We start from the raw sequence: 57,671 nt of genomic DNA, 5'->3' as shown, positions 1-57,671 counted from the left end.
CGTGAACCCAAACAATGGACTAGTCTAATGCGTACAGATTCTTGCCTTGTAAGAAGCTTGAGCTTGCCGAAAGACTTTTACAAGGTTAGAAGCTAGCTGTATGACCTGTCCTTTTTTAGGTGATAGGTTAAGCGCCAAGATAATTATTCAATAAGTTAATTTATCCTTTAGAAAACATGTATACAGTAGCAACTACCATATATAAGAATAAGTATTTACAGTTAATTATATTTATATGAATATAGTGATAATTACTTACATAGAAAAATAACAAAAGAACTATGTAATGACGCAAACACAAAGGAGCACTCAGTGCTCCTTAATAAATTTATTCCTTAGTTATTTATTTAATCTTTTTATATTATTTTCTTCTTATATGCTTCTTTAACAAGTTCTTTTAATTCATTATGATGCTTTTCTATACTTTTAACATTCTGTTCTACTAAATATGGGCAGTTAGTCCATAAGTTCGGATAATTTTCTTTAACATATGAATAAAGTGCATTTTTTTCGTTTTCTGTGGGTATGTTTTTAGGCGCAACTGGTATAGGTATTGTATCTCTTAAAGCTAACTCATCAGACGTTGTAAAAGCATAATTAACAAAATTAATCAAAGAATTATTAAGCTCTTCTTTGTCCTGTATATAACATCCATTTTCATCCAATCTGGCTCTATGAAATGATATAAGGTCTAATTCATGAGGTTTACGATTTACTGTTTCATAGCATAATATTACAAGTAATACTTCTTCATTTGCTAAACTAGGAACTGCTTTATAAGTTGTACTATATGTATAAGGTAAACGCTTTGGTTTAGGTATTTTATGTGCTCCATTTTTATCAGATACGTACAAATACATAATCCCGCTCACAAAATCACTCCTTTAAAATTCATTTTGTTTTTTCACCTATTTTATACCGAAGAATAAATTATTACAATACCAAAAGGTTACCTAAATTTCTATATGTAATCTTTATTATATTTTTAAATTAAAATCTTGTCTGTATAATAGTAAGTACTTTTATTTATTTCTTTAACTTTACTTTTACTTATATATCTCTGTACCCCATTCATAAATACTAAATAATACTCATTATATTCTAAATAAATATTGCACGTTATCTCTTCTGTGTCCATCAAAATTATGTAAGTGAAGTTTTCATTTAAAGTTTTTGCAATTTCCTCCATACTATTTAATATTATAAAAAATGTTAAGCTTATAAACGCTATAATTCCATATGTAGTAAAGGTAGATATTTCTTCTACGCTAAGTGTGTTTATAAATATAAAATTTCTACCTTCTTTTAATAACGACATTTGAAGCATTGGATAATATATTATTACAAACATAACAATGATGATGTTATTTTGCTCCCCCTAATCCATAATCGCATCTTATTGCTTACTCGTTTTATACATTTTCTTTCTAATTTATAAATAAAATATTTTCTTAGTATAGAAAAACTAACTACCAAACATGAAAATGAATTCAAAAATAGAATAAGTATTGTTGCAGCAATTAAATATGCTACTCTATCCTGAGTTATTATATCTGTAGATTTTATATTCATCATACTTCCTTTAGTTAATATAAATACTATAACCAAAACTATATATATAATTATGATACTATACATAATCCATATTGTAATTATTTCAAAAATTGACTGTTTACCTGGAACATTTTTATAATTTAATTTGATGGTTTCTATAAAAAAATTTCTACATACTTTTATATAAAAACTTAATACCGCTCCTACTGTTGTTAATGTTAATAATAAATTTCTTAAATAATTCATCATCATTCCCCTATCGTTGTATATTTATATATTATTACATATACGCAAGAAAAGCACCTATATTTCCATAGATGTTCCCCCTATAACTCAATATTAAATATAACATGCACAAATTCAAACAAATTAAATTTATGAAAACAAGAGTATTCTGTTCATTTATAATCCAATGTATTTTGAATATAGTTAACTTATTAGATTCAACATAAGGAGTATTTCTACCTACAACTATAACCAAATTTACTTCTGCATACTCTAGGTTATTTAAAACATTTATTTATAAATAAAAAGATAATTCTAAACAAACATCCTTTACATTATCAGGATAATTTGTCTAAAGTGTACTTTATTTTAATAACTTGCTATCTGTTTCTAAATTATCGATAATTTTACTTTTCATTTATCTAATACTCATATGAATATTAGATTGAATATATATCTGAAAATTCTATTTCTATCCGCTCAACATGTGTTTTAAAAAGAACTTTATTTACATATGCTTCCTCATCAGCCAATTCCACTGGTAATATTATTGTAAATTCGCTTCCTTTCCCTTCAATACTTTTAACGTTTATTCTACCATTATGCATTTCAATAAATGATTTTACAAGATATAAACCTATACCGCTTCCTTCACATTGCCTGGAAAGTGAATTATTTATCTGTCCGAATCGTTCAAATATAAAATCAAGCTTATTTTGAGGCATTCCTTCCCCTTCATCCTTCACCTTAATAATAATCCTTGATTTTTCATCTATTATATCAATATATATATTTCCATTAGAGTGACTATACTTAAGAGCATTTGATATTAAATTTAGCATTATACGCTCCATCATATCATGATCAAAACTCATAATTTTTTCTTCAATATCTGTATCAAATATAAGATTTATATTTTTACTTTTTACATATAGAGCCACTGATTGAACTATATCTTCAATAACACTGACAATATTATCATTTTTTCTATTCAATTTTATAAATCCAGAATCTAATTTAGTTATATCTAATAAATTATTTATAAGTCTAGTCATCCTTAAACAATTTTGCTTCATTACTTTCAAATAAGATTTACACTTAATTGTATCATCAGATTTATAGTTATTTAGATAAATACTTATAGTCTGAACAGCCGCATAAATCACATTAACAGGTGTTTTAAGTTCATGAGACATATTAGTAAAAAAAATTGTTATAAGATTATTAAATTCTCTAGTCTCATTAAGTAATTTTAAATTCTTTTCTACATCTTCTTCTAATGTTTCTAATTTTTTTTCTGAAGTTATATCAATCAAAAGTGTTAATATTGCTGATGTTTCTTTGTAAGTAAAAAAAGCTGATGTATTACGTACTGGAATAAGATTTTCCTCACAGTTTAATATATTTTCTTCGTTTACAATTTTTAAAAATTCATCTCGAATAATATTCGAGTACTTCTTTTCAATATTTTTTTTAACATCTTCTGGATAATAATCATAGAAGTTTCTACCATTTAAATCAATAGGGTTTTTATATCCTAACAGTTTAGCCGCACTTTCATTAGCATATATAATTACTCCGTTCTCATGTACGATAAGTGCACTCAGAGAATTTTCAAATATCATATCATAACAAAATTTATTTTTTAAAAGTAACCTTTCTATTTCACATCTTTCTTTAATTACCTCATCTAATTCTGTACGTAATACTTTGAGCTTTTTGTCTTTACTTTTATTACGTTCCTTCTCCATATCAACATAATACCCAATAATCCAAGCAATAAAAATAGCAATACATGAGAATATTAGCTCTCCTTGCAAATTTTCATTAATTCCATTGTTTAATGGGGTATATAATAAGCCTGATAAAGTTATAAGACTAGATGAAATTATTGACGTTATGACGCCATAACGAGAGCCATATTGAATTGTTGAAAATATTATTACTAATAAAAATAAATATTTATATTCATTTTGAGAAAATTTTAATAAATACATGGGAATTGAAATAATTGATATATAAAATGTATTTTCAAGAAACCATGAGACCCATGCTATTTTAAATATATTTAAGGATTGAACTATTCTACTGGTGATTATCAGCCACGCTATGCAACATATTCCAATAATTATAAAGAAAAATCCAGTTGTATAAACATTAAATTGCCCATTCTTTTCTATATTTATATTAATAAAATACCTAGTTATATTTATATATACTATTATGCTTATAAACATTACTATTGAAACCTTTATAATTGCAAGCATTGCTGATAGGTTATCTCTCTTTTCATTTATAAATTTACTCATAAAACCTCCTAAACACATATATAAAGTAAAGCTTGCTAATTTAGTGAAATTAGCAAGCTTTACTTTATAGTTCTAAACACTTTTTTGAGTTATTTTCTTAAGCACTTTGGTTCTTTAGGTTGAAATGTACTTACAGAACAAGCTGATGCTGATACTGATAATGCCATTTTTGTGCAAATGCTTGCTGAAAGTTTAGTCAATAACTTATTAACTTGATTTTTCATATTATTCACCTCCCATATTTATTCGATTTTTTAAAATAAAATCAAATTTATTTAATAAGCTTATACCTTTTTTAGTAAGAGTAATTGCCTGCCAGAAAAGTCCAATACTTATAGTCTCTATTAATTTTATATTGTATACTTCTAGGTCTGTCATATTAATTACAAACAAACCTATTATTACAAAAGAGCAAATAAAAATTACTATTATAGATTTTTTTCTAAATGCCTCTCTCATTTTGATATCAGTAATTGGCTTCTGTATACTATCTACAGGCGCATTCCTCAAAATTACCAACAAAGTAAAGATTACACAAGCTATACTCATTAATATAACAGTTGTAATATTAAACTTATATAATATCTTATCCACGGAAAGCCCAACGGCTAATGCTAAAAACATACCTATTATAGTGCATCTAAGAGGTGAAGAAGCATGCGCTCCACCTGAATATTTTCTTAAAATTGATACACTGATAGTAAATATTAAAGCTTCACAAAGAACCCCGAAAATTAAACCTGCAATTATAACGCATGTGAATGCAGATATAATTTGGATTAAGTTTATAGCACCATATATAATAATTTCTTCTGTATCATTGTCAATGTTTAAAACACTCTTAGCATTCTTGCCTATTTTAACCGCCATCTTTTCAGTTAGAGACATCTTCCACCCCTTCTTTCATTTTTAAAAAATATTTTATTATAAATATTGATAATAATAAGAATATTAAGGATGGAAAACAATATATAGTCTTTTTTAATGGATTTGCAAATTCAATAACTGTATCTATTTTCAAAAAATCAAGAGTCACCATATTTATAAATTCTCCTAAACAGAGAAAGAAAAACATTATTAAAGTACTAAAAATAGCCTTTATTAAAGGTATTCTTATAATAACCATAATACTTATAATTAGAATCATATTTATTATCATATGTACTCCAAAATATATTGGAAGCCATCGTACAAAAAAAGTAGCCAAAGATAACATAACGCTTGATACTATATACTTAGTAGTATTTATAGATTTACCAGATATTATATGAATTCCCCATATTAAAACAAATAATTCAGGAATAGTTCTTAGGAAAAATTCTGTATAAGTGAGCTGCAACATTATAATTCACCCCTTTCCATTTTAAGTTGACATAATACCAAAAATTATTCAATCAAACTTTCTTTATATATAATTCTATAACTTTCTTATATTTCCTTCAATTTTTAATATTTTTTACAAAAATATATCTTATTTTCCAATTAGGATCATAGAGTATTTTTATATCCCACATCATGCTCATATTCCTTGATGATAAAATCATCAGTACTATTTTCACTTTTAATAAATACTATGCAACTAGTTCACATCAAGGCAGATTCAAATTATCAAATAATAATATTCAATTACACAATGAATTTAAAAATAAGTATAAAAGCATAAATAGCGATAGCTTTATTCAAGATATAAAACAATCAATATCAAAAAAATAGATAATTTGTCCATTAACCATATAAAATAAATGTATTTATTTTATATGGTTAATGGGTAAGCGCCAAAGAATCGACGCGTAGCGATAGCGCAATTTAAGTGATAAAATATACCCAACAGAAAAGTTTAAATTCTCTGTTAGGTATATTTTTATATGTAAATAATTATTTGGTAGTCTTGACACGCAGTTGATCTGGAATGTTTTCCGACCATGGCATACATTTTTCTAGTATATCCCTTTCTTTAATTTCCGAACTTGCTAACACTTCAAATAAATATACTAAATACTTTTCAATTGCTAAGCCATTGGCTTTAGCCGTTTCAATAATACTATAAAGAAGTGCGCTTGACGATGCGTCTTTTTAAGTCTTGGAAAACATCCAATTTTTTCTGCCAATTACAAATGGCTTTATAGATCTTTCAGCTGCATTATTATCAATTTCAAGACATCAGTTCGTTAAGAAAGTTCTCATATATGGCAATAACTTTTGCGCATATGCAAGAGCTTTATCTAAAGGACTTTTAGGAAGAGCATCAACAATTTCATTATCTACATATTCTTGAAATTTTTTAAGGATAGGGGCAGATTTCTTGAGCCTTATTATATGTCTATAAGCATAATAATCATCACTACCCATGTATTGTTCCCTTAGCTCTTTTTCAATTTCATAAAGTTACTCACAATAATTAAACCCCTCTAATGCGTGTGATTGCTTTAAAGCTTCATGGTTTAATGATGATACTATCTCAAAGAATTTTCTTCGGATATGAGCCATGCAATATAATCTTTTTATATTTTTAACCTTATTATAGCCATCATATCCATCTGTTTGAAGATAGCCTGAGAATCATTCAAGAAATTCTTCTGCACAAGATCCAGATCTTGTTTTTTGATAATCATATAGAATTACTGGATTTTCAATGCCTCCGGAGCGATATAACCACATGAATCTTTTTGAGTTAAAATCTTTTCCATTTTCTTCAATAACCTTCAGGTATGTTTCATCGGCATGTATATAATTTCTTTTTAAGAGCTCCTCTTTCATATAGTTAAAAACAGGCTTAAGCTCAGTTGCACAACTTATTATCCAATTAGATAATGTCTGTCTTGAATCAACTTGCTCACTAGATTGTCCAAAAATTTTTCTATTTTTATTAAGAAGTTGTCCTTTAAGAAAAGCTAATTCCTTTTTTAAATTATCAATTTCTTTATCTTTTGATTCAATTTGTTCTTCCATTTTAGAAATCAATAATTTTGTTTTTTCATCAAGCTGATTCTCTAAATCTAAAATATCCATTTTCATACCTCACAATAAATATAGGCATATATTACCACAAAACCCTTAATTCCGAAACTTGTAAAAGTTCAAAATTAAGGGCTTATAGCAATATTTGCTTTAAAATCTGTTTCTTGCTTAAATTTAGACTTAGTTCTAACTTCATATCCCATAAGCAGCCATTTCAATTTACTATTTTCAAGTCGAAAATAATATAGCCAGAATCCTTCATCAAAGTGGAGGATTTTTATTCTATTCATTTTCCTATTACAAAAAACAAACAAGGCTTTTTCAAACGGATCCAGCTTTAGCTGCGTTTGTAAAATAACTACTAGTCCATCAATGCTTTTTCACAAATCTGTTATACCACATGCAAGATAAACTGTATTAACTTTATTAAGATTGAACATTTGTAATCATATCCTTAAGTAAATTACTCAAAACAGCTATTTCATTAGCCGGTATATGTATTTTTGCGGCTCCTATTTCTATTATTATATTAGGCCCATCAGCTGGAACTACAGTAAATTCAGTTCTTACTCTTTCTTCTCTCATGGAAATTGCATGAAACTGTAAATTATTATTTTCATTCTTAAACTTCTTTTTATAGTAATAGAATTGACTTTTAGTAATGTGATTTGCATTGCAGAAATTTCCTAACGTTCCTTCGTAAGAAGAAACGCAAGCAACTATTTCTCTCCAATTTATATTTTCATTATTATTCATATAAATAAACCTCCATTGTTAAAATCTATGCTAATTTTAACAATAGAGGTTTACATCTTCTATCCGTTAATTTTTTTACGATTACGTTTTATATTCAGTAGCTGCTACATTATCAATTAAATCAATTAAATCAGTTATACAGACATTCTCATATTCTTTGTTTTCACGTTTTAAACTTTTAGGAGAATTTAATATTATTTTTTTAGCTTTTGTTTTACATATTTTTAGTTCTTCTAACTCCATAATCTTTGAATTAAAATTTTGTTCATTAATATCATATAATAAATAATCAGTCGCTCTAAGATTATTTTCAATAATATTTTTATACATCATCTTCAATTCTAATTACTATTTATGTATTGAAAGTTATAGGCTCTTGAATAACTTGTATAATTTTCTCCTTTGTAAACGAAAAAGGTTTTTTTAAAGAAAATACTGGTATCATGTTATCATAGAGTGAAATATCTTTTAGCTTTCTAATATATTCCTCATTGTTGTTATTTAATTTATATGCTAATTCCAAACTATTTACCTCTAAATTTCTTCCATATTTTTTAACATCGAATCTAAAATAATCAATAAACACTTGTGATTTATTAACTATTCTATTTATTTCTTCTAAAGTTATAATATCATCTGGTGTCTTAGTTTTTTTAATCTTTTCCCTTTTTGTTTTTCCTGGTTTTAATTGCATTAAATATTTACCATTTTCATCAACTTCATATTTGGGTTCATACATATCATTCAAAATTTCAAAAATAGGAATAATTCCATTAGAATAACAATAATTTAATTCCTCGTTTCGAGTTTTCATAATAGGAATATACATCTTATTTCACCCCCGCTTGTTAAATAAATACATATTAAAATTTTAAGCATTAATATATCTATAACACTTATATAATCATATTACCAATTCAATAATATTCTGTAAATATTTGCTGCATTATTTGTTTTATCCTACTTTTATATAAAAACTCAAGCTATATCTTTCATATAAATCGTACCTGCTAATTTGGCTTATAACCTCAACTACTTGACTATTTTGGGGTAAAGAAAAAGACACATTGAAGATAACTTCAATGTGTTCTTTATAAACTATAACTTCTTTTCCAAAATCTCTTATAAATTTTTTACATTCTGGAATATTTCTGCTAATTACTTAACAAGCTTCTTACATCTGCTTCTGTCAATATTTGATTAATATTCTTAGGCCTAATTTCTGATAGCTTAACTTCTAATTCAATCTTTCTATTTTTAAGCTCATACATTTTAGATTTGAATTCTTCTTGAACAAATCCATTTGTTATAGCGGTTACTATATTATTAATTTAACCTGTAACTTCATCTATTTTTTTAGTAATACTGCTTTCTTTTCTACATCAACTTTGTTTTGCTTTTCAAGGTTATTCTTAATTCATTCTGTATTGTAGATTTTTAAATTTTTGTGGTTTTGATTGTGGCACTACCCGTGACAATAAAAAAACACAACCACCTGTAAGCAGCTATTTAAGCCACATACAAATGGTCGTGGATTTTATGGTGGAGGCGAAGCGTGACCTTTAAAATCCACCACCATAAAAAATTTACTCGAGAACCAATATATAAATTTACTTTTTAGAGATTACTCTAATACCATCTATGTTAGAAACTAATACTCTATTAACTACATTAACAAATAATGAGGTATCAATAACTCCACAAATATTTTTCAGACTGTTTTCAAGTTTATAAGCATCAGTAACATTTTCAAAACTTACATCTATTAACAAGTTTCCATTATCACTTATTGTAAAACCGTCTTTGGCAGAACTATTTCTAATTGTTAATTTTCCACCTAATACTTCAATTTTTCTTTCAACATAGCTTAGTGAATCTTGTAAAATTTCAAGTACAACAGGTTGCTTAAACGTTAATGTATCTGAAACTTTAGTATCGTCTACAAGAAGTATATAATCATCAGTCATGCTTGCAATTAATTTTTCCTTAGTATGGATTCCACCACCACTTTTTAATGCATTTAGATTTAGATCAACTTCATCACATCCATCAAATGCTACAAATACCTTATCAACAGAAGAAGTATGAAGAACTTCTAATCCATTTTTTATGCAGAGCATTTGTGTTTTCATTGAAGGGGTAACCACCTTAACATTAAGATATTTATCTTCTTTTATATAATCTATCAAATAGGATATTGTGCTACCTCCACCTAGACCTATTATAGTGTTATTTTTTATATATTTTAGAGCTTCTTTTGCACAAGCTTTCTTTAAATCGTCACTAGTCAATTTTATTTTCCCCCTTTATATTTTTTATAATATCTATAATCGCACTAGGATGATCAATTACATATTGGGGATTATAGCTTTCTAATTCTTCACGGCTTCGAAATCCCCAAGTAACGCCAACAGTATCCATTCCAGCTCCAATTCCTGTTTTCATATCGGTACTAGTGTCTCCTATATATAAACAATGCTCTGGTAAAACTTCAAGCTCTTTTGCCGTAATAATTGCGCCTTCTGGATCTGGCTTTCTCTTAACATCATCCTTTTCACCGGATATTTTATCAAAATATTCAGTACCAAATATACCTTCCACATTATCAATAGTTCTTTCATGAGGCTTATTAGATAAAACAGCAATTTTGATGTTATTCTTCTTCAAATAATCCAGCATGTCCTTAATTCCATCATAAGCCTTCACTTCATGCATACAATGAACCTTAAAATATTCCATATAGGTAATAAGCGCATCCTCATAGTGAATTAGGTCCTTATCACCACAATAAATTAAAGCTCTTTCAATTAGCTTCTTATATCCATCACCGATAAATATTTTATAATGCTCTTCATCTACAGGTCCTAATTCATATTTTTTTAAAGTTAGATTAGCAGTATAAGAAATAGCCTTAATCGAATTTATTAAAGTACCATCTAAATCAAAAATACAACATTGATACATTTTATACATTCTCCTATTCATTTATAATTAGACACAAAAAGATCATGCCACTATTATTGCTTATTTTGCACATTAAACAAATTATATATCTACAAAATATGTAAATACAAATGCCTATTAATGAGAAAATCTTAATACGCATTTGTAATGTTATAACTTTATTATACTTTTATTCAAAAGGATATACAAATCCCCATTGATTTCTTACCTCGCTTAATAAGTGAGTTACATCTATTGATAATTGAAGTTGATCTTGACCTGTTTTATTTGTAATATAGTTCTGCATATCCTCTACTTCATAACTAAGCGCTTTTGATGTTTCTCCTAAATGAAGTTCTTCTGTTCTTCCATCTTCTGTATAAGTAATAGTAGCTTTATCAGCTCTTGGATAATTATTTACTTCAATGTATCCAAGCTCTCCAGCAACAACTCCACGTTTTGGTTGCTTTGCCCTCATTGTTAATGCCATTACTGCCATTTGATCACAATCATTTTTCATAATTATACCTGATTGTTCATCTACTCCAGTTTCAAAATATTTTGCAGTAGTAAGTACAACATTAGGCTTACTTTCCATAAAGTATCTTGCAAATGAAGTTGCATATACACCTATATCTAATAATGCTCCTCCCGCTAGCTCTTTACTAAAGAAACGATTTTTCACATCATATTCTTTACAGCTTCCAAAATTAACTTGTACCATCTTTACCCTACCTATAGCCCCTGAATCAACTATTTCCTTTAGTCTCTTATATAGTGGCATATGGTACATTGTCATTCCTTCTGCAACAACTAAATTCTTTTCTTTAGCAATTGCTACAACTTCATCTAGCTGTTTTGCATTTACTGTAATTGCTTTTTCACAAAAAACATGTTTTCCATTCTTCACTGCCTTTAATAAATATTCATAATGTAAATTATGAGGTGTTGAAATATATACTATATCTACATTAGGATTTTTAATCATAGCATCACAGTCATTGTAAACATTTGCTACCTTAAATTCATTTGCAAATTCTTGTGCTTTAGCTAAGTTAATATCACCAACAGCGTAAACTTCACCATTTACTTCATTTAATGCAGTTGCCATCTCTCTACCTATATTACCTGTTCCTAAAATTGCCCAATTATATTTCTTCATTTTTCATTCCTTCTTTCTAATATATTAGGTGCACCAGCTTGTACACCTCTTTGCTTTACTTATTTTATTAATTTTCTTCTTCTAAAGGTTTCTTTAAGGCTGCAAGTATAATACATCCAACTACAGCTCCGCATACTAATGAAACTACATATCCAAAAGGGTTTCCTATTAAAGGAAGTACAAATATTCCACCATGAGGTGCTCTTAATGTACAATTAAAGAACATTGATAATCCTCCTGCAACTGCTGATCCTGCTATACATGACGGTATAACTCTTAAAGGATCCTGTGCTGCAAATGGTATCGCACCTTCTGATATGAATGATAATCCTAAAACATAGTTAACCAAACCTGATTGCCTTTCTTTCTTTGTAAATCTGTTTTTAAAGAAAGTAGTACATAATGCAATTGCCAATGGCGGAATCATACCACCTGCCATAACAGCAGCCATAACCTGGTAATTGCCCTCTGCCAATTGAGCGGTTCCAAATACATAAGAAGCTTTATTTATTGGGCCTCCCATGTCAGTAGACTGCATTCCTGCAACTACCATTCCCAGTAATATCTTACTTGTTCCACCCATTCCATTTAATAGATTTGTTAATCCTGTATTAATATATCCAACAAAAGGATTTATTATTGTAGTTACAATTGATACTAATAAAATACCTACTACTGGATAAATTAAAATTGGTTTAATACTATCTAAAGCTGATGGTATTATTTTATTACATGCCTTCTTTAATCCAATAACAATATATCCTCCAATAAAACCAGCTAATAAAGCACCAAGGAAACCTGAGTTAACATTTCCGCCTGCTGGATTAAGAAATGTACTTCCCATTTTCGCTATGATTCCACCAACAAAACCAACCGCTAAACCTGGACGATCTGCAATACTCATTCCTATATAACCTGCTAATACAGGTAGCATCATTCCAAAAGCTTGCTCACCAACTGTTTTTAAATAAGCTGCTACTGGTGTGTTTTTTCCAAAATTAGCTGGATTAATTTCATAATTATCAAGAAGAAATGATAATGCTATTAATATACCACCACCAATAACAAATGGAAGCATATGGGATACGCCATTCATAAGATGTTTATAAATAGAACGTCCTAAACCTTCTTTTGTTGTTGAGTCTTCTGCAACATCCTTTGTCCCATTATGGTGGTATATTGGGACATCACCACTTATGGCTTTGTTTATTAACTCTTCTCCTTTATGAATCCCATCAGCTACCTTTGTACTGATTAGTGGTTTTCCATCAAAGCGAGCCATATCAACATTTTTATCTGCAGCAATAATTATACATTCAGCTTCTGCAATTTCTTTTTTTGTAAGAACATTTTTTGCACCATCTGCACCATTGGTTTCTACTTTTATTGGTACGCCAAGTTTTTTACCTTTTTGCTCTAGGTTCTCTGCTGCCATAAAAGTGTGTGCTATTCCTGTTGGACATGCTGTAACAGCCAGTACCCTGTATGTACTTTCTTTTTGAGATTCATTGTTCTTAGCTTCTTTTGGAAATTTTTCTGTTTCCTTTTTATCAATTATACTTAGAAATTCATGTTTATTTTTAGATGAAATTAGTTTATTTCTAAAATCTTCGTCCATAAGAATAGTAGATAGTCTGGCCAAAACTTGAAGATGAACATCAGCCCCATTTTCTGGTGCTGCAATCATAAAAAATAATTTAGCCGGCTGACCATCAAGTGAATCATAATCTACTCCATCTGTTACCACCATAGCTGAAAGTCCTGCATATTTTACAGCTGCATTTTTTGCATGAGGAATTGCTATTCCATCACCAATACCCGTAGAGCTTAGTTTTTCTCTTTCCAGTACTCCTTTTTTATACTCTTTAATATCACTTATGTTTCCTGATTTCTCCATAAGATTCACTAATTTATCGACAACGTTTTCTTTCTTGCTATTGCTAGTACTAAATTTAACATTAAGTTCAATACTTTCTTCCTTTAATAAATCTTTAATTCTCATAAAAAACCCTCCTAAAATTATAATAGATTTAATAAACTTATTACTTTTTCTTTAGTTGCTAACTCTTCAGAAAATGCACTTGTACTGCCAGTTGCAATTCCCATTTTTAATGCTTTCTCATAATTATTATTTTCTAAATATCCAGCAATAAAACCTGCCACCATAGAATCTCCTGCTCCTACAGAATTTTTAACTTCTCCTTTTGGAACTTTTGATTTTAATATTTGTTTGTCCTCTGTAATTAAAATTGCTCCATCTCCAGCCATAGATATAAGTACATTTCTTGCACCTTTTTCCTGAAGTTTTTTAGCATAATATATAATATCGTCATCATCTTTAAGGAGCACATTAAACATTTCTCCAAGTTCATGATTATTAGGTTTTATTAAGAATGGTTTATATTTTAATACATTAAGTAATAAGTTCTTTGTCGCATCTACCACAATTCTTATATTTTTTTCTTGTAATGTTTCCATAATTTTTTCATATATGTCTTCATTTAAAGTATTAGGAATACTTCCAGATAAAATTAATATATCTTTCTCTGTTAATTTTTCTAGTTTTTTAAATAATTCATTAATATCTTCTTTTTCAATCTTCGGGCCTTGTCCATTAATTTCAGTTTCTTCATTAGATTTCAATTTAACATTTATTCTAGATAATCCACTTTTTACTTTAATGAAATCGCTAGAAAAACCTAATGTTTCTGCGCCTTTTTCTATAGCCTCTCCTGTAAAGCCAGCAATAAATCCTAATGCAATACTTTCATATCCCAAGTTTTTCAAAACTGTAGATACATTTAAACCTTTTCCACCATAGTAAATATCTTCTCTTTTAGTTCTATTTACTTGTCCTAATGCAAAATTATCGACTTTAATTACATAATCTAGAGCTGGATTAAATGTCACTGTGTAAATCATAATAATTTCCCCCATATTCATTAAATAATAGATTTTTTAAAATTTATCATCAGCAATAGACTGTTCATGTCTACTGATGCTTTCGTATACATCTTTTTTCCCTACCGTTAAGAATAAATATAAAATTTCAATCACCATGGAAGCAGATACCCTGGAAAAATAGTATTCATCTAGAAATAACTTTTCTCTGGTTGCTGTTGTAATATGATATTTACTAGACATTGCAAGTGGTGAATGTTCATTATTGGTGATAGAAATAGTAGTTGCCCCTTTTTCATTAGCAATGTCAATCATATTCATTAATCTTTTAGATGCTCCTGAGTTAGATATTGCAATTATCACATCTTCTTTAGTCAAATTAAAAGTATATGCAATTTGAGTTTCCCAAATAGTATTAGATACTGTAGGAATGCCAATTTGATTAAACTTATATGTTCCATCTAAAGCTACCGGAATTGTATTACCTACTGCTACTAATTGGACATTTTTTGCATTCTTAAGTAAATCCAAAATTTCTTTCAATTTTTTTTCATTTATCATAGAGACTGTCTGTTTAAGCTCCTCTATTTTATTTGCTAGGATATTTTGCAATGATTGCCCAATATTATATTCATCAATATCATTAGATACTGGTATTTCATGTTCTTTTGATTCCACAATTTCTTTTGCTAGGCTAATTTTTAGATGATGAAAACCATTCATATTGCATTTTCTACAAAATCTTGAAATTGTTGCTTCACTTGCACCACTTTCTGCTGCTAATTCTGCAATTGTCATTTCTATAACTTTTTCTTTGTTGTTTATAACATAATTTGCGATTTTTTTTTCCGCTTCAAAAAAATCATCATATCCTGCGAAAATCACATCTAGTACAGTTTTATTATTTTTCATATATTTTATCTCCTTTTCACAAAAGAATATTAATAAAAACATTCTTTATACAATAATGCATAAATATTCATTAATACATCCATGAGTAATTTTTTCTATCATTTCTACATTCACTATAGTATGACATGTTAATTTTGTCAACACTATTTATATGAAATTTTATTTCACAGAGATGTCATATATAATTTTAGGAATTGCTTTAAAGCACTAATACACTAACTATATATACATTTCCAAGCAATTTTTTTTCATATAAACATATTGCAAAAAAATATTTTTCATGATATTTTGTTTATTATAAAGATTTAACTATTATAAATAATTAATAAAATTCATATTTAGATTAAATGTAAAATTTAATCTAAATATTACATTACGTGGATAGGAGGAAAAAATGAAAGCAGATTTGCATAATCATAGTATTTTATCAGATGGAGTTTTAAGTATAAAAGAAATTATATATTGTTCAAAAAAATTGGATTTAGATTGTATTTCTATTACAGACCATGATACTTTAGCCGGAGTAATCCAAGCCTATACTTTAGGTGAGAAATTAGGTATATCTGTGATACCAGGAGTTGAAATATCAACTGTAGACCATAAAACCAATCGTTCTGTTCATATACTTTGTTATTATCCAAAGGATATATTTAAACTTCAGAAATTTTTAAATAGTACTTTACTTAATAGAGAAAAGGCTAAAAGAAAAATGGCACAAATGGTAATGGAAGAATATCCCATTACCATAGAACATATAGAACACTACAGTTCTAAAAGTCAATCTATGTATGAGACACATATAATGCAATCTTTAGCAGATTTAGGTTATACAAATGTTGTAATTGGTGATTTATATAAAGAGCTACTTTCAAAGAGAGGAAAATATTATGTGCAAATCACTTATCCAAGCGTATATAAATCCCTAGAAATAATAGCAGAAGTTGGTGGAATTGCAGTTATGGCTCACCCTGGGCAATTTGATTCTATTGAATTATTAGAGGAATTAGCAGGAAAAAAGCTTATTCAAGGTGTAGAATACAATCATCCTAAAAACTCTAAAGAAACTAAAAAGCAAATAAAAGATATTGCTAAAAAATACAATTTAATTATGACTGGTGGAACAGATTTTCATGGATATTACTCAACTACTCCTAATCCAATTGGATCTTTTACATGTCCAGAAGGTGAAGTTGAAAAACTAATTAAATTAGCAAAATAAATTTTTCTTTATTAATATTATCAATAGGTATTAAGTCTATTTCTGCGCAAAATCTTTATCCCCGGTGCAGAAAAGAAGTAAATGCATCTCTCCTAAGCTAATATTGCTTCTCTGAAATTAATTTGCTTTTAGATTTGCTAAAATAGATACTAAAACAAATAAACCGTATTGAAAAAAATTCAATACGGTACATTAATAAAAATAAGTTTTTAGCTTTTTATATGCAGCATATTTTAGACAAATTAAAAAATTATATTAAAGAAAGTAACTTATTTATCTTATATTTTTAAATAAACCTCATCTGGAGCATGGCCATTTCGTTGATTTTTACTTAGCGAATCTATAACTTTAATTTCATCAACAGCTAGATTAAAATCATAAACATTTGCATTTTCTTCAATTTGAGATGGAGTACTAGACTTTGGAATTACAATGGTTCCCTTTTGTAAATGCCAACGAATGACTATCTGTGCAATTGACTTATTATATTTATTTGCTATCTTCTTAATAATATTATCATTTAATATAGCACCTCTCCCTAATGGGCTCCATGCTTCAAATGCAATACTTTGATTTTTTTAAATAATCCTTTAAGGAATTTTGTGTTAAATATGGATGATATTCTACCTGATTAATAACCGGTTTAATAACACTCCTTGAAGCTAACTCTTCTATATAAATTTTAATTACAGGTTGCTATTTAAATTTCTCATATATGGACATACTAAAATATCAAATATTTAAACAGGAGGCCCATATGAGAAAAAGATTAACTGTTAATACAAAGCATGCATCTTATAAAACTATAAAAGCATTATATACAAGTGAGAAAAATCCAAAAATTAAAACTAGATTATTAACTATCTTGCATTTATTTGAAGGCAAATCTAGTGTTGAAATTTCTCTTCTTTTAAAACAATCTGATGCTACAATTAGAACGACTATTCATCGATATAATAAATTTGGATTAGAGGGCTTGAAAGACTTAGAACACCCCCCAAAGAAAACAATTTTAACATCAGATGAACTTGCTATTGTTGATAATATTTTAAAAGAATCACCCTATAGTTCCGGTCTCAATTATAATAATTGGACTGGTGAACTTCTTGTAAATTGGGTAAGTTTAAACTTCAATAAAAAAATTTCACTTGGTACAGCTTATAATATATTTTCTAGACTTAACTACTCAAAAACTAGAGCTAAAAGATTAAGTAATAAAATTGATAAAGAAACTTTATCTAATTTTAGAGAAGAACTATCGAATTTGATAATATCAAAAGACGAAAATACTGTGATTCTCTATGAAGATGAAGCTATTGTAACATCAGAGCCGTCTGCGACTGCCGTTTGGACTAAAGTCGGAGTTCAGCCTATAGTTAAAACTTTACCAGGTGGCACAAGAAAAAGAGCTGTTATATTTGGTGCTACTAACCCTGAGACCGGTGATCTTATCTATCAGACTTCTGATAAAGGAAACTCAGATAATTTTAAGTCTTTTTTAAAATACGGTCTCTGAAAATTATCAAGATAAAAAGGTTATATTGAGCGCGGACAATGCTAGGTATCATCATTTTAAAGGTATAGATGATTTCTTAGAAGGTATAAAAAATATTTCTTTTTTATACCTTCCACCATATTGTTCTGAGTTAAATGCAATTGAGCACCTTTGGAAAAACTTACGCCAAGCTGTAATTCATAATACTGTATTTGAAGTTTTTTCTCAGTTAATTCAACAAGTTAAGTCACATTTAGATGCATTAAATTTGGACAAGGGTAAACTAAAAAAGCTTTGTTATTTTATACAGTAGGTTTACCCCGTATGATATTAGCAGTTAGTTATTAAAATTTATATAAATGATGAATTTCATAATTACTTACACTTATAGCTCGGACAAGTTTTTCATCATATAACTTTTCCAATGCATTCCAAGTTTCGAAAAAATGTTTTTTACTGGGCCAATGAATTAATAAAAGATCTATTTCATCTAACCGTAAATCTTTTAAAGATTGTTCTACCGATCTAATAGTACTGTCATATCCTTGATTAAAATCAGCTACCTTAGTAGTAATAAATAATTCACTTCTTTTTATTCCAGATTCACTTAATATTTTTCCGATTAATTTTTCATTTTCATAGAATTGTGCTGTATCAAAAGAACGATATCCAACTTCTAATGCCTTATTAATAGAATTATATCCTTCTTTTTCTTCATTAATTAGATAAATACCAAAACCATGTTGTGGAATTTCAACACCATTATTTAAAATTATAACATCATTAATTGATTTAATAATATAAGATTCCGCCTCTATATTAATAATTTTAGCTTCCATAAGTCTCTAAAAATATCTTCAACAATATAATATCTAAAAAACACTCTTTGTAAAAAAATTTCTTATATATCTCGTTCAAAAAATTAATTTTCACAGCAGAACATATTGCAATATATTATTCTATTTTGGCCTAGATCTCTTTTATTAGTATTACATAAAATTTCTTATTCCTCCAGCCACTATAATATGTATGAATACTAAGCTAAAACCCTTCTAGAAACTTTAATTAGATAAATTTCCGCCTATAAGCTGACCTGAAGCTAGTACTGCTCCTTCTCTTCCCCATTCTCTAATTGCGTCTATTTTTTCTGAGATTGTTTTAGATAATGGAACAGCATTTTTTATATAATAATATTATATAAAACCAATATGCACTTTAAAACGCTCCATTTTTGTACCGTATTTCTAAATAAGAAATATTATTTTATACACAAAAATAAATCCACGAAAATCCAATAGCCTCCATACTCTATTTTATGATACAGACATATTAGTTTTACAGTATATATAATTGGTGCTTAACTAGTAAATCAAATTACTTCTTAATTTGCTAGTCAAATAAATAACACAACACAGTTAAATTTTTTTAAAATATTACATGATGAAATAAAATCAGCAAATCCTAAAACCGCATAAAATAAAGCCTCCGAAGAGGCTATAAAATACAGTAAAATTCAAATCCACGAACTCCTAGATCCAGAGAATTATCGACATGAGCATTCTTTAATAATTATGAATTTTCTATAGATGATATTTTAAACATTTATTATTAGAGCATTTTAATGATTATCTTAAACAAGATATACTAAATCTAAAAATCAAGCTGTTTATCTCTTTCTAAAATCAATATATCATTTTATCCATCTTCCATGTTCATCAAAAGCATAACATTTCCCATTAATACACTTCCAAAGCGGCTTTTCTTTACTGCCCATAACCATCTTGCAATTTTCATTTAAGTAATACCAGACATTATTGTTTTTATCCTGGTACCAGTAATTCTGCAAAGCATATCCCCTATCATCAAAAATATACCACTCTCCATCTATCTCCTGCCATCCATCTTTTGCTGTATAATAACATTTATTATCAACACTTGTGCAAAACCACCAACCAATATCATTATTATTCCATCCGTTCTTCCGTTCTTCCATTCTTCATTACCAGAAACCTCATCTTCAACTAAGCCACAAACAATAGCTCTTGCAATAATATCTGGATCATAGTTGTTTGCATCATCACTATCAGCAAACAAACATTCAACCAAAATTGCAGGCATAATAGTTTTATTAAGAACAATTAAGTTTCTTATTTTTACTCCTCTATTAGGTAAATTCAGAGTACTTGATAATTCATTGCATACTTTAGCAGCATATTGATTAGCTACTTCTGATTTTCCAAATACTAATACTTCAGGGCCACTACCTCCCCCTGCATTAATATGAATCTCAACATAAAGTTTTATATCTTGTGTCTTTGCTATTTCATTAGCTTGATTTGCTCTTTCATAACAATCTTCACAGTTATAACTATTACTCTTATCAATTCTAAGTAAATTAACCTCATGTCCTCTCTGCTGCAAATACTCTACAACTAAAGCCCCTATAACTCTGGTACAATTGCTCTCATCAAGCCTATCAACAACTCCACATCCAACATTCCCACTAGCAGTATGACCGACAGCTATTATAAAATCACTCATTTTTTACACCATCCTCTCCATAATTTCTAATTTCTTTTACTTTTCATATAAGTTATACACTTATGAAAAAAGCAGCTATGCTGCAACCAAGAACTTCAATATCAAAAACATAAGTAACAACATAAATCTAATTATTTTTATAATCATATATAAGTTATATGTAATCTAGCCATATATACTATATATAGAGGTAAATTTAATACAAAACACAATATATGTAAAATAATTACTTTAATTCATAACTCTTATATTGAAGATGGAGGTTTATATGGATTTTGATTATGTCGAAACTTTAGTTACCAGATGTAATAACAATGATGAAGAAGCAAAAGAAAAATTAGCTTATGAGTTTAAACCTTTTATTTATAATATTTCTAAAAGGACTTTCATTGATGGATATAATGCTAATGATATTATACAGGAATGCTACCATTCACTCTTCAAATCAGTTTCTATGTACAATTCAGAAAAACATAGATTTGTTGCCTATGCTACTAATGCTATTAAAAATAATATGAGTGATTTAATAAAAAGAACTAAAACTAGAAGATCTACTGAAGGTAGTAATGCATTAAGCCTACATGATGATGTGGAAAATAATTTTCCCGAACTTGAACTCTCAACTGAAACTTCATTATGTGAAATGTGTGATTATGAAGATTTACAATTAGCCCTTAAGAATTTAAACGAAGAGGAACTTGAACTTATAGATTTTGTATTTTACAAAAATTACACTGTAAAAGAATATGCTTATTTTAAAAATATGTGTTACTCTACTGCTATTCAAAAAAAGAAAAACATTTTAATGAAAATACTTAATAATATTTCATTCTATTATTAAGCTTAAAAGTCTAACAGCTCTAAGCTTAATCATTGGAGCTGTTATCTTTATTTATAATACAATATTTCATTTACCTACTCAAAATTAAAATTATTCACAACCTCTGTAGTTTTCTCCACATAATTATCAACAACTTGATCTATTCCATCACAAATATATTTTAGAGAACATCCTTCACATTTATTAAGTATCCCTTCCGTAATTAAAGAACATTGAAGTTCATCATTAAAAGTAGAATTTCTAATTGCTAAAGCAATCTGCTTTTTATCAAAGCACTCTACTTCTTCTGAATTAAGTTTAATTTCATTTCTAATCATTTTTACAACACACTCCAATAATTTATTTACAGCTTTAGAATTTAGCGGCTGCTATTATTGATATATGTTTTATACTGTAACATAACATTAAAATCATGATTAAATTTGTATGCCTAATCTCTTATCCCGCATTTTACAAGCAAATTCTTATATTCCTAGGTTCTAATATTCTTAAATTCTAAAAAATTGATATTATACCGCTTGATTGGACATGCTGTTTTTAATTTATCGGTTGAACCTTTAAGAATATAGCTTATATTATTTTCTTTAATCATAGGTTCCTAGTGCTAAGTGCTTGTCCTTATTATCTCTTTATATATAGGGGATTTCTCCCCTTATGTATTTAGTATGACAGCTCCTCGCATGATAAACTTTCTAATATATTTTCATGTTCTGCATTTACTTGTTTATAATATTCTTCCCTGGCTTTTTCTATATCTTCATTTCTTTCAGCTTCATAATCTACAAAACTGTTACCCTCAATTTTGCCTCTAAATGACTTCCAAAATTCATAATCATCACTTGTAACACTGAATATTCCTTTTCTTGCTATATTCTTGTTATAACTTAATTTCAATCCATAAAGACTTAATGGCTCACCATTATACTCAATAATTATTGATCCATTCTTTAGTCTATACGCTGTTTCAGAAAATCTGAATTCTTTATTTTCGCTTAAATATCTGTACTCTGCTATTAATGTTTTTGATTCATATTTTCTCTTTTCCACTTTTATGGCCACCTTTTCTTTTTAGTTCCTCTCCTACCATATTTTTATTATGCCCACTTACATAAATTTTAGACATTATTTATGTACAAAAAAAGCACCTTTTCAGGTACTTTCATTATTTATAATTTATTCTCCAATACATAGTTTCATATACCCTCTTATCGCTTTACTAACATCTTTTCCATTCCTATGACAATACGCCTCAAAGTCTTCATATAACTTGATTTCACATTCCACATGAAGTTGCTTTGTTGGTGGTTTTTCTTTTTTTATTCTATTTCTATTTTCCATTATTATTCCACTCCTTATCTGTAAAATATTCTAGCCAACAATCAAATTTCTTATACTTAAATAGTTAAAAAATATATACAAATAAGTACAAACGCATACGAATATTTGTTCGCGTAATTGGCAATAATTATAATATAAGGTTAAGAGAGGCTTTGAAAAAATATGAGAAACTTCACATTTACAAAATGGCTTACTACTAAAGAAGCTTTTAATTCCTACGGACACTATAAAGAATGGCTTTCTATTTTATCAAAAGAAGAATCTAAAAGAACTGATTTATATTATCACGAAAAATATCAATACTTTATAAATTACCTACAGACTGAATGGGATTAGAGAAATACGCATCTCTATCCCCTTCTAAAAGTTTCTATATGAAAGGATTAAATCTAATGACATTTGCAACATGGCTTATAAAAGAAAAAGGCTTTGTATCAAAAGCTCAATTTGATTCACTTGTAAATACACTACCATATGAGGGCAGAAGAAAGTTAATCATATACTATAAAATAGAATATGAACATTATCTTGATACAAGACCAATGCAGCTTGAAATTGAAATAAAATAATCCTGGAGAGGTCCTCTCCAGGATTATTTTATTTCTTTTAATATTCCACAAACTACAGAATTAACTGCTAAAATTATAGGACAAGCTTATGTTGTTTTTTTAGCAAATACTTAAGCTCCATAGAAAATAAATATTGTACAGGGGTGAGCGCAGCGAATTTCCCCTTTACAATATTTATTTTCTATTGGTATAATTGCTCTCCCAAAAAACATTATTTTAGATAAGTTCCATTACTATAATCTTAAAATCCAACTTTTCTTTATTCAACGCTATATCCATTTATTGAAATTATTTTTATTAATGGAGCTTGTTTAAAATTTCCTTTTTGGCACTTCCATATACCATAAATTATCTAGCTCTATAGAGAACAAAGTGGCTGCGCATGCTCATTCCTAATCATATTTTTATAAGCCAACAGCCTCTTAACTATTGATATAATTGGTTTTAAAGACACAAAATCCATAGATATTAAAAAAACACCCGAAGGTGCTCTTACTCATATATCTCAAAAATATTATCTACTAATTCTGTTCCTGTCCCTGTCAAATAAATAATCTCAATAATAACAAACACTAAATCTAAATAATTACCATCTGAATACCCTTCTTCGCAATGAGCAACTTTGTTCCGCATTTTCTCATAGTCATATAGCTTATTATACAAATAACCATATTTCTCAAAATCTACAACACATTCGTGTATTACATCTTTAAATTTCTCATCTATAATTCGCCTATTCATATTTTGATATCTTTCAATTTTATCACAGTATTTATCAAATACTTCAGCATTTCCTATTCTTGGCAGTAAGTTATAATACGCAGTTTCTAGATTTGCATATAGCATTTCTATATATTGGTCTAGTGCCGCAAAAGCAGAAAAAAAAGCCAATCTTTCATTTCCAATGTTGTACATAACATAACTTGTAAGCAAATATTCTACCCACATGGGATAATCATTGTCTATTGGTAATCCATATGCATTGCACTCTAATGTTCGTTCTGAAAACTCAATAATAGTCCAACCATCTATATTGGGTACATAATCAAAGTCACATTTAAAAAAGATTCCAGGTGCAAAATGATCTATTGTAATAATATCGCCTATCATATTACATTCTCTCGCAATATTTACAGGCTCATCAATAGAATCGGGTTGTATTACTATTTCAAAATCTTCAACTGAAGAAAGCAATTTCAAATTTTCAACTTCAAGATAATCACTAAAAGAAGCACTGTATGCTTCTTTAGGCAACTTTACTCCAGCAAATGAAATTTCAAGTTTTAACTTGGTTTGCTCTATTCCAAAGATTTTATACAAAAAGCAATGCTCTTCACAATCATAGATCTCTCTGATTAATGAAGATAAATTTTTTTTCCTCAAATTGTGATTCCATACATATTCTTTTACTTTTGAACCTCCTGACTTATTCTTTTCCATCCTCTTTCTTACCTTATAAACATTAGTCTTAAGAAATGGAACCTTATTTGCATTTCTGTATCCCAAATCCGCTCTAGCTTCATCTTGTAATTGTTCTAATGTACAAATACCTTTCAATCTAATCTTCCCCCAACTCTTCCAATAATAAAACATGCTATAACTGTACAATTACTCTAATTTTTTCTTCAATATTTATTTTTTTATTGTATAACTTAATATTTTCAATTGCAACTTTGTAGTTATCATATTGCTTTACTTACATATATAAAAATTATACATTGATTTAACTTTATTATAATAAAAAAAGAATGATCTATTATTGTGAATAGACCATTCTGAATACTGGTTAATATTTATTTAATAGGGGATAAATAATGTTTAACTACTTTGTGTTTATATATTGCAAGAGATTTGTGACAGCAATATGGCAAAATTGAACTTTCTTGACCTGGTGTTATACTTATAATCTTTCCAACAGATCATAACTCAATGTCCTAAACACCTGACAATATTTTTGAAATCCATCTTGTCCAATAATATAAATATTAGGCATATAATCCATTCTTACTTTTGAATACATAATACGCTCCAAACCATTATCTATAGCTGTATGATTACTTAAAGCCACATCTACTTTTTTACTAATTGCTTCACTAATAAAATAATCTAAGGACTTAAGATATTGTTGTACTTCATCTTTTGTCCATGGTGGAGTTGTAGCCCCCCATAATGCTGCCATGTGGATTTCACCATCATCTTTTACAGGGAATATATAGCTTAATCCTCCTGGAGTATGACCAGGAGTACCATAAACATATATTGTTTTATCACCCAATATTATGGTATCACCATCTTGAACATAAACATCAATTTTATAATCTTTCCACGTTTCTGGTCTATCAGGCTTAGTAGGATGTTCCTCCCAAAAAATATCATCTATTTTAGAAAGATATGTGTAAGCATGGTATTTCTCAACAAACCATTTTCCACAGCCTGTATGATCAACATGTCCATGAGTTAAAACCAGCTTTTTTATAGTATAAGGATTCCAACCTACATCTTTAATCGCAGCTACTATTGCATCAAAAGCTTCCTTTGCTGGCCAAATAGCATCTATTACTATTAGCCCATCACTTGTCTTTAATACAAAGCAATTTGTTTCTTTTTGTGCAACAATTAGTAAATCGTCAAAAATCATAGCATGGGTAAAAAATGACATGTCCTCCATTGCTTTGATTGTTTCTTTCGTAATAACTGGCTTATTTAATCTATTCATTTAATATACACTCCTCTGTACAAAATTAATTTTTTGGTTGTACAGAGGATAAACGATTCTTTGGGTGCATACGTAAAAATATTTTCATGATTCACCTTCCTTATAAATCAAAATTTATCTTTTTTAAATTATAACTATTATGTAAATATCAGACTTTCTTTAAGATAATGTACTATATTAAATATATTATTCATTATTGTTTTTATTAAACCAATAGTTTTTCATCTCTATTAGGAATTCTTTTGTTATTTGATATCCTGAACTTTCGCTAATTATAGAATCTGTACCACAATACGGACAAATACCTGTACCACCAATATCCTCAACCCAATCTACAATTTCTTTTGGACTAAAAATTTTTAAACAATAAAAGCAACCACATTTTTTATCTCTTAACAATTGATTTCTGTGATTAGATGAATATTTATGTGCTTTTATATACTCCATCATATTTCACCTCTTATTTTCACTACCAGCGACTTGAAAATTATAATATTATTACACTAGTTTCTAAAAGCTATTCCTTGAACACTTGCACGATCCTCAGTTAATAAATTTCTAATAATTCATTTTCAGTTACAAAGAAATTTAATTGTGAATAAATATTTGCATTATTGGCTGAAAATTCAAGTTCAATCATGGTTTCATCTGACCAAATTCGCTTAATATTAATACATCCCATTTAAAATACTCCCTTTATCTACTATAAACAAAAATCTGTCTTGTTTTATCAAAAACTACTATCAGAACATATTATAACACATTTTGTAAATAACATATTATTTAGTTTTCAAAGAACAATTTCTTATTTTAATTTACTCTGTCTAATCTACTCTACTCTCATTATAACTACTATTAAAAAAACTTTTATTCCACAGGGCGCCGTCAATGTGCTTGCTTTTCTGCCTGTCCTTATTAGTAATGAGTGTTATTGAAGCGCAAGAAATCGTATCACTAAAAATAATTTCTTCTTAAATATTTATTTCTATTATTTTTAGTGATTGGATTTCTTAAGCGGAAAGAACGCCTTTACTAAAAAGGACTAGCAGGTAAGCATGTACATTGTGGACCTGCCCTCACCAATCAAACCTTATCTCTATCTTGGTGAGGGCAAGTCCAAGGCGCCCTTTTCCCTATGCGTATGCATCACTTCTCCATAAATCATTTAATACACCAAACAGGTTCTCTCTATAATATTTATACTAATTCTCTATTTAGTAAACTTTCAATTGTTCATTGGATTTAAGGCGCAGCCTTTAATACAATCACTACACTTAAAACATTCTCTTAAGAAAGTGTCAATGTAATAGCAAGGGGCAGAGCTCCGTGGCTATTACGTATTGACTCTTTCTGGAGTTGGAATTTAGAAATACATTTAAAGTATCCTCTTTGAAAATAAAAACATTAACTTTCTCTCCCCATTCTCACATTTCAACAAAAACTCTTATCTGGGCATGCAGCATTATCTCCAGTATTACAATACACCAAAAACTATAATAACACCTTCTCTATAATCTGCACCAGAAAAACCCATTACCACAAAGAAGGCATGTACATTTTGCTAAATAACGTTTCCCGAAGTGTCCCAGCTGAAATTAAGGAATAAACCTTCATTTCTCAAAATCTTTATAACCACAAAAAGACCATAAAAATTCATGGCCATAAATATTTTAGCTTGGACATTCTCGGGACAACGACTTATTCTAGCGAAGTGTGCATGCCTAATATACTCACAATATTGTCAACTTATCATTTATTGATGGGAGATATTTTCTACACATAATTTATTCTTTATACTATAATAATTATGTTCGCTCCATCATCACTTAATCTATATAAAGATTTCATTGTTATTAATTAAAAGCTTGTCTATTTTATCTTTATATTTTTTGACTATAAAACTTCTATTAATATTTTCATATCAATTGTGCTGCCTTGTTGCCTGTTAATATAGTATTCATTTTTGTTGCTAAAAATATTTTTTTGTTGATATGTAATATATTTGTACTCTTTAACTGATAATTCCTCACAAATTGGATTGTTGACTCTGTAATAAAAATCTGCATCAGTTAATATATTTCTATCGATTTCTCCATCAAAAAAATTATTACATTCTTCAAATATAATTTTTTTTGAATTTTTAAATGCAGACTTTAAAGACTTTTGAATTATAGTTTTATCTCCAGGTTTTTCAAATATTATTTCACCATTGTTTATTGTCATTATTATAACTAGCAACAATTTCATGAACTCTTCATTTCTACTATTACTTGACCTATTCAAAAAAATTTTTGTTTCTGTTTCATATGCATTTGCTTGATTTGTATGATTATGAAGCATAATTCTAAACGGTATATCATCTTTTTTGATATCTAAATCTAAAATTTTACTTAAATAAAATTCCAACTTTTTATATTTATTTTCGTGAATCATTAAGCCTTCTAGTTTTTTTAAATCATTAATAATTTTTTCTATAGATTCTTCTTTACTCATTTTATTAATAATATTGTCAATTAAAATTTTAACTATTTTTTCTTGATTCATTTAAATCCCCCCTACTTTTCTCTTTTCTATTAGTCTAATCCTTGCTCTCTTTTTTAAATTCTCTACTGTTTTCATTATATTGAAAAGCTTTATAGTATTCATACTTATCCTGAACCTCTATTAATACTTTTAAATTAATTGTACTCCTATAACTTTGTATAATATATTCTACCCTCAATATCCAAGTAACAAATACATTCTCTTTCTCATATCTATTTTTTATTTTCCATCTCGTGTTAAACTGCTAATTTACTAAATTAACTGCAAATTTTATTATTTCAGTATGGTTTACTATATATTACATTTCATAAAAAATGAGCCGAATATTTTAATACTCAGCTTACTTTTTTATTGAATCCATTTACCATCAGCACCTATTTGATAGTTACCTATATAAGTGTTTGTTACCATCATAGAATCTGATCCTAGATAGTACCAATCATTTCCTGACTTAATCCAAGTGTTAACTACAGATAAACCGTCAGAACCTAAATATATCCATTTGTCATTCCCCATACTTTCCCATTTATTAGTTACACAATAAGGGGCTGTATTTTTATAATCTTCTACTGTGACAAAATACCTTCCATTGCTTATTTGGTTATCTGCTCCTAAGATATTACCATACTTACTTGTTCTGTAGATTCTTCCATCCTTTAATAAATACCCATCAACCTCTGCGAAACCATTTTCATCAAATATTTCCCAAGAAGCTCCGTTATCACATGTTATTAAACCTGTTCTAGGTTTCCCATTGTTATCAGTCAATCTTGTAGCAGCTACTGAAGTTTTTGGATTTATTTCTAAAGACCTACCAGTAGATGGGTCTCTCGATGAGATTATCTCAGTTCCTAAGTTATTAATAGCATGCCCATTCTTTATATTTCCTGCTTGTTTAATAGCTTCTTCACTTGTTTGAGTGACATGACCAGAACTATCTACTTTGTCGCCATTATTATTCCAACCCGGAGGGGCAGCTAAAGCAGTGACTGACATACTACTAACAACGACAGCACTCAAAACTAACATTTTTAAGAACTTGTTAATTTTCATATTAAATACCTCCTGTTTTAAAGTTATTTTTCCCTTTCATTAACATATGTTTTATAGTATATAAAGTTTTTTTCAATCTTAGTTACTGACTCTCATTTTTAGTAAGAATCAGTAACAAATATATTAATGAGTTCCTGAAGTTGTTAAGTCATCACGTGATGATTTCTCTATTGATTATACTCCTATAACTTCACATATTAATTAAACAATACATTATATTACTTAATATGTCAATTTAACCATTATAACTCAAAATAGCTACAATAATAAATATCTTTACAATAAAGCAGAATATAATGTGTTCATTTATATAAGCAAATCGAATTAAAATTTAATACACTCACTCTTTCTTATCCCTATTTTTTATTTTCTATTTTGTATCAAATTGCTAATTTACTAGCTTAACTACAAATTTTAATATTTCAGTATGGTTTACTATGTATTACATTTCATAAAAAAATAAGCCGAATATTTTAATATTCAGCTTACTTTTTTATTGAACCCACTTACCATTAGCATCTATTTGATAGTTGCCTACATAAGTGTTTCTTACCATTATAGAATCTGCTCCTAAATAGTACCAGTCATTTCCTGATTTAATCCAAGTATTAACTACAGATAAACCATCTGATCCTAAATAGATCCATTTGTTGTTTCCTAAACTTTGCCACTGATTAGTTGCACAGTATGGGGCTGAATTGGCTGAATCTGTTATAGCCCAAAAATACCTTCCATTACTTAATTGATTGTCACACGCTAATATATTCTGGTATTTACTTGTTCTATAAACTTTACCATCTTTCAACAAATACCCATCAGCTTCAGAGAAACCATTTTCATCATACATCATCCAAGAACCCCCATTATCTACACTCTGCATACCTGTTTTAGGTTTTCCTGAATTATCTGTCAATCTAGTTGCTTGCAAGTTAGTCTTAGGATTAATCTCTAAAGACTGACCTGTAGCTGGATTTCTAGAAGACATTATTTCTGTACCAAACTCATTAACAGCATGTCCATTCTTTGTATCATTAGACTGCTTAATAGCTTCTTCACTTGTTTGAGTTACATGGCCAGAACTGTCAACTTTATCACCATTGTTGTTCCAACCCGGAGGGGCAGCTAAAGCGGTAACTGACATACTGCTCACAACGACAGCACTCAAAACTAACATTTTTAAAAACTTGTTAATTTTCATATTAAATACCTCCTGTTTTAAAGTTATTTTTCCCTTTCATTAACATATGTTTTATAGTATATAAAGTTTTTTTCAATCTTAGTTACTGACTCTCATTTTTAGTAAGAATCAGTAACTAATATATTAATGAGTTCCTGAAGTTGTTAAGTCATCAAGTGATGATTTCTCTATTGATTATACTCCTATAACTTCACATATTAATTAAACAATACATTATATTACTTAATATATCAATTTATCCAGTATAACTTAAAAATAGCTAATTAAATAATCATTATTCTCCACAAAACAAATTATACTTTTATTCTTTTCTATAAACAAAACGAATTTAAATTAAAATAATACGCAAGATAATAAGTATATAACCTTTAATATTAGAAACTGAGGAGATCTACTTATACATTTTTTATCGAATAGGTATTCCATTGAATTCTTATATTTTTATCTAATAACAAAACATATTTATAACATATATAATTAAACTTTAAACACTAATCCAATAATTCTTCACATCACTAACCTCACTATCTTTATTTTTTTAGCCTGCTAATGCTTTTCTACTAATCTCCAAAATAATTCAGAAATATATAAAAAAATAAATGTAACAACACCTGTTATGTTGCTACATTATAAATTTCTTAAATATTTTCTTTATTAATCTTTACCTTCTCTAATTCTTCACTAAGAATCATGTGTTTTTTACAATACTTTATAACTCCTAATACATAAATGATTGTTGCTGCCAATAGACTTACACATCCAGCTAACAATCCTAGTGCTAAATTGTATAAATTATTTATTATATCAACCATAAAAATCCCCATAAATTCTTTCTATCTTAATAATTGCCTAATTTATACAAGCTTAATCAACTGAAATCATTTATTTACCTTAATTACATTCTTATAATAAAAAGCTGTTTGTTTTCCATCCCATTTCACATTCACGGTTTCTCCATTATTATATACCCTAACTACCTTCCCAACGGTCTTTATGCCTTGATATTCAATATTAACCTCATCGTCAATCTTAAATTCTATATCATTCGTTTCAACCTCTATTTCATTCTTTTTATCATCCATCTCATTAATTTCAATATTAAATTCCGTATTAATGAGTTCGTTTGAATGATAACTTGGCTTTTGATTATACTCTAATATCCATCCTTTTGGATTTATCACTATAGTTTTTTCTCCAGGTATTATTAAATTAGCATCACCTTTTCTTTTGATATATTGCTTAGGCTTAAGAGCTTCTAACTTTTGTTTTTGTGTTTCATTTATTTTCTTATCACTATTCACAATAAGTATTTCTTCTCCAGGCATTATTCCCACATCTTTAGGTAGACTAAACTCATTTATGCCACTTGCATTAAAATACAAAGTTTTATCGTCTAATTCAACTAACAATGCGCCACTCAGTGTCTTAACTATTCTGATACAACTTTGTGAATATAATCTAGTGATTGTATCAAACTTATCTATTTCTTTAATTTCTTCTTTAATAATAATTTTCTTGGGTTTTATAACTTCTATAGCAGGCAAATCAAATATACTAATTTGTCCTTCGATGAAACATTCACTTTTCATATTCATCCTTTCATATCTTTAATCTGTTTTAGTTCTTTTGTTCATAAAAAGACAAATAATTTTTATCTATTTATGTAATGTTAAGAATTTATCCATATATCATTTATGAAAACAAAATGAAGGAGGTTAAAACTATGGCTGTAACTAAAACTATCGACTCAGTTTCTCTTAGTATCGAGGTTCAAAAAGCTCTAGATAAAGCTGGCGACCCAATTTATACCAAAAAAACTTTCTCAGGTATAAAAACAGATGCTACACCTGATAATGTATATGCTGTTGCAGATGCAATTAAAGGTGTTATGGAAGCTAACACTAGAGATTACTTTATCAACGAATCTTCTAGTTTAGCAAATGCTTAGGATCTTATTCTTAAAAAAATATTGTAGGAAACTCGACTCACATTCGTTCGCTGAGTAAGTGATTCACACCGAATCATAGATTCGGGTTCTCTACTTAAGATTGGAGGTAAATTAAATGGAATATTCTTTATCTATGACTTTTTTAACTGTAGCTGGTGAAAAAAGTACTTTAAGTGTTTCTGGTGTTAAACCTACTCTTACAAAAGATGAGGTTAACGCACTTATGGATACTGTAATTGCTAAGAATGTTTTCAAAACTAATTCTGGTGATTTAGTTAAGAAATCTGGTGCTCAAGTTACTCAACGACAAGTTACTAAATTTGATGTAGCTTAGTTTTGAGTAACATTATAGAAGCTTGTCTTTATATGATAAGCTTCTATTTTTTGTACTTTCTTCATTAAGTAATTTGATTCATGGCTCATTAATTTTCTTCCTTATAAACTCTATTCCTTTTTGAAATACCATCGTTTTGATATTTATCTTTGTCTCTCTATTTGGTACTGTATATTTTTGCTCTAATACTCGAAAATACCTCATGTCTACAAACTGTTGATAAGGAATATTATTTTTATCCAAGACTTTCTTTTCTCTTAGCAATGAAAACAAACTATTTCTTCCCATTCCCTTAATTCCAAGAACCTTTGCAACATGTCCCATTTCGATACTATCCTTAGAGCCTGCAACATCATCATAAAATTCCCCTTTAGGTTCTAGTAATTTTACTTTATTTTCGGCTTCCAACCTTGCTTTTCTCTCTTCTTTTAACTTAGTAGCTGCAGCAATAAGTAAATCTGGATTATCTAATAATTCATCTGTAGCATACATTCCAGTTTTTCGTATGCTAGGCAATACCTCATCAAAAATCCACGCTTCAAACTTTTCTGCACCTGTCAACTCAGATTTTGCCACAAGCCTATATATGTCCCCTTCTGGAATAATAGTCATTTCTACATTTTGGATAGCATCCGTTCCATTTTTTCTCTTTCCAGTAACTACCCCTACTCCGTGTTTCACGGCCCCCCCTACAGTGTCTTGAAATTGCATCATTAGGCTTTTTATATCCTAAAGCTTTTGCTATATCAATTCCAACTGCATAATCCTTATTATTAAGCTTCACCCATCTTATTTCTCCAAATCTTTCGTTTTTGAAAATTAGTAAACCTCCCATTTTGCTTATCCCCTTTCCTAATAATTTTATCTTTTTAATACTTCAATAATATAAAATATTCATTCCATATTAACTTATTTTATAATCTTTAAGTTTGCCTTATTAGCTTCTTTTTTATAATCTTCACTAAACTCATTAATAAAATAATCAAAGTTACATTTAACATACAACAAACCTTTTCTTTCATTCCAGCTTAAAGCATATATCTTATTTATTCTGATTTTTGTATCTTGATTATATATTGTCCATCCATCTCTCCACATACCAACTGGTGGAATATCACTATATAGATTAAAAGGTATACTTTGATCTATATTTCTTATACATCCTTTTTCATCCATGCTAAAATAAAGACAGCCATCTTCATTTCTATTTGTGCTTTTTCCCTGACATTCTCCACCATGTTTATAATTCCTCTTGCAGTATGCGCATTCCAGGCGGTTAGGTAAATCTTTCGGCCTGTTCATTCTAATTCTGTCCTAAAATCTTTCTGCAGCCACTACAAACAAGCACATTATTAAATTCACTTATATCTTTATCACTTCCACAAAAGATGCATCCTTTACTGTATTTCCTCAAAACTATATCATTATTAACCTTAGTTATTTCGATTGAATCCCCTTCATTAATTCCTAATACCTTTCTTATTTCCTTTGGTATTACAACTCTCCCTAAATTATCAAGATTTCTTACTATCCCTGATGCTTTCATTTAAATAACTTCCTTTCATAACTTAATTTTGATTAATTCTCAAAAAAATTCATTTTAATGCGAATTTTCACTCTGTAATTGTTTATTGTGAATTGTGCTGTGTGCATTGTAAATTTACTTAAGCCTATAATTATTCCTAATATCCTTCTCAATTTCTACTACATAATCTTTTGACAATAGCAATAGGTAAGATTTTGATGTAGTCTCCATCTTTTCCCCTGCTTCACACCGTACGTGAGTCTTTCGAGCTCATACGGCGTTCCAACAATTTATTATATTTAATTAAATAACTGAATTTCCTACTAACTTTCTTAAAGAATTAACACGATTCATCCCTTGTTTATCAAGGGTCAACAAACCTAGATAATTTTTAATGGTATCTAATTTAGTACAATGTACAATCTTATGGGCTTCGCCACATATCCAAACTAAATTTTTATATTCATCAGTACCACCATCACATTTCTGTTTTTTGTGGTGACATTCCATATTGCCTATTTCTAAATCCAATCCTGTTACATAACATTTACCTTGTTGCCCAGCAATTAAAGATATTCTATTATCATTAAGTTCAGCAGTATTATCATCATTTGCTGTTCTTAGTAGGTAATCAATTAGATGTTTGTACCCCCTAAGATTTTGATGGATTTTATTTCTGCCAGGTTTTGTATAATTACATATATCTCGATGTAAATGCATTGCATTGCTTGTTTTGCAACCATAAATAGGAAACATGGTAATACCATTAATTGTTCTTATCTTACCTTTGTAATTTCCATATAAGCGTTTATATGTTTCGGTAAATTGCGGTTTATTTGATATCCATGGCTTTAAGCGTATTTCTAAGGTTTTTGTAACTAAGAAATTTATTTCTCTGAAATCATATGTTATCTTTGTTGCACACTTATAATAATTATGCATCCCTAATATCATTGAATTTAACTTTAATACTTCCTTACTATTCCCATGCTTTTGAATTTCTTTTATTTGATTTTTAAGCTTGTTTATAGTAATCTTTTTAGCTTTATTACACATTCTGCTTTGGCATACATATTTATTATGTTTGGGTTTAACCATTAATTTGAAACCTAAATATTCAGTGTAATTTTTTCTAAGATTGGTTACTTTTGATTTTTCTGTACTTATATCTAGGTCTAATCTTTCTTTTAGCCACATCTTTGTTGCTCTAAATATTTTAAATGCAGTTTTATAATCTCTACAGAATATTTTAAAATCATCCGCATATCTTACTAACCATATTTCTTTTAAATCACCTTTTTTAATTGCTCTATATTTGTGTGATTTAGCACTATATTTATAATTTGTTTTAAATGTTTCCCATTGGGAACTTATCCACCAATCCAATTCATTAAGAGCAATATTGGATAATAAAGGACTAATTATCCCTCCTTGAGGAGTTCCCTTATTAGGTATTCCAATGCCTTGTATTTCTGATTTTAATATCTTCCCAATTATACTAATCAAGTTTTTATCTTGAATGCCTAAATTCCATATTTGTTTTTTAAGTTTGCTGTGACTAACATTATCAAAGAAACCTTTGATATCTATGTCCACTACATAATGTAGATGAGCATTATTCATCAAATGCATGCTTCTCGCAATGGCATGTTCAGTTGACCTATTCGGTCTGAAACCGTAACTATGTTTATAAAATTTAGCTTCACATATTGGTTCTAAAATTTGTTTAATACATTGTTGAATTATTCTATCTTCAATACAAGGAATTCCTAGCGGTCTAGTTTTACCATTTGGCTTAGGAATTTCAACTCTTCTTACACTTTCCGGAGTATAGTTAGCTAATTTATTTTGAATACGCTTAACAAATTTCTCTGTTGTCATATCTTTGAAAAAACTTATATCAAGTTTATCAGTTCCACAAGTTGTAGAACCTTTATTATTCTTAATATTTCTGTATGCTAATAAAATGTTATTCCTTGAAGTTACATATTGCATTAGATTATTAAACTTAAATCCTTCAGTTGATTTTCCGTATAATTTATCAAATATACTTTGCATTGTGTAATATTCATTATTTCTTAGTGATTGTCTTTTCTCTAATTTAAAGCTTTCCCCCAAGTCTATTACTTCCTCCTTTGTATAAATACAAATTCAGCTTCATATCTCTTAGTCTTACTCGAACCTTGAAATCATTCAGTATTTAATTATCAAATAACAATTGTCTAGTGGCTATCGCTCCGTTTCCATTACAAAAATGTTCCTTGCTTCATGCCACCACTCTCGCTTAGATTAAGATAAGTTATACTTTACTGTTTTCCTTATCAATACTTCATTGGCAGTAAAACCTCCATATTCTAAGCTTTCCTTGTTCCGTTATTACTATCTTTACAGATATCCGTAGGTCATCAGTTTAAGCCTGTAAATTTGATAGTGCCTTTAACACTATATGGACTTTCATAACGAAAAATTTTACTAATCCACATTTACGACACATCTGTGTCATGCCCATTTCTGAACACTAATATTTTAGACCCGTACATTCCCGATTTCGCCAGTCCCTTTGGGACATCCTAACCATAGATATTTTATAGACACCCGACCTATCATACACTCGACTACCTCTAGTTCGCTATTCCTCAACATTACTTGTTAGGGTGTACTCTCAGCCGACTTCACCGAGCTTATAACCCTTAATAATTTACTTTATTAAACGCTATTCGGAGTATTAATGTAGGCGTTTCAAGGCGTTGCCCTATCATTCCACCTATCGCAATAACAGTTCTAATTCACTAAATTTTATTAGCTAAACTAGGCTATTCTTTTCAAATAGCAACAAGTCGCACTTTCATATATCCTTGAGGCAACCCCTTCATCAAATGCCAGTAGTCTATCAATAGAAAACTCACTGCTAACTATAATAGGCAGGAAATTAAGATACCTATAATTAATGATTTCAAAAACAATATTAATATCACTTTCATTGACTTTTCCCTTGAAGAGATCGTCAATAAGCAGAACCTCACATAATTGATACTTCGAAATGGTTCTGGTGTAATATTCTTCATCAATCATATTTTGCTTTATTTTTGTGATTACATCTCTATAAGGCATGTACACTACTTTAATTCTTTGCTTTAAAAAATTTAATGCAACAGCGATGCTACAATGCGTTTTACCGCTCCCAACCTGGCCACACAATAAAATACTATTGCGTCTATTATTTCTTATTTCATCAAAATCAGTGCAATAAGCTGCAGCAGTGTCCTTCATTCTTTGAGAAGCCTTATTCCAGACCTCAAAACTAGAAAACGTAAGTTTACTTTGTTCAACATTGATTCCTGAATACTTCCACTCACTTTTTAGCTTTTCTATTTTTCTGCATTCACAGGCTACAGCAAGAGGCTGCATATGCTCCTGTGGTACTAAAATCCAACCTGTATCACCACATTTACTGCACTTATATGAGGTTTGCTTCAATCCTCTTTCTTTCAGCTTCTGTAAGCTTTCGTGGTTCCTTTGGCTTAAATCCTGCAAATTCATTTTTATCTGCTGTGCTACTCTTTCCATTGCTTCTAAAGCCATCTCTCTTCACCTCCACATTATCTTCCGGATATCCATCTCTTCTCCAGTTTTTCAATACTCCAATGGCATACTTTATGTCAGGACAACTTCTTTCAAAGCCAACGTCCATGGCCATCTTGACTCGCTTTTCTCCATGAATATCAATAGCTGATCTAAGTGCAACATAGTCACATCCACCAACTTTTCCTGTTATTTTTTCATGGTAATGCATAAGCTCTAAAGCTTTAAGATTTATATCCTCCTCTTCTCCCAATTCACTTTTAGTATTATTATGTTGCTCAAAGAGACTAGACTGATTTACTTCCCCATCACATATTAAGCTTTTGCTATTTATGCCATAGCCATTATTCTTTTTAATCTCTATGTTTTTATCTTTATCTATCTCTTTTTTCTTATTCTTTTTCTTATTCTCTATCTCTTTCTTATTCTGCTGCGTTACTATAACGTTACTTTTATTTTGTGTAACGTTACTAGTATTTTTAGTAACAGTAAAGTTATTATCAGCAGTTTCTACAATGCTATTACTCGAAATTCCATTAGTATAATTATTGGTTTTATCGTCAATAACAGTATTTGTAGAAGCTTCTTCACTAGTTTCTATATTTTCTAATGGCTCTTTTTTATCTAGACCTTTATTTTCCTCTGAAACATCCTTACTTTTTGAATAGTTCTTTTGTTCTAAATCCTTAGTTTCTTCTGGTTCCTCATTTTCATCCAAAGTTATGCCTTCTTCTAAAACTTCGCTTTCATAACTTTCTTGAGCATCACTTTTGCTAACCTTCTTCTCCTGTTTTTTCTTTTCTCTATGATTCTCAGCTCTTTTTCTATTTTGTTCACGAACTCTTTCCATTCCTTCTATGTTTTGATACTTGTCCCAGTTTACAATTCTGATTACTTTATCAGGAGCTATTTCAATCATGCCAAATCTAGATAAAACTTTTAATGCAAGTTTAATGGCATCTATTGGTCTAGAAAATAATATAGCTAACATCTTTGCAGTAAGAGGCTTTCCCTCTGATAAAAAAATCTCTCCATTAGCATTTATCTTTCCACCTAGTAAGAGTATTCTTATCCATACATAATGAATTGTATCTCTCTCAGGCATTGCATCTATTAACTTCATTTTTTCATCATCAGGCATACAAGTAGCTAACTTAATCCATTTAATATCTGCCATTATTTTTCACGCTCCCATAAATAAAATTTTCTAAATCTTTCAAGTCCATCCCAGGATGGACTTATTCCAATTGAATTACAAACATAGATATAACATTTGAAGATTTTGAAATTCATTCTTCTCCCTCATTTGATAAATACTTAAATAACTATTCTTCTCTATCAAAAGTTAACTCTTTAATATCCTCTAAATTCGATAAGTCTTTTCCATTGCTCTCTTCTAAAAATTTCATTAATTCTGTTCTTGTTATTTTTAGACTTCCAAGCTTTAACCCTCTTATTACATTCTTCTTTAGTAGATCATATACAGAATTCCTATTAACCTTTAATAACTCTGCAGCTTCAGATACAGTATATAAAACTGGTTCCATATTCATCCCCTCTACTCTCATCACTGAATTTTCCCTTATAAAGTGAAACTTTTCATGTGGAGTTTAATCTCCACATGAATTTAGCTGAACTTATACCCTCAAGGGGCACCTCTCCAGGAGCGCACGTCCGACAGCTCCCATTTTAAAAAGAGAGATCATTACGGATGCTTGCTATCGAATTAATTTATTTTCACCAAGTGCTCTGTTAGTCTTACAAATTGATCTATACTACTTTATTTACATATTTTTGATTTTCCACTTATGTTAAGCATTCTTACCAGTTTTCATATTCTTAGATTCATCAATAACAAATACTTCTTCTACTGGTTTTCCAAAAAAACTTGAAACCAATTTTGCCTCTGTTACACTAAAATCAGATTTGCCGTTTATTTTATAATTTAAAGCACTTCCAGTTATCTTAAGTATTTCTGCTAATTCCTGTTGAGTAATTCTTTTTTCTGCCATAAGGCCTTTTAATTTACTATACATCTCTCATTCTCCTTTTTGATTATTCAATCTTAATTGGCTATTTATTCAGATTTTCATTATGATAATTTGTTCTTTATTTATTATCATTTAGCTAATTTAATCTTATTATAAATTAGCATTTAGATAATTTCAACATATTTTACTTAATTTAATAAAATTTATTTTTTCTTTTAGTTAATTTTATGTTTATTAATTAGCAAATAGTTTATAATGTAAATTAGTGAATTGTGTATAGGGTGGTGATAATATGAGTAAATTTCCTATTAGGCTCAAAGAGCTTCGTGAAGAAAAAGGATTATTAGGTAAAGACTTTGCTAAAATTATGAGTGTTGAACCAGCAACAGTAACCAATTGGGAAAAAGGAAATAGATTTCCTAAGGATGATGTACTGATTAAAATAGCTGATTATTTTGACTGCAGCACGGACTATCTTCTAGGCAGAACTGACGATAAACTTTCAAAGGTATACTCCGGAACATTACATAATCAAACTATAGAAATTGAAATCGACAAAGGATATCCACATGAATTAACTGCTGAAGATGTTCAAAATATCCTTAAGCAACTGGATGCCGTAGGTTTAGATGTAAACAAATTAATTGAAAACTTTAAAAATAAATAGAATTACAAAGAGAAACTGTAGAAATTTATCTATGGTTTTTTATTTGTTTTTTATGCTATTTTTGAGTTTAATGTATTAAATATTTATGCTTTCTCCTAAAAAATCAAAAATTAATTCCAAAATATTGAAATTAATTTTAAATAATGTTATAATTCCCCTTAGAACAACAGTTCGCTTTATGCTAGGGGGAGATCTTAATGCTTTGGGAATATATTTTAAAAATAAAACTTAATAATGAAATCGTTTATGTGAAGGATATAGATAAAAAAGAACTTTTTATAAAAAAAAATGATGAAGAATTATCAAGTATAAATAATGCAAATTACGAAACACTAGCTAACGTGGAGGTGTTAAAACATGGAAGGAAGCGTTAGAAAGAAAGGAAACACTTGGTACTACAGATATTATGTATTTGTAAACGGAGAGAAAAAACAAATTGAGAGGAAAGGAGGATCAACCAAACGTGAAGCTTTAGAAAAACTAAATGAAGAGATTTATAAAAAAAATAATGGCTTCGAAAGACCAAAAGAGACTTTATTTAAAGTTTATCTTAATATGTGGATAGAGGATTTTATAAAGCCAACAAAAAGTGTCAACACATATTCTAGTTATAAAAACAGTATTGATAAATATATCTCACCATTTTTAGGCAATTTAAAACTCTGTGAAATAAAACCTATTCATATTGAAAAGTTCTTAGCAAATTTACGGAAAGTAAAAAGTCCCCAAAAGCCTGGGAATAATTTAAGTCCAACTACAATCCAAAAACATTATCTTGTTTTGCAAGCTTCTTTAAATAAAGCTTTAAAGCTGCAGATGATCAATACAAATCCATGCCAATTTACTGATACGCCAAAAAGAAGTAAATACAAATCAAATATATTAACCTTAGATGAAGTATCACAAATATATTCTAAACTTGATACAAGAAAATATGATGATTATTTATTTTTTCTAGGTATGTCATTAACAATAGAAACTGGATTAAGACGTGGCGAAATGTGCGGATTACAATGGAGCGACATTGATTTCGATAATAAAACCTTAAGTTGTAACAATGCTCTTATAAGGGAAGAAAACATATATACATTATCCGATTTAAAAACTCCAACATCTTATAGAGATTTACCATTAAGTAATGAAATTATAAAGCTCTTAAAAGAACATAAAATATTGCAAATGCAAAACAAGCTTAAATATGGAGAGTTTTATATAAAAAATAAATTTAATAATATGGAGTATGATTTGGTTTTCACCAAAGAAGATGGAGAATTCTTAATTCCATCTAGATTTCTTCAAAGAATAAAAAGATTATGTAAATATTGCGGAATAGAAAAAAATATTCGCTGGCATGATCTTAGACACAGTAATGCAACTATACTTTTAAAGAATAAGGTATCAATGAAAATAATACAAGAACGTTTAGGCCATTCAATAATGCAAACAACATCTGACATTTATGCTCATGTAACAAAAGAAATGAATACTGAGGCTACAGAGATTCTATCAAATGTTTTGTATACAAAAAAAGCAAGGGAAAATTAAGGGAAAATACCTATATGGTATTCCTCAAATCCTTGCAATTACTTGTTGCGAGATAAGCCATAAGCCGAGTTCTGTATTAAGCAATCATCTATCTAGGCTTACCGTTGCCAGTAAGCTCAAGCGACGCACCCGGAGGCGGGACGGGCAGCCCCTTAATTGCCTCCCTATTCGGTCTTGCTCCAAGTGGGGTTTACATAGCCGTGAAGTCTCCATCACGCTGGTGAGCTCTTACCATCACCTTTCCACCCTTACCTAAGTAAACTTAGGCGGTATATCTCTGTTGCACTTTCCTTCAAGTCGCCTTGACTGGACGTTATCCAGCACCCTGCCCTATGGAGCTCGGACTTTCCTCTCCTAGATCTAAGTCTAGCAGCGATTGCACGTCTCACTCGCAAAATATATCTTAACATACTTCCTTTCAATATGCAAATATATTTCAAAAGGCAATTCTTGTATATTACAAAATCCCATAGTAAAACTCCCCACTTACAGTCAGCTAATTTTCTCTATAAGATCAATATTTATATTTTATATGTTGCAATTAGTTATACAATTTACATCTGGATATTTATTTAACCTATAAACTTCCCATATGTAATTTTATTATTTTAACATATATATTAATCTTATATCATAAATCACTTAAATTAAGCACATATGTTTTTTCATATTAAAATAAAAATTACTGCTAGTAAAATTATTATAATCAATCCGTATATACTTACACCGCATAGTAATAATGTTAAAAGTATTATTGCTGCCACTATTATTTTAGGATAAAATAAACACCAAAATGGATTCTTACTAAAAAAAGGTGAAAAACCTCTATTTAAACCTGCCCATGAACTTTTTCTACCTGATCCTCTAAAAATATTTCCCATTGCCAGCTTACTATGTTTAAATATGCTTTTAAAATCATCTTTTAATTGCTCTCCAAATTTGCTGGAATCATCGTTTTTACTCATAACTCACCACAAAATTATTATTACAATATAAGTATATGCATATATACTCAATTTTAGTTAATTATTTTCTAGCAATTCCTATCTATAAAAATAGATATAAAGTTATTTTTATCCTATATGTTGCAATTAAAAATTGTTAATTGTAAACTGTACATTGCAAATTGCAATATATAATTTTATTTTTAGAATTAAATAAATTCGTATGGATCGGCACTTTTCTTTGATGTTAAAAATTCAACATCTTTAAATATCTCCTTCAAAAATTCTAAGACTTTAAGAAAAACAAGATATTCTGTGAAAAAGTGCCCTGCATCTATTATACTTATGCCTAATTCCTTAAAGTCTGATGCAAAATGATAAGTTGTATCCCCTGTTATTATGCAGTCAGCTCCAAGATTTTTTGCCTTATAAAAAAGATCTTGCCCACTTCCATTTATTATTGCCAATGTTTTTACTTTATCAGAACCTCTAACAACTCTCATGTGATCTACACCCAAATTGTGTTTAACGAGCTCTATAATATCAGAGAATGAAGCTTCATTATCAAGCTTAACTATTCTTCCAATTCCGCAATCTTTATAATTTCTAGATTCATTTACTTCTATTATTTTCCCTGAAGTAAATCCAAGCATCTTAACGATTGTATCATTGATTCCGCCATTTGTACTATCTAAATTAGTATGACATGAATATAAAGCTATATCTTCCTTAATTAAAGTTATAACTTTCTCCCCCGTAAGATCTCCTTTTACTATGCTCTTAGGCCTTTTAAATAACAATGGATGATGAGTCAAAATCAAATCAACATTAAGCTCTATTGCTTCATTAATAACTTCGTTTGTACAATCTAAAGCTAAAAGAACCCTTTGAACTATTTTATTCTCATCTCCAACCATCAATCCAACATTATCATAATCTTCTTTTAAGAATTTTGGAGCAAATTTTTCAATTTCATGCATTATATTTGATACTTTACTCATAATTACACCACCTAGAAATTTTTTAATAACTCTTGTAATTTTTTATTTTTCTCCAATAATTCACTTTTTCGCATTTCTGCATGCTCAGTATTATCTTTAATAAAATCCATAATTTTTTTATTTTTCTCAATCTTATTTTCTATATATGCTTTTAACAAAGGTAATTTTCTATTTAACATTATAGGACTTATTTCGTAAAATATATTTTCTAACGGTATATAATCTCTCTTTTTATACCTCACTTTAAATATTTCATAATATTGTTTTTCATCTAAGCATATATCTTCGTCTATAATTTCATAATCATTATTATATAAATATTCTCGTAATATTTCAGGATTTTGAGCTGGCTGCAACAATAGATACTTCAAAGGCTTTACTTTTTCCAAATCTTTTTCTAATATGTCTCGAATTAAATTTCCGCCCATCCCTGCAATTAATACTATTTCTGCCTCTTTAATTCCTAAAGGTTCTAAACCACCTCCAAGTCTTAAATCTATTTTATCTATAACACCTTCTAAAGATGCATTAACTCTCGCCTTGTTTAAAGGTTCTCTGTTTATATCTGATGCAATAACTTTCTCCACCATGTTATTCTTCACCAAATTAATTGGTATATATCCATGATCTGTTCCAACATCCATTACAACACGAGCTTTATCTATTTTTTCCATAATCCAAACTAGTCTTTTACTTACTTCCATAATTACCTCTTTCTGATCTATAATGCACAATGCACAATGAACAATCTCTAATACATAATTAAGATTTTTAAGAGCCTCGCTCTATCTCCTAATTGTGATTTGCGCATTGTACATTGTGCATTAATGTAACTTATAACTTAAACAAATTCAAATTATTAAGCTGTTAAATTCTTTTTAGCTGACTAATCCAAATAATCCTTTAATTTCTTACTTCTTGATGGATGTCTTAACTTTCTTAAAGCTTTCGCTTCAATTTGCCTAATTCTTTCTCTTGTAACATTGAATTCCTTACCTACTTCTTCAAGAGTTCTAGCTCTTCCATCATCAAGTCCAAATCTTAGTCTTAATACTTTCTCCTCTCTTGGAGTTAATGTATCTAATACATTTATTAATTGCTCTTTAAGCATTGTAAATGCCGCTGCTTCAGCTGGTGCTGGTGCTTCATCATCTGGAATAAAATCTCCTAAATGTGAATCTTCTTCTTCACCTATTGGAGTTTCTAATGAAACTGGTTCTTGAGCAATCTTTTGAATTTCTCTAACCTTATCTACCGGGAGCTCCATAACTTTTGAAATTTCTTCTGGAAATGGATCTCTTCCTAATTCCTGCAATAATTGTCTTTGTACTCTTATAAGTTTATTTATAGTTTCTACCATGTGGACTGGTATTCTTATTGTCCTAGCCTGGTCAGCAATAGCTCTTGTTATTGCTTGCCTAATCCACCAAGTAGCATAAGTTGAAAATTTATATCCTTTTCTATAATCAAACTTTTCAACGGCTTTAATAAGTCCTAAATTTCCTTCTTGAATTAAATCCAAGAATAGCATTCCTCTTCCAACATATCTTTTAGCTATACTAACAACTAATCTTAAGTTCGCTTCAGCTAATTTTTTCTTAGCCTTTTGGTTTCCTTCTTCTATTTCTCTAGCATAAGTTATTTCTTGTTCAGAAGACAATAAAGGTACCTTTCCAATTTCCTTTAGGTACATTCTAACTGGGTCATCTATTGCAATACCTTCTGGTACTGATAAATCAATTTCTTCTTCCTCTTCAACGCTATTATCATTAACATCGCCTATGACTTCAACACCTGTCATTTCTAAAACTTCGTATATCTTTTCTATTTGCTCTGGACTTAAATCAATGTGATCCATAGCTTCCATTATTTCTTTATATGTTAATGAACCATTCTTCTTACCTTTGTCAATTAACTCTTTTACAGCTGCCATTTTAGCATTTTTATCTTTCTTGTCATCTTTCGGCTTTATCACTTTTCCATTTGCCTTTTGTTCCATATTATTATTGCCTCCTTCCGTCATAACCTTTAACCTCTCTCTCCCTTTTTAAGTGCTTCTGATAATTTAGTGAGTTCTATCGCTATTTTTATAGATTCCTCAATATTCCCTTCTTTTTCAAATCTGTTTTGCTTTTTCTTTAATTCTTCAATTTTTAATTTAAGTTTAAAATTTTTAACTTCCATTAGATAATCATTAATAATCCTATTTTTATCAGCAACAGCTAGAATTTCATGTTCCTTTATTTTTATTAATTCTTTTGAACTTTCAATATCATTGCATCTGCTTTCTAAATATAATTTTATATCTTTAGTATCTTCTTTTTTACCTTGTAATATTAATGAATAAATTTTATTATGTGCTTCTATTACAAAATCTCCAACATTTATGACATTATTGAGTTCATCATAGAATTCATCTTCAAACATCAACTTTAGCAAAGCTCTTTCAGCCTTTAAATATGCTGGTTCTACATATAATTTTGTTCCATCATATTCCTTTTTATTCACAAAATTGTCTTCTTTTTGTTTTTTTGCTATTACTTGTGAAAGTAAGTCATATAATGCCTGTTCCTTAATTGATGTTTCCTCCGAAATTTTCTTTATATATACATCTTTTTCTACTGGATTCAAATCCGCTAAAATTTCAGCAATTTTTTCTCCATATTGTACTAATTCATTTCCATTTTTTAAATTTATACCTTGCTCTGCCTTTTTAATCTTATATTCAATTAATGGCAATGCATCTTTTGTTAATTTTAAAAATGCCTCTTTCCCATTGTTTCTTACAAATTCATCTGGATCTTTTCCTTGTGGTACCGTTAATACTTTCACATCAAAGCCAGCATTTCTCAAGATTTCTAATCCTCTTAAAGTTGCATTCTGTCCTGCTAAATCAGCATCATAAGAGATTATAACCTTACTCACATATCTTTTAAGAAGTCTTGCCTGGTTTACAGTAAGAGCCGTTCCAAGTGATGCCACAACATTAGTTATTCCATATTGATGAAGAGATATTAAATCCATATATCCTTCAACTATGATAACATAATCTTCTTGCAGCTGATTTTTAATTGCAAAATTTAATCCATAAAGATTAATTCCCTTTTGGAAAACTTTTGTCTCTGGTGAATTTAAATATTTTGGTTTTGAATCATCTAAAACCCTGCCTCCAAATCCAATAACTTTTCCCTTTGCATCAAATACTGGAAACATTACTCTATTCCTAAATTTGTCAAATATATTTCCACTCTTCTCGCTCTTAGACGCTAATCCTGCTTCGATCAATAAGTCATTTTTATATCCTTTTGCCCTTAAATAATTTATTAATCCCTGCCAGTCATTCAAAGAATAACCTAATCCAAACCTTTTTATAGTTTCTTCTTTAATTCCTCTTCTTAGAAAATATTCTTTTGCCATTTTATTTTTTTGCAGATTAGCAAAATAGTATCTAGCAGTTTCAACATTTATTTTATATAAAAGATCTCTTTTTCTTGAAACTGCAGTGTTTTCCTCTTCTTTTAATCTTAATACAATATTAGCTTTATCCGCTAAATACTTTGCTGCTTCCACAAATGTAAATTTTTTGTACTTCATGACAAAAGTAAATACATTTCCTGCTTCGCCACATGAAAAGCACTTATATATTTGCTTCTCACTTGAAACACTGAATGACGGGGATTTATCATTATGAAACGGACACAATCCCATGTAATTTCTACCTGACTTTTTTAATCTTACATCCTCTGAAATAATATCAACAATATCATTCTGCTCTTTTATACTTTGAATTACTTCCTCTGGTATTTGCAAGGAGACATCTCCTTCCTGCTGATTTTTTCAGCAATTATATATTATTCGACATAATAACGAGTTTTCCTTCTAAAAATATTATAAATTTTTTATTTATTTTAATTATAGGTGCAACCCGTCTAAAAATACTTTTTTATTGAATAACATTGCTATTAAATAATTCTTTTTTTTATTTTAAAATCCTCTTTTTATTTTTAAATGACTATTCCTCTAATCAAAAAAATTTTATTTATATATATTCTCTTAAATATTACCTTATAAATTATAATTTGCCGTTAATCTATAACTAATTTAGGCACAAATATCTTATTAAAGAGTAATAAACAATAATCATCACTCATTCCTGCAATATAATCTGCTACGCCTCTCTGTAATCCTTCCTCCTCCGTTATTCTCAAATAAATTCGAGGCATTTCTTCTGGATTTTTTTCAAAATACTCAATTAATTGTCTAACTATAAATTGTGCTTTGACTCTTTCTTCTTTCAATTTCTCTCCTAAATATATATTTTTAAACATAAACTTTCTTAATTCTATCATCGCTTCATTAATTTCTTTACTCAATCCAACTTCTTTGATTTCATTATTTATATTATATGTTGAAGTTTTCACGCAATCTTTAATTAATGTGTTTAATCTTTGATTTGAATTGTCACCTAAAGCTTTAACTATTTCTTTTGGTATTTGCTCTTTGCTTAATAAACCTGCTCTTATAGAATCATCAATATCATGATTTAGATACGCCATTTTATCACTAAGCTTAACTACAACTCCCTCTAAAGTAAGTATATCCTCTATTGTCCCAAGTCCACTATGATGTAATATTCCATTTATCACTTCTTCAGTTAAGTTTAATCCTAAGCCGTCATTTTCAAGTTTTGTTACTACCCGCACACTTTGTTCATTATGCCTGAAACCATTCTTTAAATATTCGTTTAATACTTCTTCACCAATATGTGCAAATGCAACATGCCCTAGATCATGACCTAATGCTATTGCTTCAATTAAATTTTCATTTAATCCAATTCCAATACCAATATTTCGTGCAACTTGAGATACCTCTAACGTATGAGTTAGTCTGGTTCTATAATGATCTCCAAATGTTTTTATATAAACTTGTGTCTTATGTTTCAATCTTCTAAATGATTTACTATGGATAATTCTATCTCTATCAAGCATATAGCAGGTTCTGATATCATCATCCTCTTCCTTAATTTTTCTTCCTCGAGAATGCTTTGAAAAGGCTGCTTCTTTAATCAATGTCAAGTTTTCAAAATTCTGAATTTTTTCCCTCACATTCATATATTCTCACCTCTTTTTATGTATTCTATCTTTATCATTATATTCCTCTATTTATTGCCTATATTTATTATTTGCAAATTATTTGAAAATAATATCCTTTACATATGAAATTTTATAATTTTATCAAATACTTTAAGTATATTAGTAAAATTATTTTAATATTATTTATTAATGAAGTTTTTTATCTTGCATATGAACTAAATTAAACAATCTCTTTATGAAGGAGTGTACTTATGAATACTGAAACTTTATCTTTACAAGATTCTAATCTTTCACCTGAAATCGTAAAACAAAATGTTTTGCCGTATTATAATTTACAAAACTCAAGAATTTCAATAGTAAAATTTAAAGACACTGATAAACAGAGAGCGGTATATCGAATAGATTCTGGAGAAAAAAGTTATTGTTTAAAAAAAGTTTACTATAATCTGAAAGACCTGCTCTATGTATATTCTGCTATTGAATGGCTATATAGAAATAATATAAGAGTTCCAAAGCTTTTACCTACTATTGATAATAATCGCTTTGTATCCTACCAAGATATGCTATTTATATTAACTCCTTGGATAGAAGGTGAAAAATGCAGTTTTGATAATATGAATCATGTTATGATATCTGTAAAAAAACTTTCTGCTATTCATTTAAAATCTCGAAATTTTCAACCTATTATAGGTAGTTCACAAAAAGAAAGTTTTGAAGATTATTACATATCAACCTTAAAACATTTTCAAGATTTACTTCATGCTTCAAATGAATCTTTTAAATATAAAGATACTTTTTCAAGACAATTTATTTCAAACTTTGACTTGAATTTGCGTCTTGCAAAAATTTCACTAGATATATCAAACAAAATTGATACTTCTAATTTAAGTAAATCTTTATGTCATGGTGATTATGTAAATAAAAATTTAATCTTTCCAACAGATCTTGATCCTTGGGTAATCGATTTTGATAAATGTAAAATGGATTATTGTGCAAAAGACCTTGCATATTTCATGCGCCGGCTGCTAAAAAGAGAGAATACGAAATGGGATGTTGATTTAGCTTTATCTGTGTTAAATACTTACAACGAATCCTCTAAATTAACAGATTCAGATCTAAGGTACCTAATTTCATATATTTGTTTCCCACAAAAATATTGGAGAATTTCACGAGATTACTATAGAAATATTCATAAATGTAATAAATCCGCCTTTTTTACTTTACTCTCAAATGCAACTTCAAAAACCGATTTCCAATACGCTTTTGCATTAAATATAATAGACTCAGTCCAGAAAAAGTTTAATGTGAACTTATAATTAACTTCATTTTATAAGCTAAAAAGTATCCCCAAAATTTAAAATCAGGGATACTTTTTAGCTTTAACTTTTAATCTATGTTCAAACTAATCTTTATCATTAAATATATAGTGGTGTATTAGTTCTTAGGCACAATCACTATTTCATATAATTAAAAATAATCCGAAAAATAAGGTTTTTCTACTGGTATCAGCTGTTCTAAAACTTTTAACATATAATATTCTGTTTGCATTCTCCCACATTCATATAAGAACGTAGGACGCTTATATCCCATTAGCATGGTTGTTAAAGTTTGAATGTCCATTTCTACTAAGTTTGCAGCATGAGTCTCTTCAATTTTTTCACATACTGTTTCTTCATCTCTCCAATAAATACTAAATGTTCCATTGTTCCATGAAGCTATTGGATCATTTATCTTAAAATTAATTTTTAAATTCTTTGACTTATCTAAGAAAGTATATCTTAAAATGAATTCCTGAACATTTATGATCCTCGCCATAAAATAAGGTTCAATAGTTTCAACTATTTCACTATCTTCAAACAAAAAAGCCATTGGTTCTCCAGAATAGTTATACCCTTTCACTTCATTTACCATTGAATAATGAGCACTTATATAATTCCAAATTCCATGATGTGCTTCTGTATTTAAATAGACCATTTCTTTAATGTAAAATGTATCATTTCTAATATAATAGATTAAATATCCAAGAGGCTTGTGATTTTTATTATAATAAATAGCTGCTATAATATCATCACTATCCCAGCGCCAATATTCATCCCACGCTAGTTCATCACGAATCATTGCTCCATGACGCTGCATCGAGAAATAATCATGTACATTTGAAAGATCCTCGCATTCTAAATCCACACGTTCCATCATACCTTCTACAAGTCTTTTTTTAGGGAGCTGAGAATCTTTTATTCTAAAAGTAATTTTATCAGAAATTATTTCCCAGCCATGTTTTCTATAAAGAGGTATCGAATATGGATATAAAAAAGAAATTGTTTGTCCTTCCTCATGCATATGAGTAATAACTTGTTTGATTAGTGAATGAATTAATCCTTTACCTGTATACTCTGGATAAGTAGCCACGCCAGTAACTCCGCCCATCTTACAAATATTATCATGAATATTCACCTTCATTGAATATACTACAATCATTGAAGCTAATTTTTCATGATAAAACCATCCAAGCACATAAGCATTTTTAAGAATTGGCATTTTAGCTCTCATAATTTGATCTTCTGTCCAGCCAGATCGCAAAAGTTCCTCCATGGTTATCTGAAAAGCATAGCGCAAAAGCCCATTAAACTGCTCTAAGTCATCTTCTGTAAGCTTTCTCATTTTAAAATCACCATATACTTGAAGATATTTCTTTGTATCCTTCATAACTCCTCCTTATGATTTATATCATTTACATGCTAGTATATAACTAACTTTATTTTTACTATTTTGTTCTTTATTTTATATCTTTATTATATTCCATTTATGTTAAAAATTAATACTTACTCTATAATAAAAATAAGGCATTAAATTCAAAATTAATAATTTTAAACCATAATGCCTGTACTTGTTCTTGTATTAATAGATTTAAATTTTCTCTATACAAGAATTATTAATACACCTTTATTTACATAATTAATCTAACAGATTACTAGTCTTCATTAAATATATCTTCTATGAATTTCTCGAAATTTTCTCTTTGAGTATGCTCATTACCTTGATATATCTGTTTTGAAGTTACTACCAAGTTTAATTCATCAGCGTCTAATGAATACATTTCATCATATTTATTATTTTCATATAAATCTCTTAAAGTTTCTCCTATTTTTAAAAGACTTTCATAATGTTTTCCGTTTGAGAAGCCTCTAATTATAGGATTTTCATCATCTTGACTGAAAAAAAATAAAGATTTAGCCAGCCAGCCTTCTTCTGCCATTCCTCTTCTTGTAGTATTTGTTAAGACAAAATTTAAATACTCTGTAAATTCCGTAAATCTTCCTGTATGAGTTTTTATTCCAACAATAGGATACCATAAGCCTTTTATCTTTCCACTATTAGTTCCTGATGATCTAAAATAAGCTAAAGTAACTCTCTCTATTCCGTATATATATTCAATACTAACGTCTATCAACCCAATCATTCTAAAAGGTCTTTCTGAATATAAATTTGCTACGAAGGTTTTCGGATAAATTCCTAATATCTTGATTGAATTTGGCATAATAATACCTCCTCAATTTAATCTTTTGAGTTCTATTAGGAGATAAACCATGTGATATTAGTAAAAGTCTCCTCAATCACATGGTCCATCTTTAATATCAATTTACATTTTTAATTTTATCAAGTTGTTCTTTTATCTCTTCAATGCTTTTGTAACTCTCTTCAATATTCATTAGTTTCTTTAAGAAAATCTTTTCCTCTAAATTTAAGTCAAGTTCTTCAAACCAGGGTTTGTCTTCTTCATCTGTTTCTTTATAAGATGAATAATACAAATGAATTAAAAAGTCACCTATAAACCAATAATCCACATCTTTTACATACCTTTTATTATCAATAATTCGAGCTAATCCAAAATCAATTAATGCTATATCTCCATTTTCTTTCAAAATTACATTAGTGGGCCTTATATCTCGGTGTACTATATTATTATTATGCAGTATCTCAACTAGATCTAAAAGCTGACTCCCAACTTTATAAATCTCATTTTTGCTAAATTCATATTGTTCTCTAGCTAATAAATCTTGAAATACTTTTCCTTCTACATATTCTAATATATAGCCTTCCCTATCTTCATCTTTAAATTTTGATATAAATTTAGGAAAATTAGGATAGTTTAAATCTTGCAATATTTTCTCTTCATAAAACAACTTTTTTCTTGTTTCCTCAAGCATTTCTTTCTTTAATTGCTTTATTACACATTTTTCATCTTCGTTATTGACACCTAAATATGCAATTCCATATCTGCCTTCACCTATTATTTTAAGAACAGAGTATCCACTTACCTTTTCTCCTACCTCATAATACCTATCCATAATAAAATCTTATCGCCATTTTATCTTAAATATTATCGGCTATATGATTCACTATATGGTCTGCTATATGACTCACTTGATCTACTTGGATTACTCCATGATCTTGAACTACTATTTGAACTACTATTTGATCTACTGCTTGAATGGCTTCTTGAGCTACTTGAATGACTATTGGATCTACTTGAATTACTATTGGAATTGCTATTTGAATTACTTCTAGAATTGCTTCCTGATACATTCGAATTACTTCTTGATGCGCTAATTTTGTAATAGCTATGACCATTATATGATTCACTTATATAAGAATTCATACATAACACCTCTTTTGTTTTTTTAATAACTATAAAGTTATCTTTATGTTATATAGTATGTATTAACTAAATCTTATGTTACTCATTTCCTTCTACATTTAAAAATTTAAGTAGACTTTTTTTATTCTAATCATATTTAAGAACAGCAACCCCTGAATAATCTTTAATATTAGCTTTGCTTAATTCAAGCTTTTCATACTCTTTTGCTTTTAGTCCTGAAGCTGAAATGAATTTATCAACCTTTCCAAAGATATAGCCAACTAGCCCTAGTGCTTTTGTCCTGTAGTGCATAGGTATAACAATCGTTGGGTTTAACTGCTTCATTACTTGAACAGCATCAACTGAATTAAGTGTGGCTAATCCCCCAACAGGAAGAAGTAGTATGTCTACATTTCCTATCTCCTCTATCTGATTGGAATTTAAAAGATGTCCAAGGTCACCACAATGACAAATATTTATATCATCAATCTTAAAATTATATATAGTATTTTTCCCTCTCTTAGATCCAGAAGTTTTATCATGAAATGTTTGGACACCTTTTATTTCTATTCCATGTTCTGAAAAACTTCCTGGCTCATTTATGTGTACAAAGCTACTCTTGACTGCATCTACATTATTATGATCACTATGATTGTGACTTGTAGATACTATATCAGCTTCCATTTCTTCAGGCAACTTATAACCGAGCATTTTCTTATAAGGGTCTGTTAATACTTTTATTCCACTTTTAGATGTTATCGTAAAACATGATTGACCAAACCATTTAATTTTCATTTTAATTCTCCGATCTTCTTAATATTTGTGTTTCTATTTTATTTATTTCTATTTTAATGATGAAACTATCTCTTTTGTACTTCTAATTTTTCCAATCCTAGGGAAGATATATTTACAAACATAGTCATGCTCTTCTTTAGTTATAGCTGTCATTGCATCTTCTGCAAAAATTTGATTATATCCATGTTGATAAGCCTCTCTTGCTGTGGTATCAACACCAATATTAGTAGAAACTCCGCCTAATATAATAGTATCAATTCCTCGACGCCTTAATTGTAAGTCTAGATCAGTACCATAAAAGGCTCCCCATTGTTTCTTAGTAATGATATGTGCATTCTTAGTATCTGCTATTTCAGGTACAAGGTTATCCCAGCCTTCTGGATATTTCATCCCAGTAGCTTTTAAATCAGTTTTTGGCTTAACCATATCTTTACCGTCTATAGTAGACACTCTTACAAGTACTATAAACGCTCCTTTATCACTAAGCGCCTTAACTAACTTGCTTGCATTTTGGATAATCTCTTCACTTGTATAAGGTGAAGGTGAAAGCTCTCTAGATGCAATTCCATTTTGTAAGTCTATAAGTACAAGAGCAGTTTTTTTCGCATTAATAAGTTCATTTTCATTTAATTTTAAATTTTCCATATTTATATCTTCCTTTTCATTTTATTTTTTATAGAATTAAGTTATTGATTAAATAAGAATTGTTTAATACTTGTTATAAAAATTAGTTATCCAACAATCTAATAATAATTATTCATTTAAATTGAGTTTTTTATAAACCTTAAAGTATACCCAAATTGCATTTGCAAGTAACAATGCACTTGTGACAAAAAATACATATTGCATTCCTAAAATTCCTGCAATCTGACCACCTAAGACTGAACCTCCAAATACCCCCAAATATCCTGCTGACATATTAAAACCAAATACTCTGCCAGTAAGAGAAGATGGTGTTATTTTTTTTAATATAATATTTACAGATGGATTAAGCCCTGCAGATGCTAGTCCCAATAGAAATCGAAGTCCCATTAACTGCCAAGTATTTTGCACAAAAGCTTGTGGTATAAAAATGATCACTGCACCTATAAGACATACTAACATTACTTTATGAGCTCCTATCTTATCTGAAAGTTTTCCAAGCCTTGGAGCAGCAATTATATTAGCAAGGCCAGAAGCTGAAAATGTAATTCCAGCTAGAAGTGCAATATGTGAACTATTATTAGATAACTGCTTAACATATATTGTTACAATTGGTTCTACAGAATATAATGCTACAGATAATATAAAGAAAGTTAAAAACATCGTAACAGTTAAGCTTTTTTGTGGAACAGAACTCCAAATTTCTTTAATAGTAAGTACCTTTTTCTCTTCTCTAACAAATGATTCTTTTACAAATATAAGCGTTGTAATAAATGAAATTAAAAGTAAAGCCCCTGTTATGAAAAATACACTTTGTAGTCCTAATATCTCATCTATAAAACCACCAACTGTTGGGCCTAGTAAAGAACCTGCAATACTTGCTGTTGATAGTGTACCTAACGCATATCCCGCATGTTCCTTATCAGTTTGAGTTGCAATAAGTGCAGTACAAGCTGTACTGTAACCAGTAATTACACCTTGAAGTAGCCTTAAACCTATGAGTATATACACGTTTGGTGCAAACCCCATGCAGCCTATAGTTATTGCCATACCAAGGCTTGCTCTAAGTATCATTGGCTTTCTTCCATATTTATCAGCTGCACTTCCCCAAATTGGTGAAAAAATAGCAGAAATTATAAATGTGATCCCAAAGGCAATTCCTGAAATTTTTGTAATTGTTGCTGTATCTTGAACGCCAAGATGTTGTATGTAAAGTGGTAATACTGGGGCAATCTGACTCATTCCTATAGCAGCCACAAATATTCCAAACCAACATACTATTAAATTTTTCTTCCACATTTCCATAAACATACTCCTCTCTTTTGTATAAATTAATATGTGATAAGATTTTTTGATAATAATTATCATATTTATAGCACAATATAAAATAGAATAGTAAGCAATAAAAGTTTTATTAAATAACACAACACTAAATTGTTCATTATTTATATTTCTTAGTCATCTCTTATCCGCAATTTTATTATAAACTATATTTTATAGTTTGTAAATTATAAATTATAGTTTGTTATTATAATTATAATTTGATAATTATATTTGATAATGTTAAACTACTGTTATAACGTATGATTATAGGAGTGAAAATCAAATGCAAAAAAGAAATTTAACAAAAGAAAGAATTATTAAAATTGCTTTTTCTTTGGCAGATGAAATTGGCATTAATCAAGTCACTTTTCAAAAAATTGCAAAAGAATTAAATATAAAATACCAATC

68 protein-coding genes, 1 other RNA gene and 1 pseudogene (1 of these 70 cut by a window edge) are annotated in these 57,671 nt (G+C 28.9%); 13 read left to right on the top strand and 57 right to left on the bottom strand.

The window, feature by feature from the left end; all coding sequences use genetic code 11:
* Window positions 1-356: 356 nt before the first annotated feature.
* The 18 genes and pseudogenes from CDLVIII_RS07430 to CDLVIII_RS07340 form a co-directional block, all read right to left on the bottom strand.
* Window positions 357-872, bottom strand: a complete 516-nt coding sequence (locus tag CDLVIII_RS07430; RefSeq protein WP_009168826.1) for a hypothetical protein — start codon at window positions 870-872, stop codon at window positions 357-359.
* Window positions 873-985: 113 nt separating this feature from the next.
* Window positions 986-1,351: a hypothetical protein gene (locus tag CDLVIII_RS07425; RefSeq protein WP_009168825.1), complete on the bottom strand. Its 366-nt coding sequence runs from the start codon at window positions 1,349-1,351 to the stop codon at window positions 986-988.
* Complete coding sequence (locus tag CDLVIII_RS07420) at window positions 1,342-1,800, bottom strand: hypothetical protein (RefSeq protein ID WP_009168824.1); 459 nt, start codon at window positions 1,798-1,800, stop codon at window positions 1,342-1,344. The genes CDLVIII_RS07425 and CDLVIII_RS07420 overlap by 10 nt, the downstream gene beginning before the upstream one ends.
* A 419-nt stretch (window positions 1,801-2,219) precedes the next feature.
* Window positions 2,220-4,088: a PAS domain-containing sensor histidine kinase gene (locus tag CDLVIII_RS07415; RefSeq protein WP_009168823.1), complete on the bottom strand. Its 1,869-nt coding sequence runs from the start codon at window positions 4,086-4,088 to the stop codon at window positions 2,220-2,222.
* An 89-nt stretch (window positions 4,089-4,177) separates the two neighbouring features.
* Entirely contained in the window at window positions 4,178-4,312 is a 135-nt protein-coding gene (locus tag CDLVIII_RS29735) for a cyclic lactone autoinducer peptide (RefSeq protein ID WP_009168822.1), read from the bottom strand.
* Between the two features lies 1 nt (window position 4,313).
* Window positions 4,314-4,976 (bottom strand): accessory gene regulator B family protein, encoded by a 663-nt coding sequence (locus CDLVIII_RS07410; RefSeq protein WP_009168821.1) that lies wholly within the window; start codon window positions 4,974-4,976, stop codon window positions 4,314-4,316.
* The gene (locus CDLVIII_RS07405) at window positions 4,963-5,430 is read right to left on the bottom strand and encodes a hypothetical protein (protein ID WP_009168820.1); all 468 of its coding nucleotides are present in this window, start codon (window positions 5,428-5,430) and stop codon (window positions 4,963-4,965) included. Before CDLVIII_RS07405 ends, CDLVIII_RS07410 begins: the two co-directional genes overlap by 14 nt.
* Before the next feature lie 731 nt (window positions 5,431-6,161).
* Window positions 6,162-7,037, bottom strand: a pseudogene (locus tag CDLVIII_RS31845) (IS66 family transposase).
* Between the two features lie 134 nt (window positions 7,038-7,171).
* Window positions 7,172-7,381: a transposase gene (gene tnpB / locus CDLVIII_RS07390; RefSeq protein WP_242835957.1), complete on the bottom strand. Its 210-nt coding sequence runs from the start codon at window positions 7,379-7,381 to the stop codon at window positions 7,172-7,174.
* A 91-nt stretch (window positions 7,382-7,472) separates the two neighbouring features.
* Entirely contained in the window at window positions 7,473-7,802 is a 330-nt protein-coding gene (locus CDLVIII_RS07385; protein WP_009168819.1) for a hypothetical protein, read from the bottom strand.
* Window positions 7,803-7,883: 81 nt separating this feature from the next.
* Complete coding sequence (locus CDLVIII_RS07380; protein WP_009168818.1) at window positions 7,884-8,135, bottom strand: hypothetical protein; 252 nt, start codon at window positions 8,133-8,135, stop codon at window positions 7,884-7,886.
* A gap of 19 nt (window positions 8,136-8,154) precedes the next feature.
* Complete coding sequence (locus tag CDLVIII_RS07375) at window positions 8,155-8,631, bottom strand: hypothetical protein (protein WP_009168817.1); 477 nt, start codon at window positions 8,629-8,631, stop codon at window positions 8,155-8,157.
* Between the two features lie 781 nt (window positions 8,632-9,412).
* Window positions 9,413-10,093 carry a ribose 5-phosphate isomerase A gene (gene rpiA, locus CDLVIII_RS07365; RefSeq protein WP_009168816.1) on the bottom strand — a complete coding sequence of 227 codons (681 nt, stop codon included), beginning with the start codon at window positions 10,091-10,093 and terminating at the stop codon, window positions 9,413-9,415.
* Entirely contained in the window at window positions 10,086-10,766 is a 681-nt protein-coding gene (locus CDLVIII_RS07360; RefSeq protein ID WP_009168815.1) for an HAD family hydrolase, read from the bottom strand. The genes rpiA and CDLVIII_RS07360 overlap by 8 nt, the downstream gene beginning before the upstream one ends.
* Before the next feature lie 169 nt (window positions 10,767-10,935).
* Window positions 10,936-11,907: a Gfo/Idh/MocA family oxidoreductase gene (locus tag CDLVIII_RS07355; RefSeq protein WP_009168814.1), complete on the bottom strand. Its 972-nt coding sequence runs from the start codon at window positions 11,905-11,907 to the stop codon at window positions 10,936-10,938.
* A 67-nt stretch (window positions 11,908-11,974) separates the two neighbouring features.
* On the bottom strand, window positions 11,975-13,909 hold the full coding sequence (locus tag CDLVIII_RS07350; protein WP_009168813.1) for a fructose-specific PTS transporter subunit EIIC: 1,935 nt from the start codon (window positions 13,907-13,909) through the stop codon (window positions 11,975-11,977).
* A gap of 17 nt (window positions 13,910-13,926) precedes the next feature.
* Complete coding sequence (pfkB, locus tag CDLVIII_RS07345) at window positions 13,927-14,829, bottom strand: 1-phosphofructokinase (RefSeq protein WP_009168812.1); 903 nt, start codon at window positions 14,827-14,829, stop codon at window positions 13,927-13,929.
* A 36-nt stretch (window positions 14,830-14,865) separates the two neighbouring features.
* The gene (locus CDLVIII_RS07340; protein ID WP_009168811.1) at window positions 14,866-15,720 is read right to left on the bottom strand and encodes a MurR/RpiR family transcriptional regulator; all 855 of its coding nucleotides are present in this window, start codon (window positions 15,718-15,720) and stop codon (window positions 14,866-14,868) included.
* Window positions 15,721-16,114: 394 nt separating this feature from the next.
* Here CDLVIII_RS07340 and CDLVIII_RS07335 point away from each other — a divergent pair, with 394 nt between their 5' ends.
* Complete coding sequence (locus tag CDLVIII_RS07335; RefSeq protein WP_009168810.1) at window positions 16,115-16,939, top strand: PHP domain-containing protein; 825 nt, start codon at window positions 16,115-16,117, stop codon at window positions 16,937-16,939.
* A gap of 278 nt (window positions 16,940-17,217) precedes the next feature.
* Here CDLVIII_RS07335 and CDLVIII_RS31840 read toward each other — a convergent pair whose 3' ends face one another.
* Window positions 17,218-17,400, bottom strand: a complete 183-nt coding sequence (locus tag CDLVIII_RS31840) for an aldo/keto reductase (protein ID WP_242835955.1) — start codon at window positions 17,398-17,400, stop codon at window positions 17,218-17,220.
* Window positions 17,401-17,696: 296 nt separating this feature from the next.
* Here CDLVIII_RS31840 and CDLVIII_RS07330 point away from each other — a divergent pair, with 296 nt between their 5' ends.
* Both CDLVIII_RS07330 and CDLVIII_RS29200 read left to right on the top strand, forming a co-directional pair.
* Window positions 17,697-18,455, top strand: coding sequence for an IS630 family transposase (locus CDLVIII_RS07330; protein ID WP_035301694.1), 759 nt, complete (start codon window positions 17,697-17,699; stop codon window positions 18,453-18,455).
* Window positions 18,456-18,480: 25 nt separating this feature from the next.
* On the top strand, window positions 18,481-18,747 hold the full coding sequence (locus tag CDLVIII_RS29200; protein ID WP_050816239.1) for a transposase: 267 nt from the start codon (window positions 18,481-18,483) through the stop codon (window positions 18,745-18,747).
* A 31-nt stretch (window positions 18,748-18,778) separates the two neighbouring features.
* Here CDLVIII_RS29200 and CDLVIII_RS07325 read toward each other — a convergent pair whose 3' ends face one another.
* The 3 genes from CDLVIII_RS07325 to CDLVIII_RS07320 form a co-directional block, all read right to left on the bottom strand.
* Window positions 18,779-19,273 carry an aldo/keto reductase gene (locus CDLVIII_RS07325; RefSeq protein WP_242835857.1) on the bottom strand — a complete coding sequence of 165 codons (495 nt, stop codon included), beginning with the start codon at window positions 19,271-19,273 and terminating at the stop codon, window positions 18,779-18,781.
* An 851-nt stretch (window positions 19,274-20,124) separates the two neighbouring features.
* Entirely contained in the window at window positions 20,125-20,280 is a 156-nt protein-coding gene (locus CDLVIII_RS31835) for a hypothetical protein (RefSeq protein ID WP_242835855.1), read from the bottom strand.
* A gap of 38 nt (window positions 20,281-20,318) precedes the next feature.
* The gene (locus CDLVIII_RS07320) at window positions 20,319-20,975 is read right to left on the bottom strand and encodes an N-acetylmuramoyl-L-alanine amidase (RefSeq protein ID WP_009168809.1); all 657 of its coding nucleotides are present in this window, start codon (window positions 20,973-20,975) and stop codon (window positions 20,319-20,321) included.
* 268 nt (window positions 20,976-21,243) lie between these two features.
* Here CDLVIII_RS07320 and CDLVIII_RS07315 point away from each other — a divergent pair, with 268 nt between their 5' ends.
* The gene (locus tag CDLVIII_RS07315; RefSeq protein WP_009168808.1) at window positions 21,244-21,816 is read left to right on the top strand and encodes a sigma-70 family RNA polymerase sigma factor; all 573 of its coding nucleotides are present in this window, start codon (window positions 21,244-21,246) and stop codon (window positions 21,814-21,816) included.
* 74 nt (window positions 21,817-21,890) lie between these two features.
* Here the strand turns inward: CDLVIII_RS07315 and CDLVIII_RS07310 are convergent, their stop codons facing one another.
* From CDLVIII_RS07310 to CDLVIII_RS31145, 3 genes are all read right to left on the bottom strand, one after another.
* The gene (locus tag CDLVIII_RS07310) at window positions 21,891-22,133 is read right to left on the bottom strand and encodes a hypothetical protein (RefSeq protein WP_009168807.1); all 243 of its coding nucleotides are present in this window, start codon (window positions 22,131-22,133) and stop codon (window positions 21,891-21,893) included.
* Window positions 22,134-22,476: 343 nt separating this feature from the next.
* Window positions 22,477-22,863: a hypothetical protein gene (locus CDLVIII_RS07305; RefSeq protein WP_009168806.1), complete on the bottom strand. Its 387-nt coding sequence runs from the start codon at window positions 22,861-22,863 to the stop codon at window positions 22,477-22,479.
* Window positions 22,864-22,989: 126 nt separating this feature from the next.
* Window positions 22,990-23,154: a hypothetical protein gene (locus tag CDLVIII_RS31145; protein ID WP_009168805.1), complete on the bottom strand. Its 165-nt coding sequence runs from the start codon at window positions 23,152-23,154 to the stop codon at window positions 22,990-22,992.
* Window positions 23,155-23,316: 162 nt separating this feature from the next.
* On the opposite strand from CDLVIII_RS31145, the gene CDLVIII_RS31140 reads away from it, so the two are divergent.
* Window positions 23,317-23,490 carry a hypothetical protein gene (locus CDLVIII_RS31140; protein ID WP_009168804.1) on the top strand — a complete coding sequence of 58 codons (174 nt, stop codon included), beginning with the start codon at window positions 23,317-23,319 and terminating at the stop codon, window positions 23,488-23,490.
* 38 nt (window positions 23,491-23,528) lie between these two features.
* A complete protein-coding gene (locus CDLVIII_RS07300) occupies window positions 23,529-23,723 on the top strand; it encodes a hypothetical protein (protein WP_172462734.1) in 195 nt (64 codons plus the stop codon).
* Between the two features lie 492 nt (window positions 23,724-24,215).
* Here the strand turns inward: CDLVIII_RS07300 and CDLVIII_RS07295 are convergent, their stop codons facing one another.
* From CDLVIII_RS07295 to CDLVIII_RS07265, 9 genes are all read right to left on the bottom strand, one after another.
* Entirely contained in the window at window positions 24,216-25,280 is a 1,065-nt protein-coding gene (locus tag CDLVIII_RS07295) for a hypothetical protein (RefSeq protein WP_009168802.1), read from the bottom strand.
* Window positions 25,281-25,623: 343 nt separating this feature from the next.
* On the bottom strand, window positions 25,624-26,439 hold the full coding sequence (locus tag CDLVIII_RS07290) for an MBL fold metallo-hydrolase (protein WP_009168801.1): 816 nt from the start codon (window positions 26,437-26,439) through the stop codon (window positions 25,624-25,626).
* Window positions 26,440-26,625: 186 nt separating this feature from the next.
* Window positions 26,626-26,889 carry a hypothetical protein gene (locus CDLVIII_RS07285; protein WP_009168800.1) on the bottom strand — a complete coding sequence of 88 codons (264 nt, stop codon included), beginning with the start codon at window positions 26,887-26,889 and terminating at the stop codon, window positions 26,626-26,628.
* Window positions 26,890-26,986: 97 nt separating this feature from the next.
* Window positions 26,987-27,121 (bottom strand): hypothetical protein, encoded by a 135-nt coding sequence (locus tag CDLVIII_RS32470; protein ID WP_009168799.1) that lies wholly within the window; start codon window positions 27,119-27,121, stop codon window positions 26,987-26,989.
* Between the two features lie 1,211 nt (window positions 27,122-28,332).
* Window positions 28,333-28,983, bottom strand: coding sequence for a hypothetical protein (locus CDLVIII_RS07280; RefSeq protein WP_009168798.1), 651 nt, complete (start codon window positions 28,981-28,983; stop codon window positions 28,333-28,335).
* A 348-nt stretch (window positions 28,984-29,331) separates the two neighbouring features.
* On the bottom strand, window positions 29,332-30,036 hold the full coding sequence (locus tag CDLVIII_RS07275; protein ID WP_009168796.1) for a hypothetical protein: 705 nt from the start codon (window positions 30,034-30,036) through the stop codon (window positions 29,332-29,334).
* Window positions 30,037-30,529: 493 nt separating this feature from the next.
* Window positions 30,530-31,234 carry a hypothetical protein gene (locus CDLVIII_RS07270; RefSeq protein WP_009168795.1) on the bottom strand — a complete coding sequence of 235 codons (705 nt, stop codon included), beginning with the start codon at window positions 31,232-31,234 and terminating at the stop codon, window positions 30,530-30,532.
* 638 nt (window positions 31,235-31,872) lie between these two features.
* Window positions 31,873-32,046, bottom strand: a complete 174-nt coding sequence (locus tag CDLVIII_RS31135) for a hypothetical protein (protein ID WP_009168794.1) — start codon at window positions 32,044-32,046, stop codon at window positions 31,873-31,875.
* Between the two features lie 66 nt (window positions 32,047-32,112).
* Entirely contained in the window at window positions 32,113-32,823 is a 711-nt protein-coding gene (locus CDLVIII_RS07265) for a hypothetical protein (RefSeq protein ID WP_009168793.1), read from the bottom strand.
* Window positions 32,824-32,957: 134 nt separating this feature from the next.
* Here CDLVIII_RS07265 and CDLVIII_RS07260 point away from each other — a divergent pair, with 134 nt between their 5' ends.
* The gene (locus tag CDLVIII_RS07260; protein ID WP_009168792.1) at window positions 32,958-33,182 is read left to right on the top strand and encodes a DUF1659 domain-containing protein; all 225 of its coding nucleotides are present in this window, start codon (window positions 32,958-32,960) and stop codon (window positions 33,180-33,182) included.
* Window positions 33,183-33,297: 115 nt separating this feature from the next.
* On the top strand, window positions 33,298-33,516 hold the full coding sequence (locus CDLVIII_RS07255; protein WP_009168791.1) for a DUF2922 domain-containing protein: 219 nt from the start codon (window positions 33,298-33,300) through the stop codon (window positions 33,514-33,516).
* A gap of 78 nt (window positions 33,517-33,594) precedes the next feature.
* On the opposite strand, the gene CDLVIII_RS31830 is transcribed toward CDLVIII_RS07255, so the two are convergent.
* The 9 genes from CDLVIII_RS31830 to CDLVIII_RS07210 all read right to left on the bottom strand — a co-directional run bounded on the left by CDLVIII_RS31830 (window position 33,595) and on the right by CDLVIII_RS07210 (window position 40,659).
* Window positions 33,595-34,197 (bottom strand): phage antirepressor KilAC domain-containing protein, encoded by a 603-nt coding sequence (locus tag CDLVIII_RS31830; protein WP_278245901.1) that lies wholly within the window; start codon window positions 34,195-34,197, stop codon window positions 33,595-33,597.
* Window positions 34,097-34,351 (bottom strand): BRO family protein, encoded by a 255-nt coding sequence (locus CDLVIII_RS31825; RefSeq protein ID WP_278245900.1) that lies wholly within the window; start codon window positions 34,349-34,351, stop codon window positions 34,097-34,099. The genes CDLVIII_RS31830 and CDLVIII_RS31825 overlap by 101 nt, the downstream gene beginning before the upstream one ends.
* Window positions 34,352-34,425: 74 nt before the next feature.
* Entirely contained in the window at window positions 34,426-34,818 is a 393-nt protein-coding gene (locus CDLVIII_RS07240; protein WP_009168789.1) for a hypothetical protein, read from the bottom strand.
* A 1-nt stretch (window position 34,819) separates the two neighbouring features.
* On the bottom strand, window positions 34,820-35,062 hold the full coding sequence (locus CDLVIII_RS07235; RefSeq protein WP_009168788.1) for an AbrB/MazE/SpoVT family DNA-binding domain-containing protein: 243 nt from the start codon (window positions 35,060-35,062) through the stop codon (window positions 34,820-34,822).
* 282 nt (window positions 35,063-35,344) lie between these two features.
* On the bottom strand, window positions 35,345-37,099 hold the full coding sequence (ltrA, locus tag CDLVIII_RS07230; protein WP_050816312.1) for a group II intron reverse transcriptase/maturase: 1,755 nt from the start codon (window positions 37,097-37,099) through the stop codon (window positions 35,345-35,347).
* A gap of 750 nt (window positions 37,100-37,849) precedes the next feature.
* The gene (locus CDLVIII_RS07225) at window positions 37,850-38,449 is read right to left on the bottom strand and encodes an ATP-binding protein (RefSeq protein ID WP_009168786.1); all 600 of its coding nucleotides are present in this window, start codon (window positions 38,447-38,449) and stop codon (window positions 37,850-37,852) included.
* Window positions 38,450-38,498: 49 nt separating this feature from the next.
* Window positions 38,499-39,800 (bottom strand): phage replisome organizer N-terminal domain-containing protein, encoded by a 1,302-nt coding sequence (locus CDLVIII_RS07220; protein ID WP_009168785.1) that lies wholly within the window; start codon window positions 39,798-39,800, stop codon window positions 38,499-38,501.
* Window positions 39,801-39,948: 148 nt separating this feature from the next.
* Complete coding sequence (locus CDLVIII_RS07215; RefSeq protein WP_009168784.1) at window positions 39,949-40,170, bottom strand: helix-turn-helix domain-containing protein; 222 nt, start codon at window positions 40,168-40,170, stop codon at window positions 39,949-39,951.
* A 264-nt stretch (window positions 40,171-40,434) separates the two neighbouring features.
* Window positions 40,435-40,659, bottom strand: a complete 225-nt coding sequence (locus CDLVIII_RS07210; RefSeq protein ID WP_009168783.1) for a helix-turn-helix transcriptional regulator — start codon at window positions 40,657-40,659, stop codon at window positions 40,435-40,437.
* Between the two features lie 247 nt (window positions 40,660-40,906).
* Here CDLVIII_RS07210 and CDLVIII_RS07205 point away from each other — a divergent pair, with 247 nt between their 5' ends.
* The 3 genes from CDLVIII_RS07205 (at window position 40,907) to CDLVIII_RS07200 (ending at window position 42,826) form a co-directional block, all read left to right on the top strand.
* Entirely contained in the window at window positions 40,907-41,281 is a 375-nt protein-coding gene (locus tag CDLVIII_RS07205) for a helix-turn-helix transcriptional regulator (protein ID WP_009168782.1), read from the top strand.
* 197 nt (window positions 41,282-41,478) lie between these two features.
* Complete coding sequence (locus CDLVIII_RS31130) at window positions 41,479-41,655, top strand: hypothetical protein (protein ID WP_009168781.1); 177 nt, start codon at window positions 41,479-41,481, stop codon at window positions 41,653-41,655.
* Window positions 41,639-42,826, top strand: a complete 1,188-nt coding sequence (locus tag CDLVIII_RS07200; RefSeq protein WP_009168780.1) for a tyrosine-type recombinase/integrase — start codon at window positions 41,639-41,641, stop codon at window positions 42,824-42,826. Before CDLVIII_RS31130 ends, CDLVIII_RS07200 begins: the two co-directional genes overlap by 17 nt.
* 44 nt (window positions 42,827-42,870) lie before the next feature.
* On the opposite strand, the gene rnpB is transcribed toward CDLVIII_RS07200, so the two are convergent.
* The 7 genes from rnpB to CDLVIII_RS07170 form a co-directional block, all read right to left on the bottom strand.
* An RNA gene (rnpB, locus tag CDLVIII_RS29595) (RNase P RNA component class A) lies at window positions 42,871-43,218 on the bottom strand.
* 273 nt (window positions 43,219-43,491) lie between these two features.
* Window positions 43,492-43,791: a hypothetical protein gene (locus CDLVIII_RS07195; protein ID WP_009168779.1), complete on the bottom strand. Its 300-nt coding sequence runs from the start codon at window positions 43,789-43,791 to the stop codon at window positions 43,492-43,494.
* Between the two features lie 188 nt (window positions 43,792-43,979).
* Entirely contained in the window at window positions 43,980-44,771 is a 792-nt protein-coding gene (locus tag CDLVIII_RS07190; RefSeq protein ID WP_009168778.1) for a Nif3-like dinuclear metal center hexameric protein, read from the bottom strand.
* 11 nt (window positions 44,772-44,782) lie between these two features.
* A complete protein-coding gene (locus tag CDLVIII_RS07185) occupies window positions 44,783-45,475 on the bottom strand; it encodes a class I SAM-dependent methyltransferase (RefSeq protein ID WP_009168777.1) in 693 nt (230 codons plus the stop codon).
* A 182-nt stretch (window positions 45,476-45,657) separates the two neighbouring features.
* Window positions 45,658-46,794: an RNA polymerase sigma factor RpoD gene (rpoD, locus tag CDLVIII_RS07180; protein ID WP_009168776.1), complete on the bottom strand. Its 1,137-nt coding sequence runs from the start codon at window positions 46,792-46,794 to the stop codon at window positions 45,658-45,660.
* A gap of 5 nt (window positions 46,795-46,799) precedes the next feature.
* Window positions 46,800-48,581, bottom strand: a complete 1,782-nt coding sequence (gene dnaG / locus CDLVIII_RS07175; RefSeq protein ID WP_009168775.1) for a DNA primase — start codon at window positions 48,579-48,581, stop codon at window positions 46,800-46,802.
* A gap of 275 nt (window positions 48,582-48,856) precedes the next feature.
* On the bottom strand, window positions 48,857-49,882 hold the full coding sequence (locus CDLVIII_RS07170) for a deoxyguanosinetriphosphate triphosphohydrolase (RefSeq protein ID WP_009168774.1): 1,026 nt from the start codon (window positions 49,880-49,882) through the stop codon (window positions 48,857-48,859).
* Window positions 49,883-50,115: 233 nt separating this feature from the next.
* On the opposite strand from CDLVIII_RS07170, the gene CDLVIII_RS07165 reads away from it, so the two are divergent.
* A complete protein-coding gene (locus CDLVIII_RS07165) occupies window positions 50,116-51,180 on the top strand; it encodes a CotS family spore coat protein (protein WP_009168773.1) in 1,065 nt (354 codons plus the stop codon).
* A 151-nt stretch (window positions 51,181-51,331) separates the two neighbouring features.
* Here the strand turns inward: CDLVIII_RS07165 and CDLVIII_RS07160 are convergent, their stop codons facing one another.
* The 7 genes from CDLVIII_RS07160 to CDLVIII_RS07130 form a co-directional block, all read right to left on the bottom strand.
* Window positions 51,332-52,570, bottom strand: coding sequence for a GNAT family N-acetyltransferase (locus CDLVIII_RS07160; protein ID WP_009168772.1), 1,239 nt, complete (start codon window positions 52,568-52,570; stop codon window positions 51,332-51,334).
* 265 nt (window positions 52,571-52,835) lie between these two features.
* Complete coding sequence (locus CDLVIII_RS07155; RefSeq protein WP_009168771.1) at window positions 52,836-53,402, bottom strand: hypothetical protein; 567 nt, start codon at window positions 53,400-53,402, stop codon at window positions 52,836-52,838.
* Between the two features lie 97 nt (window positions 53,403-53,499).
* A complete protein-coding gene (locus tag CDLVIII_RS07150) occupies window positions 53,500-54,213 on the bottom strand; it encodes a protein kinase family protein (RefSeq protein ID WP_009168770.1) in 714 nt (237 codons plus the stop codon).
* A gap of 25 nt (window positions 54,214-54,238) precedes the next feature.
* Window positions 54,239-54,508 (bottom strand): hypothetical protein, encoded by a 270-nt coding sequence (locus CDLVIII_RS07145; protein ID WP_186005550.1) that lies wholly within the window; start codon window positions 54,506-54,508, stop codon window positions 54,239-54,241.
* A gap of 142 nt (window positions 54,509-54,650) precedes the next feature.
* A complete protein-coding gene (locus CDLVIII_RS07140) occupies window positions 54,651-55,298 on the bottom strand; it encodes an MBL fold metallo-hydrolase (protein WP_009168768.1) in 648 nt (215 codons plus the stop codon).
* A 48-nt stretch (window positions 55,299-55,346) separates the two neighbouring features.
* The gene (locus tag CDLVIII_RS07135) at window positions 55,347-55,943 is read right to left on the bottom strand and encodes a hydrolase (protein WP_009168767.1); all 597 of its coding nucleotides are present in this window, start codon (window positions 55,941-55,943) and stop codon (window positions 55,347-55,349) included.
* Window positions 55,944-56,051: 108 nt separating this feature from the next.
* Window positions 56,052-57,245, bottom strand: a complete 1,194-nt coding sequence (locus CDLVIII_RS07130; RefSeq protein WP_009168766.1) for a multidrug efflux MFS transporter — start codon at window positions 57,243-57,245, stop codon at window positions 56,052-56,054.
* 301 nt (window positions 57,246-57,546) lie between these two features.
* Here CDLVIII_RS07130 and CDLVIII_RS07125 point away from each other — a divergent pair, with 301 nt between their 5' ends.
* On the top strand, window positions 57,547-57,671 hold the start of the coding sequence (locus CDLVIII_RS07125) for a TetR/AcrR family transcriptional regulator (RefSeq protein ID WP_009168765.1). It continues 436 nt past the right edge of the window; 125 of the gene's 561 nt are visible here — the first part of the coding sequence; it begins with the start codon at window positions 57,547-57,549; the stop codon falls past the right edge of the window.

It is taken from the genome of Clostridium sp. DL-VIII (genome assembly GCF_000230835.1).
In the GTDB taxonomy this organism is placed as follows: Bacteria; Bacillota; Clostridia; order Clostridiales; family Clostridiaceae; genus Clostridium.
Note: the sequence above shows the minus strand (reverse complement) of the source record. Positions and strands in the feature narration are given on the sequence as shown.

Bases quoted from the DNA above. Each gene is read 5' to 3' on its own strand.
- CDLVIII_RS07205 (WP_009168782.1), top strand. From the start codon at position 40,907: ATGAGTAAATTTCCTATTAGGCTCAAAGAGCTTCGTGAAGAAAAAGGA.
- CDLVIII_RS31145 (WP_009168805.1), bottom strand. From the start codon at position 23,154: ATGGAAAATAGAAATAGAATAAAAAAAGAAAAACCACCAACAAAGCAA.
- CDLVIII_RS07330 (WP_035301694.1), top strand. From the start codon at position 17,697: ATGAGAAAAAGATTAACTGTTAATACAAAGCATGCATCTTATAAAACT.
- CDLVIII_RS07190 (WP_009168778.1), bottom strand. From the start codon at position 44,771: ATGAGTAAAGTATCAAATATAATGCATGAAATTGAAAAATTTGCTCCA.
- CDLVIII_RS07285 (WP_009168800.1), bottom strand. From the start codon at position 26,889: ATGATGGAGTATATAAAAGCACATAAATATTCATCTAATCACAGAAAT.
- CDLVIII_RS31825 (WP_278245900.1), bottom strand. From the start codon at position 34,351: ATGGGAGGTTTACTAATTTTCAAAAACGAAAGATTTGGAGAAATAAGA.
- CDLVIII_RS07135 (WP_009168767.1), bottom strand. From the start codon at position 55,943: ATGGAAAATTTAAAATTAAATGAAAATGAACTTATTAATGCGAAAAAA.
- CDLVIII_RS07380 (WP_009168818.1), bottom strand. From the start codon at position 8,135: ATGATGTATAAAAATATTATTGAAAATAATCTTAGAGCGACTGATTAT.
- CDLVIII_RS07290 (WP_009168801.1), bottom strand. From the start codon at position 26,439: ATGAATAGATTAAATAAGCCAGTTATTACGAAAGAAACAATCAAAGCA.
- CDLVIII_RS07415 (WP_009168823.1), bottom strand. From the start codon at position 4,088: ATGAGTAAATTTATAAATGAAAAGAGAGATAACCTATCAGCAATGCTT.
- CDLVIII_RS07130 (WP_009168766.1), bottom strand. From the start codon at position 57,245: ATGGAAATGTGGAAGAAAAATTTAATAGTATGTTGGTTTGGAATATTT.
- CDLVIII_RS07185 (WP_009168777.1), bottom strand. From the start codon at position 45,475: ATGGAAGTAAGTAAAAGACTAGTTTGGATTATGGAAAAAATAGATAAA.
- rpoD (WP_009168776.1), bottom strand. From the start codon at position 46,794: ATGACGGAAGGAGGCAATAATAATATGGAACAAAAGGCAAATGGAAAA.
- CDLVIII_RS07215 (WP_009168784.1), bottom strand. From the start codon at position 40,170: ATGGAACCAGTTTTATATACTGTATCTGAAGCTGCAGAGTTATTAAAG.
- CDLVIII_RS07220 (WP_009168785.1), bottom strand. From the start codon at position 39,800: ATGGCAGATATTAAATGGATTAAGTTAGCTACTTGTATGCCTGATGAT.
- CDLVIII_RS07355 (WP_009168814.1), bottom strand. From the start codon at position 11,907: ATGAAGAAATATAATTGGGCAATTTTAGGAACAGGTAATATAGGTAGA.
- CDLVIII_RS07235 (WP_009168788.1), bottom strand. From the start codon at position 35,062: ATGAAAGCATCAGGGATAGTAAGAAATCTTGATAATTTAGGGAGAGTT.
- CDLVIII_RS29735 (WP_009168822.1), bottom strand. From the start codon at position 4,312: ATGAAAAATCAAGTTAATAAGTTATTGACTAAACTTTCAGCAAGCATT.
- CDLVIII_RS07410 (WP_009168821.1), bottom strand. From the start codon at position 4,976: ATGTCTCTAACTGAAAAGATGGCGGTTAAAATAGGCAAGAATGCTAAG.
- CDLVIII_RS07275 (WP_009168796.1), bottom strand. From the start codon at position 30,036: ATGAAAATTAACAAGTTCTTAAAAATGTTAGTTTTGAGTGCTGTCGTT.
- pfkB (WP_009168812.1), bottom strand. From the start codon at position 14,829: ATGATTTACACAGTGACATTTAATCCAGCTCTAGATTATGTAATTAAA.
- CDLVIII_RS32470 (WP_009168799.1), bottom strand. From the start codon at position 27,121: ATGGGATGTATTAATATTAAGCGAATTTGGTCAGATGAAACCATGATT.
- ltrA (WP_050816312.1), bottom strand. From the start codon at position 37,099: ATGCAAAGTATATTTGATAAATTATACGGAAAATCAACTGAAGGATTT.
- CDLVIII_RS07195 (WP_009168779.1), bottom strand. From the start codon at position 43,791: ATGAGTAAAAACGATGATTCCAGCAAATTTGGAGAGCAATTAAAAGAT.
- CDLVIII_RS07210 (WP_009168783.1), bottom strand. From the start codon at position 40,659: ATGTATAGTAAATTAAAAGGCCTTATGGCAGAAAAAAGAATTACTCAA.
- CDLVIII_RS07325 (WP_242835857.1), bottom strand. From the start codon at position 19,273: ATGGAAGCTAAAATTATTAATATAGAGGCGGAATCTTATATTATTAAA.
- CDLVIII_RS07335 (WP_009168810.1), top strand. From the start codon at position 16,115: ATGAAAGCAGATTTGCATAATCATAGTATTTTATCAGATGGAGTTTTA.
- CDLVIII_RS07425 (WP_009168825.1), bottom strand. From the start codon at position 1,351: ATGTTTGTAATAATATATTATCCAATGCTTCAAATGTCGTTATTAAAA.
- CDLVIII_RS07270 (WP_009168795.1), bottom strand. From the start codon at position 31,234: ATGAAAATTAACAAGTTTTTAAAAATGTTAGTTTTGAGTGCTGTCGTT.
- CDLVIII_RS07150 (WP_009168770.1), bottom strand. From the start codon at position 54,213: ATGGATAGGTATTATGAGGTAGGAGAAAAGGTAAGTGGATACTCTGTT.
- CDLVIII_RS07165 (WP_009168773.1), top strand. From the start codon at position 50,116: ATGAATACTGAAACTTTATCTTTACAAGATTCTAATCTTTCACCTGAA.
- CDLVIII_RS07265 (WP_009168793.1), bottom strand. From the start codon at position 32,823: ATGAAAAGTGAATGTTTCATCGAAGGACAAATTAGTATATTTGATTTG.
- CDLVIII_RS07340 (WP_009168811.1), bottom strand. From the start codon at position 15,720: ATGAAAAATAATAAAACTGTACTAGATGTGATTTTCGCAGGATATGAT.
- CDLVIII_RS07240 (WP_009168789.1), bottom strand. From the start codon at position 34,818: ATGAACAGGCCGAAAGATTTACCTAACCGCCTGGAATGCGCATACTGC.
- CDLVIII_RS07260 (WP_009168792.1), top strand. From the start codon at position 32,958: ATGGCTGTAACTAAAACTATCGACTCAGTTTCTCTTAGTATCGAGGTT.
- CDLVIII_RS07405 (WP_009168820.1), bottom strand. From the start codon at position 5,430: ATGTTGCAGCTCACTTATACAGAATTTTTCCTAAGAACTATTCCTGAA.
- CDLVIII_RS07280 (WP_009168798.1), bottom strand. From the start codon at position 28,983: ATGAATCAAGAAAAAATAGTTAAAATTTTAATTGACAATATTATTAAT.
- CDLVIII_RS07225 (WP_009168786.1), bottom strand. From the start codon at position 38,449: ATGCAGCCTCTTGCTGTAGCCTGTGAATGCAGAAAAATAGAAAAGCTA.
- CDLVIII_RS31135 (WP_009168794.1), bottom strand. From the start codon at position 32,046: ATGGTTGATATAATAAATAATTTATACAATTTAGCACTAGGATTGTTA.
- CDLVIII_RS07155 (WP_009168771.1), bottom strand. From the start codon at position 53,402: ATGCCAAATTCAATCAAGATATTAGGAATTTATCCGAAAACCTTCGTA.
- CDLVIII_RS07350 (WP_009168813.1), bottom strand. From the start codon at position 13,909: ATGAGAATTAAAGATTTATTAAAGGAAGAAAGTATTGAACTTAATGTT.
- CDLVIII_RS07385 (WP_009168819.1), bottom strand. From the start codon at position 7,802: ATGAATAATAATGAAAATATAAATTGGAGAGAAATAGTTGCTTGCGTT.
- CDLVIII_RS07140 (WP_009168768.1), bottom strand. From the start codon at position 55,298: ATGAAAATTAAATGGTTTGGTCAATCATGTTTTACGATAACATCTAAA.
- CDLVIII_RS07255 (WP_009168791.1), top strand. From the start codon at position 33,298: ATGGAATATTCTTTATCTATGACTTTTTTAACTGTAGCTGGTGAAAAA.
- CDLVIII_RS07310 (WP_009168807.1), bottom strand. From the start codon at position 22,133: ATGATTAGAAATGAAATTAAACTTAATTCAGAAGAAGTAGAGTGCTTT.
- CDLVIII_RS07160 (WP_009168772.1), bottom strand. From the start codon at position 52,570: ATGAAGGATACAAAGAAATATCTTCAAGTATATGGTGATTTTAAAATG.
- CDLVIII_RS31140 (WP_009168804.1), top strand. From the start codon at position 23,317: ATGAGAAACTTCACATTTACAAAATGGCTTACTACTAAAGAAGCTTTT.
- CDLVIII_RS07200 (WP_009168780.1), top strand. From the start codon at position 41,639: ATGGAAGGAAGCGTTAGAAAGAAAGGAAACACTTGGTACTACAGATAT.
- CDLVIII_RS31130 (WP_009168781.1), top strand. From the start codon at position 41,479: ATGCTTTGGGAATATATTTTAAAAATAAAACTTAATAATGAAATCGTT.
- CDLVIII_RS07300 (WP_172462734.1), top strand. From the start codon at position 23,529: ATGAAAGGATTAAATCTAATGACATTTGCAACATGGCTTATAAAAGAA.
- CDLVIII_RS07420 (WP_009168824.1), bottom strand. From the start codon at position 1,800: ATGAATTATTTAAGAAATTTATTATTAACATTAACAACAGTAGGAGCG.
- CDLVIII_RS07320 (WP_009168809.1), bottom strand. From the start codon at position 20,975: ATGAGTGATTTTATAATAGCTGTCGGTCATACTGCTAGTGGGAATGTT.
- CDLVIII_RS07375 (WP_009168817.1), bottom strand. From the start codon at position 8,631: ATGTATATTCCTATTATGAAAACTCGAAACGAGGAATTAAATTATTGT.
- CDLVIII_RS07315 (WP_009168808.1), top strand. From the start codon at position 21,244: ATGGATTTTGATTATGTCGAAACTTTAGTTACCAGATGTAATAACAAT.
- CDLVIII_RS07170 (WP_009168774.1), bottom strand. From the start codon at position 49,882: ATGAATGTGAGGGAAAAAATTCAGAATTTTGAAAACTTGACATTGATT.
- CDLVIII_RS07360 (WP_009168815.1), bottom strand. From the start codon at position 10,766: ATGTATCAATGTTGTATTTTTGATTTAGATGGTACTTTAATAAATTCG.